Origin of the sequence: Roseovarius sp. ZX-A-9 (genome assembly GCF_028369135.1) — a bacterium.
Taxonomy (GTDB): Bacteria; Pseudomonadota; Alphaproteobacteria; order Rhodobacterales; family Rhodobacteraceae; genus Roseovarius.
Window position 1 is genome coordinate 1 of the sequence record NZ_JAPWHW010000023.1, and the last position, 51,565, is coordinate 51,565.

The following is a 51,565-nucleotide window of genomic DNA, read 5'->3' on the forward strand; positions in this document are numbered from 1 at the left end:
GCAGAAATGCTGCCAATACGGGTTCTCGGCCCATCGCGCCACGACCGCCTCATCCGAGAGCGCGAAAGCATGCTGAAAATACAGAAGCCCCGCCACAAGACGCGGAGAGGTAGCGGGACGACCGGTATGGGAAGGAAAGAGCTCGGTCCATTCCCGTTCGAAGACCTCCCAGTCAATCAGGGTTTCCAGCTTCACCAGTTCGTGGCGCATGTCGATCATCTCAACCAATCGGGCGCGCAGGAGATCGTCTTGTTCCGGAGGGGGCTTTCGCGGCTTCATATCATAGCTCGAAATTGCAGGGTTCCTGCCCGGATAATACGAAATCCTGCGATTCCTGCCTAACAAATTCGCGTCATATCCAAGCAAAATCAAACGGATAAGAGTTGTTCAGAGTGGACTGGATAGACTGACGCCAGCCGGCCCGGATCGCGTAGCTACTGGGTATTCAGAACAGAAAAAGGCGGTGGAAACCCACCGCCTTTTTCATTGTAGAAACGTTGTCTGACTTAGTCAGCGGCAACCACAGCAGCCACAATCGCCAGCAGAACCAGCGGAATCCAGATGCCTGCAGCCGAAGAGCTTGCTTGTGCTTCTTCAACGATAACCGGTGCTTCCATTACGGGCTCTTCGTAGTTGCCGGCAAAGCCGGTCGAAGCAGCAGCAGACAGAGCAGCGGCGAGAACGAGTTTCTTCATAGTATCCTCCAGATATTGGCCCGGCATCACACATCGCAACGCCAAGCACCCAAGACTTTTACCTCGTAGTAATTTTCTAATCAGCAATCTGCTCTGAATGCAAACCCAACTTTATGATCCGGCAACACAAATCGCCCTGATTTCGTCAAATTAGCAACACCTGAGTGCCAACACGGGCCATTCCGAAGAGTTCTGCGATATGTTGGTTATACAGCCCGATGCACCCGTTCGATGACCGCCGGCCAATCTTGCGAGTGTCGTGGGTGCCGTGGATGCGGTAATAGGTCCAGCTGAGGTAAAGTGCGTGGGTTCCCAACGGATTATCCGGGCCGGCGGGTACGAATTTCGGCCAATCCGGGTTGCGCTTGAGCATGTTGGGCGTCGGACGCCATTCCGGGCCTTCGACCTTGCGCACCACCTGGGTACGTCCACGTCGTGTCAGATCTTCTGACAGCGGCACCGATGATGGGTAGAGTTTATAGGTGACACCATCCTCGTCCCAGTAATGCAGCGCGCGGCTGTCGACATCGACCAGAATCGCGCCGTTTCTCAGGTTCGAGAAATATGGCTGCCAGTCCAGAGCCCGAAAACTGGAAATATTGCGCCGTACTGCTTCTGTTACGTCGCGCTCGATCTCGACCGTACCGGCACCGTCAACGTCCTGAGCCAGAGCCGGTGCCCCGATCATGGCGGCACTGCCTGCCAAAAAATGACGCCTATTCAGTTTGTTGGAGAATTTCATTGCCATGCTCGTCTCCTAAGGGTCGTAAATTTATCAGATTGGGTAGATATATGGCGCGAATGTCGCAGTCGCAATTCAAACCATTGTGTCACGGCAAAGTTCCGGCCATGTGGGTTTGAAACGCAACGTCGGGCATTGTAGAGCTTTTCGAAACAAACCAACGGGGTGGACCCACCATATGGCGCGTATTCTGGTAATTCTATTGTCGGCTGTTCTGGCACTCGGGGCCTGCGCGGCACCCCCGCCACAGAAACCGACGCTCGGCGCTGACGGCAAACCGTTGCCCAAACTCTACCGGATACGCGCAGGTGATTCGTCGCGCATTCAGTTCCGCATTCTCGATTCGGTCAATGCGCTTCGCGAGGCAGCCGGGCAACCGCCGGTCGTACTCGATGCCAAGCTCAATGCCGCCGCCGCGACCCATTCGCGCGACATGTCGGTGCAGAATCGTCCCTGGCATTTCGGCTCTGACGGGTCTTCGCCGATCGATCGGGTCCGCCGCGTTGGCTATGAGGGCGAACTGGTCGGCGAGAACATCTCCGAAACCTACGAGACCGAGCTGGAAACGCTCGCCGCCTGGATGGATCAAGCGAACACGCGTGGCGTGATCCTGTCGCCTGAGGCCCGCAGAATGGGCTTTTCCTGGCTTCAGGAGGACAATGGCAAGATCTGGTGGACGATGGTGATGGGCAACTAAGCCTGTCCGGGAAAGCAGCCTACCAGCGTATCCAGCTAAAGCACACAATCCGGCAGCCAGACCTATCTTCTAGCTGCCGCGCGCATTCGGGCCTCACGGGTTAATGGTGATGGGCGTCCCGTTCCGCACCATGGCGTAGATCCATTCAATCTCGCGATCTTTCACCGAAATGCATCCAGCGGTCCAGTCAGGGCCGGTGCCCTTCTTCTTGTTCGGTCGTCCGTGGATGAAAATGTCGCCACCAGGGTTCTTGCCCCGTGCGCGCGCCTGCGCGCGATCCGCAGCATTGGGATAGGAAATCCCGAGGGACAGGTGAAAATCACTATTCGGATTGCGCCGGTCGATCACGTATGTCCCTTCCGGCGTCTTGCCATCTCCGCGCTCGGTCTTATGCCCAACGGGCGCGAACCCCAAATCGAACTTGTAGCTCTCCAGCACCTTGTCGTGGTGTAGCAGATACATCTTGCGCGCGCCCTTGTTCACCACGACATGGGTGACCTCTGGGCCGTCATATGTCTTGAATTTCGACGAACAGCCCGAAAGGCCGACGACCACCAGCGCAAGCGCGATGAATTTCAATATTCGCATGGTTTTCCACCCGTTTTATGCCTCGGGTGCAGCATAGCTTGGTTATGGGGGTGTCAGATAGGGGGATTTTGCCTGCTTACTTGGAATTCAACGTGAAATCCGCGACCAGCTCGATATGAGCCGACCAGCGGAACTGATCAACCACCCGCACCCGGCCCAGAGCATATCCCGCCGCCACCAGCGTGGCCGCGTCACGCGCAAAGGTAAGCGGATTGCACGACACATAGGCGATGCGCGCCACCTGTGCGCGGGCCAGTTCAGCTACCTGTGCCTCGGCACCCGCGCGCGGCGGATCAAGTACGGCCGCGTCGAACTGCGCCAACTCGTCTGGTAGCAACGGCCGGCGAAAGAGATCGCGCGCCTCGGCTGTGACCTGTTTCAGACCCTGCGCCTTGCGCCAGCCTGCCTCGAGCGCGTGGATCATCGCCGCGTCGCCCTCGACCGCATGCACCCGCGCACCGCCCGCCAGCGGCAACGTGAACGTGCCGCACCCGGCGAAAAGATCGACGATGCGTGTCGCGCCCGCCGTGTTCGCCATCACATCGGCCAGCAATGCGGCCTCACCCTCTGCGGTCGCCTGAAGGAATGCGCCGGGGGGTGGTATTACATGCGCGGCACCAAAGACCTGATCGGGCGTGCGCCGCTGCGCCACCGTCTCGTCTTCCCAACTGAGTCGCGCCAGATCATGCGCCTCGGCCAGTTGCGCCAGCTCGATGCGCAGCGGTCCATCCAGTGGCTTGCCACCCGTCACATGCAGATCAAGCCCGCCAACCGACAAGCATGCGGCAACGCTCAGTGTACCCTTGCGGCTGGCACAGTGCAGCGCCAGCGCCTCTGCCGCCGGGATCGCGCGCATCAGGTCGGGATGCAACAGCTGGCAATCCGGGATTTCCACGATCACATCCGAGCCCTTGGCGTGAAACCCCGCCATCGCGGCCTTTTTCGTGCGCCGGGCGGTCAGCGTTGCACGCCGGCGCGCCTGTGGTGGCGATATGGCGATGGGCGCAAAATCGGCGCTCAGGTCATGGGCTGCCAGCGCACTGCGCACGATGTCGGTTTTCCATTCCGCCAAAAAGGCGTCCGAAGCGTGCTGAAGCTGGCACCCACCGCAGGATTTGAAATGTCGGCAGGGCGGTTTGACCCGGATATCGGCCGGTTCCTCTATCCGAATGTCGGACAGGCGGGTGCCGTTCAGCGCCCCTGTGACCACTTCACCCGGCAATGTCAGCGGTGCAAAAACCGGCCCCTCGGCGATGCCATCGCCCTGATGGCCAAGGCGCAAGATTGTATGTCGGTTCATTTTTGCACGTCCTTCAACAATTCATCGCGGCTCAGGGAAAATCCCGACGCGACCCAGCGCGCCTGCAATGCCTTTAATGCAGCCCCGAGCGCCGGGCCGGTGAGCGCGGGCATCAGATCAGCGGCCCTGATCGGAAAGGTTGCCTCAGCCCCGGTAGCTGCCAACTCTAGCGCATCCGCTGAAAGAGGGCTTTCCAACAATGCCGCTCGCAGCAGCAGAATATCACGCGCGGTATCAAAACCATGCCGATAGCCCAGTGCGCCGGGGGCTTCAGCGCTGCCCACCGCCTGCCGTAATACATCCAGCCGCGCTGCCTCGGCGTTGCTTAGGCGCAGCCGGTCGGGCGCGTCAGCACCGCCCAGCGCAGCGAGTCGCCGGATCGGATCCGGAGCGATCTGATGCGCTGCCTCGTGATGCACCAAAGGCCCCAGCGCGCTGTCGTCACTGCCCGGCAGAATGCGCGATAAGATCCCGCTCTGCCGCATCGCCGCGATAGCCTGCGCAGGATCAGGAGCGGCCAACAGCTTGCGCATCTCCTGGCCGATCCGTTCCCGGGCGATCCCGTCCAGCCCGTCCTGATACCGCGCCGCCGCCGCCAACCCGTCGGGGTCGATCCCGGCCTCGCCGCCAAACCAGGCAAAGAACCGGAAAAATCGCAGGATGCGCAGATAATCTTCACGAATGCGCCGCTCTGGGTCCTCGACGAACCGCACGCGCCCGGCGCGCGCATCGGTCAAGCCACCCAACGGGTCGATCACCGTCCCGTCTGCAGCAGCATAAAGCGCATTCATCGTGAAATCACGGCGGCGCGCGTCCTCTGCCATGTCATCGGTAAAGGCAACCCGCGCGTGCCGCCCGTCGGTTTCGACATCGCGGCGAAAGCTGGTGACTTCATGTGGCTTGCCGTCCACCACAAGCGTCACGGTGCCGTGGTCCAGCCCTGTCGGCACGCAGCGCACGCCAGCGGCCTTGGCCAGCGCGATCACCTGCTGCGGTGTGGCATCCGTCGCCAGATCGAGGTCACCCACCGGGCGGCCAAGTACCGCGTCTCGTACCGCGCCGCCCACCAGATAGGCCGCATGCCCACCTTCTGCGATCAATGAAAATACAGACTGCAGATGCGGCGCATTCAACCAATCGCCGGTAATCTTCATGATCGTTCTGCCATGTCAGCAATGCTGCGCAGGATGCGCGCAGTCGCGCCCCAGATGTAATAGGGACCAAAGGGAACCGTGTAGTAGCGCCGCAGCGAGCCACGCCAATACCGCGCCTCTATCCGGTAATTGGCGGGTGTCATCAGGTGCGACAGCGGCACATCGAAAACCTCGTCCACCTCGCCCGCCTCGGGAACCGGCTGAAACGGTCGCGTCAGGCGACCGATCACCGGCGTGATCCGAAACCCGGTCACCGTCTCGTGCACCGGCATCATGCCCATCACCTCTACCAACGCCGGGTCGAGGCCGATTTCCTCATTTGCTTCGCGCAGTGCCGCGGCGATCACATCCGCGTCGCCCGGGTCTTGCTTGCCCCCCGGAAAGGCAATCTGCCCCGGATGATGTTTCAGCGCCGAGGATCGCTTGGTCAGGATCACCCGCGGCTCATCGCGGCCCATCACGATAGGCACCAGAACCCCGGCAGGGCGCAGGCGGCGCCCCTCGGGCAGCACTGTTTCCGGGTTCAGGTCGAAATCCGACGATGCCCCCGCTGGATTTTCCAGTGCGGCACGCACCAAGCCCAGCGGATCATGCGTCATCGCCTACACCGCTCTTCGCATCAAAGCCCAGCGTTTGAGGGTCCATATCGTAATGCGCGCCGCAGAACTGGCAATCGGCGGTCACGCGCCCCTCATCAGTTGTCATCTTTTCAATATCGCGGGCAGAATAGATCGACAGGCTCTGGCGTACACGATCTTCCGAGCAGCTACAGCCAAACCGCACCGACTGTGCATCGAACACGCGCGGCCCCTCTTCGTGAAAGAGCCGCACCAGAAGATCGGTGGGCGGCACAGATGGGCCGATCAGCTCCAGTTCCTCGACGGTATCGAGCAGGATGTTGACCCGGCTCCAGTTTTCACCCTCTTCCTCGCTAAGGATATCAGCCGCTTCCAGCAGGCCGTCGATCCCCGACCCGCCATCCTTGGCAAATGGCGACGCCGGCGGCATATGTTGCAGCATCACGCCGCCCGCGCGCCAGCGCTCCTCTCCACCCGGTTCTGTCGAACGCCCGAAACTGAGCGAGAAACGGGTCGGCAACTGCTCTGACTGGGCAAAATATGCCTCGGCGCAGGCGCGCAGGCTGCCACCGGCCAGAGGCGTTATCCCCTTATAGGGTTCGGTCCCCTTGCCCTGATCCAGCAGAACGGCAAAATACCCGTCGCCCACCTGATCAAATGGCGTGCCATCTGTCAGGCGCTCAGCGTCATAGCTGGCATAGGCGCGGATGCGCGCCGGCTCGCCCTCTGCACCGGGACCGTAGTAATCAGTTGCGATCATCCGCACTGCGCCCTTGGATTGCACCTGTAGCGACAGCTTCCAGCGCAGCTTGATCGTCTGACCAATCAGCGCCGTCAGCAGGGCCATTTCAGCCACCAGCGCCTCAACCACTGGCGGATAATCATGCTGTTTCAAGATGCCGTCCAGCACCCCATCAAGCCGCGCAACACGGCCGCGAATATCCGATTGGTCGAGTTGGAACGGCAACACCGTGTCGTCCCAGGCGAGTTTTTCCGCAAAAGTCATGGGGTTTCCTTATTTGCCAAGGCTTGGCATATCGTGAAGATATAGGCAGGTTCAAGGCAGGGTCCAAGGGGGCAGCAAACCATGATCAGACGTGTCGGCGCCGCACCCGACCCCAGCATCCGTTATCGTCTGCGACCGGGGGTTTACGCGATCCTGCCGCTGCGGCGCGGCCTGCTGGTCACGCTCCAGACCGATCCCGGGCCCGAACTTCAACTGCCCGGCGGCGGGATCGACCCGGGCGAATCACCCCTTCAGGCGCTTCACCGCGAGGTGTTCGAGGAAACCGGCTGGCATATCGCGGCCCCGCGGCGGTTGGGCGCGTTCCGCCGGTTCGTATTCATGCCTGAATACGATCTCTGGGCCGAAAAGATCTGCACGATCTATACCGCCCGGCCCGTGCAGCAGGTCTCCGACCCGACCGAACCGGATCATACCCCTATGGTGATCAGCGTGGACCAGGCGGCAACCGAGCTGGGCAACGAAGGTGATCGGCTGTTTGTCGAAACCTACTGCCTGTAATGCGGGGCCGGTCCTGACGCCTCAGCTGACGTTCGGAACCTGCTTGACCTCCAACAACACCGCAGACACGTCATCCTCGAAATTGTCGCTGCCGGCAAAACCAGTCAGCTTCCATACCAGCGACTCCAGCATGGCCATGCCGCGTGTCTGGCGCAGATCACACAGCATGCCCGCAAGCCCGTCATCATCCAGCATCCTTCCTTGCGGATCGTGACATTCCGATACCCCGTCGGAATAGATAATCAGCCGATCACCACTATAAAGCTGTACGTCAAACGAAGCATAACTGGCCTCCGGGATCAGGCCGACAGGCAACCCTCCGGTGCCGACCATCTCGACCGTGCCGTCGGCGCGCTGGATCGCCGGGCAAAGATGGCCCGCCTGACACATCCGCACCCGGCCCGTGACCAGATCCACATCCGCCAGAAGCAGGGTAAAATAGTGTTCTGTCTCCAATTCGCTCAGGATCAGCCGATTGAGCGCCGCGACTGTTTCGTCAGGGGGGCGTGGCGTGTAGGCACCCTGCGCGTTAACCTCCAGCGCGATGTTCTGTGATGGGTTCGTGGCTGACAGATACCCCGCCAGCCTCGCTGTCATCAGTGCAGAACTGATCCCGTGGCCCGATACGTCGATACCGTAGAGGCCGATACGCGTCGCGCTGACCGGGTACATGCCCACCAGATCGCCTCCCACATGGCCGCTGGCACGCAGCAGCAACGAAACTTCGGCAGGGCCAAAGTCGCGGCACCTCTCGGAGACCAGCGATTGTTGCAGTTTCTTGGCTTCGTTCAGATCCTTGTCCAGCAGATCATATACGCTCTGCAATTCGGACAGGGTCGATTCGACCAACCTGTTCTTCTCGACGAGTTCGCGCTCGATCCGCAGAATACGCTCTCCCGCGGCGATCCGCGCCCGTAATTCGCCGGCATTCACGGGTTTGGTCAGGAAATCGTCAGGCCCCGCATCCAGACCAAAAGCCACCTCGTCCTTTTCCGATTTGGATGTCAGCAGGATGAAGTAGCCGTAGCAATCGCGTGTCATCGCTCTGAACTGGCGGCAGAATTCCAGACCGTTCATGCCCGGCATCATCCAATCGCTCAGCACCAGATCGGGAGGACTCTCGCGGCAGATATCCAGCGCCTCCTCTCCGGAGGCTGCCTGAGTTATATCAAAGCCCCATTTCCGGAGTAAGCTGGTCAATATCCGCCGTTGCAGCCGGCTGTCATCGACCACGAGAACCCGCCGGATCGCAGTGCGGTCTGGCTCTGCCAGCTCGGTCGATGGTTGTGCGTGTGGCACATTTCACCCCTCATTCTGGCCCCCGCTCAGCATCGATAGCCCGTTGCACCTTAACAAGATGTGAATGTTAAAATGCCGCGCGCCTTATCAGCATCAGACCCTGCCTGCGTAACCGCATGTTAACCCCAAGAGCGTCAGGCTCGGGCGGTGATAAAGTGTTCAGGTATGCCATGATTGACTGGAGCAGGGTCGCGGAGTTGCGCAGTGAAATCGGTGCCGAGGATTTCGACGAAGTGGTCGAACTGTTTCTCGAAGAGGTGGAGGCCGAAATTTCTGTGTTGCGCGCGGGCTGCCCCCCGAAGAATGGGAGGACAAGCTGCATTTCCTCAAGGGCAGCGCGCTGAACCTCGGGTTCCGCCAATTTTCGGGCCTGTGCCAAGCGGGTGAATCCGCTGCATCCGAAGGTCAGTTTGACCATATCGACATGCACGCGATCCTTGGTTCATTTGGCGCATCCTGCGCTGCATTTCTGGACGGGCTCGACAGGTTCAACAGCGTCTGAGTGGCGGCAATGGCTTTAGATCAGAAACTCGGCCAGTACATTATCATTGGTGATGTCGCGAAACTCGAACTCTCTTTCGCGCAGATCGGCCAGCAAGCGCTCGAAATTCTCTTCGCGTTTGGTTTCGATCCCGATCAGAACCGAGCCAAAATTTCGCGCTGACTTCTTGAGGTATTCAAACCGGGCAATATCATCCTCCGGTCCCAGGAGATTTAGGAAATCCTTCAGCGCGCCGGGTCGCTGCGGCATGCGCAGGATGAAATATTTCTTTACCCCTGAATAACGTTGAGCACGCTCCTTGACCTCGGGCAACCGCTCGAAATCGAAATTCCCGCCGGACGTCACGCAAACCACCGTCTTGCCCCGGATGCGGTTGCGCATGTCCTTCAGCGCGTCGACCGCCAGAGCACCGGCGGGTTCCAGCACGATGCCTTCGATGTTCAGCATCTCGATCATCGTGGTGCACAGCCGGTCCTCGGGGATGGTGATCGCCTGCCCGGGATCCAGATGGCGCAGCCGCGCGAAAGTGCGCGCACCCACCTGCGCCACGGCAGCCCCATCGGCAAAGCTGTTCACGTAATCCAAGCGCACTGGGGTGCCTGCACGCAATGCCGCGCCAAGACACGCGCCGCCCTCGGGCTCGACCAATGTGAATTCGGACCCGCTTCCGATATAGCTGCACACCCCTGCTGACAGGCCACCACCGCCCACCGGCATGACGATATGATCGGGCATCCCACCCAACTCACGCTCGATCTCGACCGCAACAGACGCCTGTCCTTCGATCACGTCCTCATCATCGAAGGGCGACAGGAAATGCCCGCCAATCTCGGCGCAATAGGCCTGCGCGGCAGCCAGCGTGATGTCAAAATAATCGCCGGTCAGCTCGATCCGCACCGCGCCTGCGCCGAATGTCTCGGTCTTACCGATTTTCTGCTGCGGTGTGGTCACCGGCATGTAAATCACGCCCTCGACGCCGAAATGGCGGCACATAAAGGCAACGCCCTGTGCGTGGTTGCCGGCACTGGCGCAGACAAAAGTAGGCGCCGCACCACCCTCCGGCACCGCATCCAGAACCTTGCGCATGGCGTTGAACGCGCCGCGCAACTTGTAGGACCGCACCGGCGTCAGGTCCTCTCGCTTGAGCAGGATATTGGCATCATACCGCTCGCTGAGATGTTCGTTGCGTTGCAGCGGCGTGGCGTCGAATACGGCGCGCATCGCGACCTCGGCGGCGCGGGCGTTTTGTCTGAAATCATTCATGCCGCCATGCCTGCCCGATCCCCCGCAGCCGCGCAAGAGGCTCTGACGACGCATACCAATGAATACGGTCCGCTCAGTCCAGCGGGCGCCCTTCGACCCAGTGACCATAGATCGTGGTCAGAATGCTGACATTGATCAGGCTCAGCACGAAAGTAAGTACCATAAAGACGCCCAACCCCAACCCGCCGTTGATATCCGCCGCTCCGGCGACAGCGGTATCCAGCAGGCGACTGGACGCATACCGGAATACCATCACCAGCAGGATTGTCAGACTTGCCCCTTGCGTGGCCAGCAGTGCCGCACCGAAACCCATCTTCTGCCCCAGTGCCGCAGCGGGCAGGACAGGACTGACTCGGTAGAGCAAGAAAGCCAGCGCAAAGACCCCGAATATGAATAGGTTGAACAGCGCCTCACCCAACACGCCCGTGACAAAGATCAGCACAAACAGAACAACCGCGCCAAGGCCAAAGAGTCGCGCCGAAGCGATGAGATACGCAATCGCCTCGTTGCGGTGCAGCCGCGGCAGCCAGCCTTTGGGATATTCGCCCAGCAGGATGAACCGGTGCCAGTTCACAAAAAACCATATCGTGGCAAAGACCCAGACCAGCATCAGCATGAATGCTTCTTCGCTGGCGAAAGCACCCAGAACGACCTGTTCGAACGACTGCGCATGCGCCATCGACCACAGCGGCCCCTCATGCATACGCAAGACCGCCGAGGCAGCGATCATCAGTGCCACGGGAATCAGCCCGATCTGTATCGCTTCGTATCGGTTTCGCCAGACCATGCGCAGCGCATGGGCGATGACTTTCAACCCGGTCATTTCCTCTTGGCTCCGCATGTTTTCCCGCGACATCTCGACCATAGTTACCTGCTCAGGGCAAGCGGGGCTTCCCTTGCCCCTGTGCGAAAAAACGGCTAACTCCCGGCGCGACCCTGACAAAGGAAACATGTGATGTCCGCGCCCAAGAAAGTTGTGCTGGCCTATTCCGGCGGCCTTGATACCTCGATCATCCTGAAATGGCTTCAGACCGAATATGGCTGCGAGGTGGTGACATTCACCGCCGACCTCGGCCAAGGGGAAGAGCTGGAACCAGCCCGCGAAAAAGCGCTGATGCTGGGGATCAAACCCGAGAACATCCACATCGAAGATGTCCGCGAAGAATTCGTGCGCGATTTCGTGTTTCCGATGTTCCGCGCGAATGCGCTCTACGAAGGACTTTACCTGCTGGGCACCTCCATCGCCCGCCCGCTGATCTCGAAACGTCTGGTCGAGATTGCAGCGATGACCGGCGCAGATGCCGTTGCCCACGGGGCCACCGGCAAAGGCAACGATCAGGTTCGTTTCGAGCTGGCCGCCTATGCGCTGAACCCTGATATCAAAGTGATCGCGCCCTGGCGTGAATGGGATCTGACCAGCCGCTCCCGGCTGCTGGATTTCGCCGAAAAGAACCAGATCCCTATCGCCAAGGACAAACGCGGCGAGGCACCTTTCAGCGTTGACGCCAACCTGTTGCACACCTCGTCTGAGGGCAAAGTGCTGGAGGATCCGGCTGAAGCCGCGCCCGATTACGTCTATCAGCGCACCGTCGCGCCAGAGGATGCGCCGGATACGCCCGAATTCATCGAGGTCGGCTTTGAGCGCGGCGATGCGGTCAGCATCAATGGCGAGGCACTTAGCCCTGCGACGATCCTGACGCGCCTGAACGAGCTGGGCGGCAAACACGGCATCGGCAGGCTCGATTTCGTCGAAAACCGCTTTGTCGGGATGAAATCGCGCGGCATTTACGAAACACCCGGCGGCACCGTTCTGCTAGAGGCGCACCGCGGGATAGAGCAGATCACGCTTGATTCAGGTGCGGGCCATCTCAAGGATTCCCTGATGCCGCGGTATGCAGAGCTGATCTATAATGGGTTCTGGTTCTCGCCAGAGCGCGAGATGCTGCAAGCCGCCATCGACAAGAGCCAGGAACATGTCACCGGGACCGTGCGGCTGAAACTGTACAAGGGTTCTGCCACATGCGTTGGCCGCTGGTCTGACCACTCGCTTTATTCAGAAGCACACGTCACCTTCGAAGAAGACGCAGGTGCCTATGATCAGAAGGACGCGGCGGGATTCATTCAGTTGAACGCGCTGCGGTTGAAACTTTTGGCGGCTCGGAATCGCCGGGTGAAAAGCTAAGATTTACAGAAGCTTGCGCCTCATTCAGTTCTTGCGAGTTGCCCTTGGAAAGGGGCAACTCTCTCCCATCGGACCTTTCTGACCAATCGGGCGCGGCGCCGGTATGGGATCACCCCTTTGCGCCGGTCGCCAAGACAGCACCCACGTCTGGGGGCGGTCCGGCGAAATGTTACAGATGACGGCCCAAGGCTAGGCATTGCGCAGGCCATTGGTAAATTGCCTTCACCTGCGCGTGACATCGTGTTTCGGCGTATTGGCGGAACCCATCACTTGGGTCATGCTCCAGACAATCCACGGAGGACCGGCAGCATGACAAACGCAATGACCAAGTTAAAAACCATTTTGCTGGGCGGGCTGATCGTGATCGGCTTTCTGGTACAGGGCAAGCACGCCCACGCCGCAAGCACTGAGGTACTGACCGTGGCAGGCGGCTGTTTCTGGTGCGTCGAATCAGATTTCGAATCCGTGCCGGGCGTCAGCGAAGTCATCTCGGGCTATACCGGCGGCACCGTGAAAAATCCGACCTACAAGGACGTGACTCGCGGTGGTACCGGCCATTATGAAGCAGTCCAGATCATGTTTGATCCGTCCCGCGTCAGCCGCGACACCCTGCTGGCGATGTTCCTGCGGTCGGTTGATCCGACAGATGCCGGCGGCCAGTTTTGCGACCGTGGAAACAGCTACCGTACCGCGATTTTTGCAAGCGGCCCGCGCGACACGGCCGCCGCGAAAACCGCCATCACCAAGGCGCAAGCGGCGCTGGGCCAAAAGATTGTAACGCCGGTATTGCCGCTTCAAACTTTCTACAAAGCCGAGGCCTACCATCAGGATTACTACAAGGGCAGGAAGCTGGTTGTGACCCGGTTCGGCCCCAAACGTCAGTCAGAAGCCTACAAACGTTACCGCGAGGCTTGCGGCCGTGACGTGCGGGTAAAGGCCCTCTGGGGCGACGCTGCGCCCTTTGCAAAAGCTCACTGATTCAGAAACGCCATCACCTCGTCCAGCAAGGGGATCGCTTCGGCGGTCCCTTTCTTTTGCACCATGAGGGCGGCTGCCGCGGCTGCCCGGCGCAGCACCTCAGTTACCTGCAGCCCACCGGCCAGTCCCGCCACGACATACCCGGCAAAGGTATCACCCGCCCCGGTCGTATCCATCACGCGAACGCTAAACGCGGGCACCTCGACCGGTGCCTTTCCCTGCTCCAGCCAGACCGCCCCGGCGGCTCCCTTGGTGATGATCGTGCGCGGCACTGGCAGATTTTGCACCCCCGTGCCCAGTGCCCCGGCCAACTGAGTAGCCTCGACTTCATTCAGGATCAGCAGCTTGATCAGCGGCAACATCGTCTGTACCGCCATGGCATCGAACGGAGCAGCGGAATATGCCACGTTCATACCCATCTTTCGCGCGACCAGCGCCGCTTCAGCCTGACAGTTCGTCTCGTTCTGCAGCATCAGCCAGTCGCCTGGCACTGCGTCGATCAGCCCCGCCACGACATGCTCCGCCACCAAAGCCCGGTTGGCGCCGGGAAATATGACAATCGCGTTTTCGCCTGCATCGTCCACGTTGATGATCGCGTGGCCCGATGGCTCGGCGCTGCACCAGATATGCGCGGTGTCGATCCCCTCACCCGCCAGCAGATCGACCATCCAGCCGCCGTCACCGCCAACCGCACCTATATGCACCACCCGCGCCCCTGCACGCGCCGCCGCAACCGATTGATTTGCGCCCTTGCCGCCCAACCCGCTGAAATACTCGACCGCCGCGAGGGTTTCACCCGGGGCCGGCAAATGCGGCACCCGATAAACCCTGTCCGCATTGATTGACCCCAGATTATAGACCGCCACCTTGCGCTTTCATCTTTCCAAAAATACCTGAACCCACCGCAGCCACGCGCGGATTCACCCGACTTTGCACGCCGCCAGAACGGCCATGTTCAGAATGTCGTTCGACGTCGATGTAGACGAACAGATCTGAACCGACTGATCGATGCCCGACAGGATCGGCCCGATCACGGTTGCGCCCGCCATCTCCTGCATCAACTTGACCGAGATCGAAGCAGAATGCCGCGCGGGCACCACCAGAATATTCGCCGGGCCGGTCAGCCGCTGGAACGGATAATTCTCCTGCGCCGTCGTGTTCAGTGCCACATCGACGGTCATCTCGCCCTCGAATTCGAAATCGACGCCGCGTGCCTCCAGGATCTTCGGCGCCAGGTGCATCTTTTCCGCGCGCTCGGACCGCGGATAACCAAAGGTCGAAAAGCTTACGAACGCCACCCGTGGTTCCAGCCCCAGATGCCGCGCCACGCGCACCGACCCTTCGGCAATGTTGGCCAGATCGTTTTCATCAGGCCATTCATGGACCAGCGTGTCGGCCACCAAAACGATCCGACTTTTGTGCATTAGCGCGGTGACACCCACCGCCCCATCTTCGGCGTCGGCGTCAAACACATGGTTGATCAGTTCCAACACATGCGCCGATTTGCGGGTCGCCCCGGTTACGAGGCCATCGCCATGCCCATGCGCCAGCATCAAGGCCGCGAAAACATGCCGATCCCGTGCCGCCAGCCTGTGCGCATCTTGCCGGTCATACCCTTTACGCTGCAACCGGGCATAAAGGAACGACCGGTAGTCATCCAGATGTTCAGTATTCGCGGCGTTGATAACATTGAGTTCGGAAACTGCGTCGCCCATGCCCGCCGCTTCCAGCTTGGCCCGCACATCGGCCTCGCGTCCGACAACCAGAGCTTTACCCATGCCGGCGCGCTGGTACTGAACAGCAGCGCGCAAAACGCGCGGGTCGTCACCTTCGGCAAAGATCATCCGCGCCTGCGCATTGCGCGCCCGCGCATTGATCGACCGCATGATTGCCGCCGTCGGATCCATCCGCGTCTTGAGCGTGACCTCGTAGGCGTCCATGTCGACGATTGGCCGGCGCGCCGCACCCGTGTCCATGCAGGCCCGTGCCACGGCGGGCGGGATGGTGTAGATCAGGCGCGGATCGAAGGGCGCGGGAATGATGTAGTCACGCCCGAAACTCAGCTTGCGGCCATAGGCCATCCCGACTTCGTCCGGCACATCCTCGCGCGCCAGTTTCGCCAGCGCCTCGGCACAGGCAATCTTCATCTCGTCATTGATCGCGCGGGCATGCACATCCAGCGCACCGCGAAAGAGGTAGGGAAAGCCCAGAACGTTGTTCACCTGATTGGGATAATCGCTGCGCCCAGTGGCAACGATGGCATCTTCGCGTACCGCATGGGCTTCTTCGGGCGTGATCTCCGGGTCGGGATTCGCCATCGCAAAGATGACGGGATCAGGCGCCATGGACGCGACCATATCCTGCGTCACCGCGCCTTTGGCCGACACTCCCAGGAATACGTCACAATCCTTCATGGCATCATCCAGGGTGCGCAACTCGGTGCGCACGGCGTGGGCAGATTTCCACTGGTTCATACCTTCGGTCCGGCCTTGGTAGATCACGCCTTTGGTATCGCACATGATGCAATTTTCATTGCGCGCGCCCATTGACTTCAGAAGTTCCAGACACGCGATCCCTGCCGCGCCCGCGCCATTGAGGACAATCCGCACATCCTCGATTTTCTTCCCCGACAGGTACAACGCATTGATCAACCCCGCCGCACAGATCACCGCCGTGCCGTGCTGATCGTCGTGGAAGACCGGGATATCCATCTCTTCCTTCAGGCGCTGTTCGATGATGAAACATTCCGGCGCCTTGATATCTTCGAGGTTGATGCCGCCAAAAGTCGGCCCCATCAGCCGCACGGCATTACAGAACGCATCGGGGTCTTCGGTATCCAGCTCGATATCGATGCTGTTGACGTCAGCGAAGCGCTTGAACAGGACCGCCTTGCCCTCCATCACTGGTTTCGATCCCAGCGCGCCGAGATTTCCCAGCCCCAGAACTGCCGTCCCGTTCGAGATGACCGCAACCAGATTGCCCTTGTTGGTGTAGTCATACGCCAATTCGGGATGTTCGGCGATCGCCAGGCAGGGCACCGCAACGCCCGGGCTGTAGGCCAGGCTCAGATCCCGTTGCGTGGTCATCGGCACCGTCGCGGTGATTTCGAACTTGCCAGGCGTCGGTTCCAGGTGAAAGGCCAGCGCCTCTTCATCAGTGAATTTAGGGTTGGCCATTGACGTGGTACATCCTTGCTAAACGGTTGCTCTTTCTTAACGGGCCTTTCAAACAGCCTCAACTGGAACACGCTTTGGGCTTTCGCCGCGTGGCATGGCTTTGTAGTGTCCCGCAAACGCGATTGGGGGGATTTCGTGACATCTGCTGCACCGACCGCAACGCCGATGATGGCGCAATATCTTGAAATCAAGGCCGAGTATCCGGACGCGCTGCTGTTCTACCGGATGGGCGATTTCTATGAACTGTTTTTTGACGATGCCGCCCTCGCCGCAGAGGCGCTGGACATCGCGCTGACGAAGCGTGGCAAACATCAGGGTCAGGACATCGCCATGTGCGGTGTGCCGGTTCACGCCGCCGAAGGTTATCTGCTGACGCTTATCCGGAAGGGATTTCGCGTGGCCGTCTGCGAACAGTTGGAAAACCCCGCCGAAGCCAAGAAGCGCGGCGCCAAATCGGTGGTGAAACGCGGTGTTGTCCGGCTTGTCACGCCCGGCACGCTGACCGAAGAAAGCCTGTTGGAAGCGCGTCGGCACAACTATCTTGCTGCGATTGCCGAGGTGCGCGGAGCGCATGCGCTGGCATGGGCCGATATTTCGACCGGCGCTTTTCACGTGATGCCGCTTGCGGCAGCGCACTTTGCCCCGGAACTGGCGCATCTGCGGCCTGCCGAAGTGATCACCGCAGATGGGTCAGAGGCCCAATGGGCTGAAACAGTCTCTGAAATTGGCGCGGCACTCACATCTCTGGGGCGCGCTGCCTTTGACAGTTCGGGTGCCCAGAAACGCCTTTGTGCCCTCTTCGGAGTCGGCACACTGGACGCCTTTGGCAGCTTCACCCGGCCCGAAGTGGCGGCCATGGGCGCGCTGGTCGAATACCTGGAACTGACGCAAAAGGGCAAACTCCCCCTGCTGCGCCCGCCCCAACGCGAGGACCGTGCCAGCGCGATGCAGATCGACGCCGCAACGCGCCGCAACCTCGAATTGACCCATGCGCTGTCCGGTGGCCGCGCGGGATCACTGCTTGCCACGATTGACCGGACGGTGACCGCAGGCGGTGGACGGCTGCTCGAACGGCGTCTGTCCAGCCCGTCGCGCAATCTGAATGTGATCCATGATCGTCTGGAATCAGTCTCTTTCGCGCTGGAACAGAGCCGATTGTCCGCCGCTCTGCGCAACGCATTGCGCAAGGTTCCGGATCTGGATCGTGCTGTGTCTCGCCTGGGTCTTGATCGCGGTGGCCCTCGCGATCTGGCCGCCGTGCGCAATGCGCTTGACCAGGCCGAAGCGATCGCCGCCATGCTGGCAGAAGCCGATCTGCCCAGCCTGATTGCCGAAGCGGCAGACAATCTGCGTGGCCATGATGCGTTGCTGGAATTGCTGGAACAGGCGCTTGTGGCAGAACCCCCTCTGCTGGCACGTGATGGCGGATTTATCGCGCCGGGCCATGATGAGGAACTCGACGAGGCCCGTCGCCTTCGCGACGAAGGGCGCGGCGTGATTGCCGGGATGCAGGCGGATTACGCGCGCGAAACCGGCATCGCCTCGCTCAAGGTCAAGCACAACAATGTGCTTGGCTATTTTGTCGAAGTTACCGCAACCCATGCGGAAAAAATGCTGTCGGCACCGCTGAACGAGATATTCAAGCACCGCCAGACAACAGCCAATCAGGTCCGATTTACCACCGTCCCGTTGTCAGAAATGGAAACCCGGATCCTGAACGCCGGAGGCCGTGCGCTTGAGATCGAGAAGCGGCTCTATGACGGTCTGAAATCTGAAATTCTCGCTCGATCCGCAGAGATTTCCCTGACCGCGCGCGCGTTGTCCGAGCTGGATCTGTGCACCGCGCTTGCCGATCTCGCGTCAGAACAGAGCTGGTGCCGCCCGCAGGTCGACGAAAGCCGCGCGCTTTCTATCGAGGGGGGCCGGCATCCAGTGGTGGAAGCGGCGCTGCGTGATCAGGGAGGCGGACCATTCATCGCCAATGACTGCGATCTGGGGGATGACAGTGACATCTGGTTGCTGACCGGACCCAACATGGCCGGTAAATCCACCTTTCTGCGGCAGAACGCGCTGATCGCCCTGCTGGCCCAGATGGGCAGCTACGTTCCGGCAAAATCCGCCCATATTGGCGTGGTCAGCCAGTTGTTCAGCCGGGTGGGCGCGTCGGATGATCTGGCACGCGGTCGCTCAACCTTCATGGTTGAGATGGTCGAAACCGCCGCGATTCTGAATCAGGCAGACCCCGCCGCGCTGGTCATCCTCGACGAAATCGGCCGCGGGACGGCAACATATGACGGCCTCAGCATCGCCTGGGCCACCTTGGAGCATCTGCACGAAGTAAATCGATGCCGCGCCCTCTTTGCCACTCATTACCACGAATTGACCAACCTCACCGAGAAGTTGGATCGGGTGGAGAACGCCACGGTCAGCGTCAAGGAACACGAAGGCGATGTGATCTTTCTGCACGAGGTGCGGCGTGGTGCGGCCGATCGCTCTTACGGGGTGCAGGTGGCCAAGCTTGCCGGCCTGCCAGCAGCTGTGGTCGAACGGGCGCGTATTGTACTGGATGCGTTGGAGCGCGGCGAACGCGAAGGCGGGACAGCACGAGAAACCCTGATTGACGACCTGCCGCTCTTCTCGGCCCGCCCGGCCCCACCGCCGCCTACTTTGACCGCGCCGTCGAAAGTCGAAGAGCGCCTTGGGTCCGTGCTACCTGATACCCTGACACCACGCCAGGCGTTGGATCTGGTTTACGAACTCAAGCTGTTGCTGGAGGATCAGGACAACGACGAATCTCCAGAGGAGAGACGTTGATATCCAGATGGACTTGTTCATTATGTAGATGCACGGGCTCAATGACCGATTTGAGCTTGGCCACCTGCCCGGCGTCTACGAGAATGATAATTGGGTACTGGAACGTGAAATGGCCGGATTCGCGCCGCTCTAAGGCGGCGCGCGCCATTATCCCCTCATGGACGATACGCCGACCTGCGCAGGGCGCAGGATGCGGTCATGCAGCATGAAGCCCTCGGTGGACACCTGAATGATGTCGCCCGCATTGGTTCCCGGCAGTGGAGCTTCGAACATAGCTTCGTGTTGTTGCGGATCGAATCTGTCGCCAATCTCGGGCGAAACGATCTGGATACCGTGGCGACCGAAAACATTGAGCAGCTCGCGCATGGTCAGTTCGATCCCTTCGATCAGACCGGGCGCAGCAGCTTTCTGATCTTCATTGACGGTATCGAGGGCGCGTTTCATGTTGTCGTACACGGGCAACAGATCGCGAGCCAGCTTAGACCCGCCATAGTTCTCGGCTTCCCGACGGTCCCGCTCGGCGCGCTTGCGCACGTTTTCGGCATCCGCCAGCGCGCGCATGAATTTGTCCTGCAAGGAATCCCGCTCGCTGCGGAGCATATCCAGCTCCACGTCGATATCAGAGATTTCCTCGTTGGCAGCTTCGTATTCCTCGGCTTCCACCTGTTCCAGATCGTCGAGAAACTCGTCGTTTTTTGGCCCGGCCATCTTTAGTACCCTTCAACTTCTGTCAGCGATCAACTTGCCCACAAGCTGCGCCGTGTAGTCAACAATCGGAACGATCCGTCCATAGTTCAGGCGTGTGGGCCCGATGACGCCGACCGCTCCGACAATCTTTCGATCAGCGTTCATATAAGGAGAGACCACCAAAGAGGAACCCGAAAGTGAGAAAAGTTTGTTCTCTGAGCCGATAAAGATGCGCACACCCTCGCCCTCGTCCGCGAGTTCCAGAAAACTGGCGATATCCCGCTTTCTTTCAAGGTCGTCAAACAGGGTTTTTATGCGTTCCAGATCATCTTCGGATCCGTCCGCCCCCAGCAGGTTCGACCGTCCGCGCACAATCAGGCGATCAGGGCCGTCGCCATCCCCTTCGCCCGACCAAACAGCAAGCCCACTTTCCACCATCGCGTGCGCGAGCTGGTCTATTTCCTGACGTCTTTCGTTGATCTGCCGCGAAATGACGGTCTGCAGATCGGACAGCGTGCGGCCTTCAATCAGCGCGTTCAGAAAGTTCGTGGCTTCGCGCATCGAACTGGGCGTTTGTCCGGGCGGCGGGGTGAAAATCCTGTTTTCTACATGCCCATCGGCAAAAACCAGAACAACAAGCGCCCGGTCATGGCCAAGGCTGACAAACTCGATATGTTTAATCGGAGCCTCATGTTTGGGCGCCAGAACCAGTGACGCCCCCTGAGTCACCCCCGACAGCGCCGCACCGACCCGATCCAGAACGCCGCTCACATCCTGGCTATTGCTGGACATGGTCGCATCCATCAACTGCCGGTCAGAGGTTTGCAGATCACCGACCTCAAGCAGGCCATCAACGAACATTCGCAGCCCGCCTTCAGTTGGAATCCGCCCGGCGCTTACATGCGGGCTACCCAAGAGCCCCATGTATTCGAGATCCTGCATGACATTGCGGATCGTCGCCGCACTGACTTTTTCACTCATGTCGCGGGTCAGTGTGCGCGAACCAACGGGCGTGCCGGTGGCGAGGTATCCCTCTACCACCCGGCGGAACACCTCGCGCGAGCGCTCATTCATTTCTTCCAGCAGTTTTCTGCCGTCGGCCATTTGAGCACCAATCCTTTGCTGGTCTGCCATTAAATCGCTAAGCCTCAAAAGGTCAATCGGGGTTGGCTCTTGGCCGCGCGCGCGCTATCTCCTGCCCAAAGCGGAAAAGGACAACACAATGCGGCCTTCGGGAAGAAATTTAGATGAAATGCGCGGCATTTCAATCGACACAGGCGTGACGAAACATGCGGAGGGATCCTGTTTGATCCGCATGGGTGACACGCATGTGCTGTGCACCGCCACGATCGAGGACCGCGTGCCGCCCTTTATCAAGGGGTCAGGGCTTGGCTGGGTGACCGCAGAGTATGGCATGCTGCCCCGCTCAACCACATCGCGCATGCGGCGCGAAGCGACCGCTGGCAAGCAAGGGGGCCGAACCGTAGAGATTCAACGCCTGATCGGCCGCTCACTGCGTGCAGGGGTTGACCGTGTAGCGCTGGGCGAGCGTCAGATCACCATAGATTGCGATGTCATCCAGGCCGATGGCGGCACACGCTGCGCTGCGATCACCGGTGGCTGGGTTGCCCTGAAACTGGCCGTGCAAAAATTGATGAAAGCCGGCGAAGTGGTCAGCGATCCATTGACCGACCCCGTCGCTGCCATTTCCTGCGGGATTTACGCCGGTCAACCGGTGCTGGACCTTGATTATCCCGAAGACAGCGAAGCAGGCGTTGACGGTAATTTCATCATGACCGGCTCCAAACGTCTGATCGAAGTACAAATGTCAGCCGAAGGGTCGACCTATTCCCGCGATCAAATGAACCAACTGCTCGATCTCGCCGAAGCAGGCGTCGATCAGCTGGTCGCGACGCAACTGAAAGCCGTCAATGCGTAAGTTCACCGGCGATACCTTGCTTGTTGCGACCCACAACGCTGGCAAGCTCGAAGAAATCGCGCATCTGTTACGTCCTTACGGTATTTCCGTTGTCGGCGCGGCCGAGCGCGACCTGCCTGCGCCCGAAGAAACCGAAACCAGCTTTGTCGGAAACGCCCGGATCAAGGCGCAAGCTGCGGCCAAAGCCACCGGCCTGCCCGCCCTCTCCGACGATTCAGGCATCGAGATTGACGGGCTGGACGGTGCCCCCGGGGTCTATACCGCCGATTGGGCCGAAACGCCCAGTGGGCGCGATTTCGTCATGGCCATGACCAGAGCTCATGACATGCTCCTTGCGCGCAATGCCCCAAGACCCTGGACCGCGCGTTTTTGCTGCACCCTCGTGCTTGCCTGGCCCGATGGGCACGAAGAGGTATTCCCCGGAACCATAGAAGGCCAGATCGTTTGGCCAATGCGCGGGAATAAGGGTCATGGCTATGACCCGATCTTTCAGCCTGCCGGCAACGACGTCACCTTCGCAGAAATGGACCGTTGGGAGAAAAACCGCATGAGCCACCGGGCCGATGCTTTCTCAAAACTGGTGCAAGGCTGTTTTGACTGAAGATTGGCAACTCGGAGGCTTCGGCCTCTACATCCATTGGCCATTCTGCGAGGCCAAGTGCCCCTACTGCGATTTCAACAGCCACGTGGCCCGAGAAATCGACCAATCAAGGTGGTGCAGAGCCTATTTAGCCGAACTGGACCGCATTGCCGCGCTAACCCCCGGCCGCGTCCTTCGCTCTGTTTTCTTTGGTGGCGGCACACCCAGTCTGATAGCGCCCGAAACTGTCGCTGCCATTCTGGAACGCGTCCAAAAGCACTGGACGCCCGCCAATAACATCGAGATCACACTCGAAGCCAATCCCGGCTCTGTCGAAGCTGACCGTTTTCGCGCCTACGCCCAGGCTGGTGTGAACCGGGTTTCGATGGGAATCCAGGCGTTGAATGACACCGATCTGCGCCGTCTGGGCCGGATCCACACGGTTGCCGAGGCCCGCGCAGCTTTTGACATCGCCAGAAACTGTTTTGAACGGGTCAGTTTCGATCTGATCTACGCCCGGCAGGACCAGACACTGGATGATTGGCGCACCGAGTTGACATCAGCGCTGACGATGGCAATCGATCACCTGTCGCTCTACCAACTGACGATCGAGCCGGGAACTGCCTTTGGCGATCGTTTTGCCCGTGGCACCCTACGCGGCTTGCCCGTTGAAGACACCGCAGCGGATATGTTCGAGGCCACGCAGGATATATGCGGCGCTGCCGGTATGCCGGCCTATGAAGTCTCTAATCACGCCAAACTTGGCTCTGAATCGCGGCATAACCTTATTTATTGGCAGGCCGGCGACTATGCCGGAATTGGCCCCGGCGCGCATGGCCGGCTGACACTGGCGGGGCGTCGTCACGCGACAGAAGCCTGGTCGCAACCTGATAAATGGCTGCGAGAGGTCGAACGCGGCGCACCCGACAAACTGCAAACACCGCTGGCCCCAGAAGAGCAAGCGGACGAATATCTGATGATGGGGCTGCGTTTAACGGACGGAATTGATCTGACCCGCTACGCCGCAATGCGTGGAGCGCCGCTCTGCGAGGTCGCTATCTCGGAACTCGCCGAATTGGGTCTGGTGGAGGTCATAGACACCAGCCTGCGCACAACGCTGCGCGGCAGGATGGTGTTGAATGCGATCATCGAACGATTGCTTACGAGCTAACTGGCCTCAGCCGCTGCTGAGAACCCGGCAAAGCGTGTCGAGGTCATCTAGGCTTTCATAGGTAATCGAAACCTGACCGCCCTCGCCTCCCTTTGTGTGATTGACCGAAACTTTCATGCCCAACGCCGCCGACAGATCGCCTTCCAGCGCCCGAGTATCTGCATCTTTCTCGCTTGTCCTGGCACTGCGCTTGGATTGGCCCGACGGCGCAAAGACATTATCAATCCCCGTTTTCGCCAGTTTCTCGGTTTCCCGCACCGATAGTGCTTTCTTGACGACCCGTTGCGCCAACGCAACCGGATCATCTGAGGTAATCAGCGCTCGTGCGTGGCCAGCTGTTAGTTGACCATTGCGGACATAGGACTGAACCTCTTCGGGCAGCTGCATCAGGCGCATTGTGTTGGCGATATGGCTGCGGCTCTTGCCCAGTGCCTCGGCCAGTTTTTCCTGCGTATGCCCGAATTTCTGCATAAGTTGCTGATACCCCGCCGCCTCTTCGACTGGGTTAAGATCCGCGCGCTGGATGTTTTCGATGATCGCGATTTCCAGAACTTCGGTATCGTCAAAGTCACGAACAATCACCGGGATACGGTGCAGTTGCGCCTGCTGCGCGGCTCGCCACCGACGTTCGCCCGCAACGATTTGGAAATCGCCTGTCTTCCCTGGCATCGGCCGCACGATCAGCGGTTGGATAATACCTTTTTCCCGAATGGATGCGGTCAGATCATCCAGCATATCCTTGTCGAACTGTCGGCGCGGCTGATCCGGGTTTGCGCTGATCCGCTCGATCGGAACCATCATATCTGGGGCTTTTGGTGCCCGGTCGGAACTCGTCTGTTGATCGGTAACGTCGGACATCAATGCCGACAGGCCCCGCCCCAGTCCGCGCTGCTTTGTTCTTTTGTCTGACATCACCCGGACCCCTTATGCTGTCATTGCGGTTTGTTTTTGCATCAATTCTTTGGCTAAGGCCTGATAGGCCTGCGCACCTCGTGAATTTGGATCGTAATCCAGTACAGAGACGGCATATGACGGCGCTTCGCTGACACGCACATTACGTGGGATCAGCGTTTGAAACACCAGATCGCCCAGATTCTCGCGGGCATCCCGCTCCACCTGGCCAGACAGGTTGTTGCGCGCATCGAACATGGTCATTACGACCCCTTCAATCCGAAGGTTGGGATTGGCGGTCTGGCGCACCTCGCGAATTGTCAGCAACAGCTGTGACAGCCCTTCGAGGGCAAAAAATTCGCTCTGCAGCGGAATCAGGACTGAATGTGCCGCGACCATTGCGTTGACCGTCAGCAAGTTCAGCGACGGCGGACAATCGATCAGGATATAGTCCAGCGCATAACCATCCATCGCCGTCTGACGCAGCGCATCATGCAGAAGGAAACTGCGTTTTTCGTTTGAGATCAACTCGATATCCGCCGAGCTGAGATCGACCGTCGCCGGAATGATCATCAGGTTCTTGTCGCTGGTCGGCTGAATGACATCGCCTAGCGCGATCTCTTCCAGCAACAATTCGTAAGTCGTAAATTCCCGATCTTCGGATTCGATCCCCAGGCCGGTCGACGCATTGCCTTGCGGATCAAGATCAACGATCAGGACGCGCTTCCCGGCCTGTGCCAGGGCAGCGCCCAGATTTATGGTTGTTGTGGTCTTTCCAACGCCGCCTTTTTGGTTGGCTATGGCAATGATCCGCGGGCCACGCGGGCGAGTCGGGTCAGACACGAGTCACTCCTGAAATCTTTAATATCGCGGCAGCGGGGTCAGTCGCACTTTTAGCAACTTCCAGAGCGAATTGCCACTTCGATTGCGACTCGTTTACCTCTTGCTGCCATTTTGCACCCTTTGGAAATAGGGCAATTCCGGTGGCATGCATATGGCGTTCAGCGTAGCCAAGCAATGTGGAAAGATCTGCCAAGGCCCGCGCTGACAGGACTGAAGCCTGCAAGGGGGGCGTCGTCTCGATCCTGCTTGCGATCACCTCGCCGTGGCATCCCGTTTCCCGCAATGCTGTACGCAGAAAGGCGCACTTTCGCTGATCGCTCTCGACAAGTGTCACGCGCGCCAAAGGCTGGGCTTCCGCCAACAGAATTGCCGCAACGACACCGGGAAAGCCGCCTCCGGATCCCAGGTCAACCCAATGATCAATTTCCTTCGGCACCTGTCGATAGACCTGTACCGAATCGACGATATGCCGCTCCCACAGGTTTTCCAGACTTTCTTTTGACACCAGATTTATCTTGGCCGTCCACTTTCGAAGAAGATCGGCGTAGATCTGAAATTTCTCATTTGTTTCACGTGAAACATCAGGCAGAGCCGGCACGCTCATGCCGACCTCTCCCGCCCGGTTTGGCGCAGCCTGGTCAACAGTACGGTCAAAGCTGCAGGCGTCATCCCATCGATTCGCGCCGCGTGTGCCAACGTTTCCGGGCGAACTAGGCTCAACTTCGATTTCAGCTCATTCGAAAGCCCACCAATTTCCGAGTAGTCAAAATCCCGTGGAATCACATGGGCTTCATCGCGTTTGACCAGTTCCGCGTCACGCTTTTGCCGGTCGAGGTAGTTTGCATAGAGCGCGTCTTTCTCAAGCTGCGCCCTAGATTCCGAATCTATTTCGGACCAAGAAGGTTCAAGCCTGATCAAGTCATCAAAGAAAATCTTGGGGAATGACAGCAACTGAAACCCGCTGCGCCGCGCTCCGTCTTGATTCACGTCAACGCCTTGGGCGATCAGTTGCTTTGGCGTGAATGTCTGTGTTTTGATCGTCTCACGGGCCCGTCCTAGCCTGTCCATCTTGTCGTCGAACACCGCCTGCCTGTTCAGAGAAACACAGCCCAAGGAGATTCCAAGTGGGGTTAGTCGTTGATCAGCATTATCTGCGCGCAGTGACAGCCTGAACTCCGCGCGCGATGTGAACATCCTGTAGGGCTCGCTGACGCCACGTGTGATCAGATCATCAATCATCACACCGATATAGCTCTCGGAACGGCTGAAGGTGATCGGTTCCCGTCCCAGGGCGACATGTGCGGCATTCAGCCCCGCTACCAAACCCTGTGCCGCGGCTTCTTCATAGCCGGTCGTGCCGTTGATTTGTCCTGCCAGAAAGAGTCCGGGCACCGATTTCACTTCGAGCGATGCAGACAAAGCGCGAGGATCAACATAATCGTATTCAATCGCATAGCCGGGCTGCAGGATTTCTGCGCTTTCCAGACCCTGAATGGACCGTACATAGGCGAGCTGCACATCTTCAGGTAACGAAGTCGAAATACCGTTAGGATAAATCACATCATCAGACAGGCTTTCTGGCTCAAGGAAAATCTGATGAGATGTCTTATCGGCGAAGCGCACGATCTTGTCTTCGATCGACGGACAGTATCGAGGGCCGACGCCATCGATATGGCCCCCATACATCGCAGAACGTGACAGGTTCTCGCGAATGATCTCGTGGGTTCTTTCATTCGTGTGGGTGATGCCACAGGAAATTTGCCTTGATGGCGCCTTTCCAGACAGAAAGGAGAACAGCACCGGGTCATCATCGCCAGGCTGACTTTCGAGAGTCGACCAATCTATGCTTTTTCCGTTAAGACGCGGGGGCGTCCCCGTCTTGAGCCGCCCAAGTGCCAGATCAAAACTATCCATCCGTTCAGCTAGCCGGACCGACGGCGCATCCCCCATCCGCCCTCCTGGGCGCGAAATGTCTCCGATATGAATCACTCCACGCAGAAATGTCCCAGTTGTCAAAACAACTGCGGCAGACCGCACTTCTGATCCATCGGCCAGAACCACGCCACAAACGCGGTCGGCATCCATAAGGAAATCACAAGCCTCGCCTTCGATCACATCAAGGTTCGGCTGCTTTTCCATTTCGGATTGCATCGCCTCGCGATAGATTTTTCGGTCGGCCTGGGCGCGCGGACCTTGTACTGCGGGCCCCTTGCGCCGATTAAGCAGGCGAAATTGTATCCCGGCCTGATCGGCAACGCGACCCATCATCCCATCAAGCGCATCGATCTCTCGAACCAAATGCCCCTTACCCAGACCACCGATTGCCGGATTGCACGACATGACACCGATACCCGCACGCGTCAGCGTGATGAGCGCCGTCCTTGCGCCTAACCTCGCAGCAGCGTGAGCTGCATCAGCCCCTGCGTGACCGCCACCGATCACAACAACGTCGAAATCCAGATGTTTCACGTGAAACACTCCTCATTTTCCCAGACAGAAACTTGCAAAGATTTCGTCCAGTATGTTTTCGATATCGACGCGCCCGACCAGAGAATCAAGAGCACGAATCGCCGCGCGAATTTCTTCGGCCGCCAAGTCGGCGGTTTCCTCACCGCCTTGCAGATGTAACTGCGCTGCGGCCAGATCGGCGTCACCCCGCTGCATCGCATCGCGGTGACGCACCCGCGTAGCGATGCCGGCATACGCCGACTTCTGGGTCAGTATAGCAGTCATCCGCGCAATTAGCTCTGGTATCCCCTGCCCCGTCAGACCTGAAATCGATGCAACGTCATCCTCCAGCAAATCCCCTTTGGAGCGCAATATGATGTCGTTATCCTTAGGCGTGATCAAAGCGGGCTCAGTACCCTCTAGTAGAAACACCCGCAAATCTGCTTGCTCCGCCCGCATTTTTGCTCGTTCGACTCCGATGGCTTCGACCTGATCATCTGTATCGCGCAGCCCAGCCGTATCAAGCAACGTCACCGGCAGCCCGCCCAGGTCCATCCGAACTTCGATTACATCGCGGGTTGTTCCGGCAACTTCGGATGTAATCGCGGCGTCCCGCCCGGCCAACGCATTCAGCAGAGTTGATTTCCCAACATTCGGCGCACCGACAATCGCCACTTCGAATCCAGATCGAATTCGTTCTGCCACTCCAACGCCCGCGATTTCCTTGCTAAGTTCGCTTCGAACGCGCTGCACCAGCTCGGTCACTTCGGGCGATACATCAACGGGCACGTCTTCATCCGCAAAATCAATTGTTGCTTCCAACAATGCGGCGGCGCGGATCAGGTCAACACGCCAGGATTCGGCGCGCTTGCCCAGATCTCCTGACAACACGCGAAGCGCCTGACGTCGTTGGGCTTCGGTTTCTGCATCGATCAGATCTGCCAAGCCCTCAACCTGAGCCGCATCCAACTGCCCGTTCTCCAACGCGCGACGGGTAAACTCGCCAGGTTCCGCTGGGCGTAACCCGTCGACCATAGAGAGAGCGGCCAGCACCGCGGATATGACTGCAATGCTGCCATGTATCTGAAATTCAACGCTGTCTTCCCCAGTGAAACTGCGCCCTGCTTCGAAACAAAGCACAATTGCCTGGTCCAGTCGACCACCGGCCGAATCCCGCAATACCCGCAGGCTGGCGAATCTAGGAGGTGGCACATCCCCACATAGCGCGCCACAAGCATCGAAAGCCCGTGGACCAGACACCCGAACTACGGCTACCCCGGCCTTACCCGGCGCGCTTGAAACAGCATAGATCGTGTCCATCACGAAGCCCCCATGGCGGGCGTCAGGTGTTCATCGAATCGAAGAACTCCGCATTCGTCTTGGTCTGTTTCAGTTTGGAGATGAGGAATTCGATCGCATCGGTCGTACCCATCGGGTTCAGGATCCGCCGCAGGACAAACGTCTTCTGAAGATCAATCTTGTCAACCAAGAGTTCCTCTTTCCGGGTGCCGGATTTGAGGATATCGATGGCCGGGAACACCCGCTTGTCCGCGATCTTGCGATCCAGGATCAGTTCCGAGTTACCCGTGCCTTTGAATTCTTCAAAGATCACTTCATCCATCCGGCTGCCGGTGTCGATCAGTGCTGTCGAGATGATTGTAAGTGATCCGCCCTCTTCGATGTTCCGCGCCGCACCGAAGAACCGCTTGGGCCGTTGCAAGGCGTTCGCATCGACACCACCTGTCAAAACCTTACCCGACGACGGCACCACGGTATTGTAAGCCCTACCAAGTCTTGTGATCGAGTCCAGCAAGATCACAACATCTCGTTTATGTTCGACCAAGCGTTTTGCTTTTTCAATGACCATCTCGGCCACGGCAACGTGACGCGTTGCAGGTTCATCAAAGGTCGAGCTGACGACCTCTCCCTTGACCGAACGCTGCATGTCGGTCACTTCTTCGGGCCGCTCATCGATCAACAGCACGATCAGATAGCATTCGGGGTGGTTCTTCTCGATGCTGTTGGCAATATTCTGCAGGATGACCGTCTTACCAGTCCGCGGCGGCGCAACGATCAGCGAGCGCTGGCCTTTGCCGATGGGTGCCACAAGATCGATGATCCGGGCCGAACGATCCTTGATTGTCGGATCTTCGATTTCCAGTTTGAATCGCTCATCCGGATAAAGCGGTGTCAGGTTATCAAAGGCAACCTTGTGATTGGCCTTCTCAGGATCTTCAAAGTTGATCTGACTCACACTGGTGACTGTGAAATACCGCTCTTGTTCCTCGGGCTGCTGAATTTCACCTTCGACAGTGTCACCCGTCCGCAGCGAGAAGCGGCGGATCACCTCGGGGGAGACATAGATATCATCCGGGCCCGGCAGATAGTTCGCTTCGGGCGAGCGCAAGAACCCAAAACCGTCCTGCAACACTTCGAGAACACCATCGCCGAACACGGTCCAGCCTTCCTCGGCACGCTCTTTCAGGATCGAGAACATCATCTCGCCCTTGCGCATGGTCGATGCGTTTTCGATCTCCAGCTCTTCTGCCATCGCCAAGAGGTCCTTGGCGGTGTGGGCCTTGAGATCGGATAGGTTCAGACGTTCTTTGGACATGGGGTTCACCTGTGTCCCGCTCATGGTACGGCGGGCGATTTAAAAATCAGTGGAAGGTACTCTTCCCGGACGGGAGGTTGGAGCGGGGCATACCCCGCACACCGGCAAAAGTCAATGTAACTCAGAACCGCACGACGACCGACAGGACAATGACCACCATCAGGACGGTCGGAACCTCGTTCATCAACCGAAACTGTCGGCCGTTCACAGGCCGCTCAGAGGTCGCAAGCTCTCTGCGGCGCTGCCCTAGCCAGCCATGGAACCAGGACATGCCTAGCACGCCCGCTGCCTTGGTCCAGGGCCAAACGGAGCCCCAGTCGACGATACCGGGTGTCAGGACCAGGCAAAGGCCAAAAATCCAGGTCGCTATCATTGCCGGCGTCATAATCACGCTCAGCAGCTTCTGCTCCATCACCTGAAAGACTTCATCGCGGCTGTCACCTGGTTTTGACTGCTCGACATGATAGACAAAGAGCCGTGGCAAATAGAACAGGCCAGCCATCCAGGATATCACGGCCATGATATGCAATGACTTGATCCACGGATATGCGGTTGTCAGGAAATCCGTCATTCTTTGCCCCTTATCACCGGCCTGCTCTATATAAATAAAATAGAAAGATAAGAAAGGATGATGATTAGGTAGGGGCACCCCAAGTCTGTGGATTAACGGGGTATCCCATGAGATACACACAATCAGGCCGAATGTGGGTAAATTTTACGGTTGTTAGGATGAAAAATCAGACAGGTCGAAATCATGTTCAATCTCAACGAGATAGAAAATGAACCGGCGCGCTGACCTTGTGGATAAATCGGGGAAAAAGTGTATCTGGGTCAGTTTTGCACAGCCCCGAACTTATCCCTTCCACATGCGTATGGAATTTGGACAACCGCCTGGAAATGACCGATACATGCGCATGGCACGCCAGTTGCGCGGTTGTCCCGCTCAACTATCCAGTGTCACCCGCAATTCATTCACCCGGTTGTCCACATGAATACCCGCATCATCCTCGCCTCCCAGTCTGAAATTCGCCAGCAGTTGCTGACGAACGCACAGGTGCCCCACGTTGCACGCCCCGCCAATCTGGATGAGGCGGCCATCCGAGATGCCCTGCTGGCAGAACAGGCACCAGCCCGCGATATTGCCGATGCGCTTGCTGAGGCGAAGGCCACGAAACTGAGTGCGAAGGAACCCGCTGCGCTGGTGATCGGCTGCGATCAGGTCCTCGCGCATCAATCGCGCCTGTTGTCCAAGCCCGCGACACCGGAAGAGGCGTTGGCGCAGTTGATCACGATGCGCGGCAGCACGCATGAGCTCTTTTCAGCCGTAGTCATCTACGAAGACGGCACACCGCAATGGCGGCATGTGGCTCGGGTCAGGATGACGATGCGTGATCTGTCGGACAGCTATCTTAAAGGCTATGTTACGCGCAACTGGGACAGCATCCGCCACACGGTCGGCTGTTACAAACTCGAAGAAGAGGGCGCGCGCCTGTTTTCCCGCGTTGACGGGGATTACTTCAGCGTGCTTGGTCTGCCATTACTGGACCTGATATCGTACTTATCTACGCGCGGAGAACTGGAGACATGAGCGAGCAGAAAATTCCCCTCGCGGGCGTCATCGGATCGCCTATCGGCCATTCGAAATCACCACAAATTCATCGCCATTGGCTAAGCACCATGGGTTTGAAGGGGCATTACATCCCGATGAACGTCGCGCCCGATGATCTGAAGACTGTCCTGCACACTCTGCCCAAGGCCGGATTCGTCGGCGTCAACATCACCATCCCACACAAGGTATCGGTGCTGGAAATCGCCGATCTTGTGACGGACCGCGCGACCCTGATCGGCGCTGCGAACACGCTTATCTTCCGCAAGGATGGCAAGATTCACGCCGACAACACCGATGGCTATGGTTTTGTCAAAAATCTTGAAAGCGTGTCAGGCGGATGGGATCCCGCAGCCGGGCCCGCTGCGCTCTTTGGTGCGGGCGGCGCGGCGCGGGCCGTGATTGCGGCCATGCTCGATGCCGGTGTCCCTGAAATCTTGATTTCCAACCGGACGCGTGTCCGTGCCGAGGCACTGCGCTCCGATTTCGGCAAACGTTTGCGCGTGTTTGACTGGGTGCAGGCCGGTAATATGCTCGATTATGCGGCGACGGTGGTTAACTCCACGTCGCTGGGAATGATTGGCCAACCACCGTTGCGGGTGCCGCTCGACGGGCTGCAAAAGGGTGCGGTTGTCACCGACCTTGTCTATGCGCCGCTCAAGACAAAACTTCTTGAAGTGGCAGAAGAAGCAGGTTGCCGAACTGTCGACGGCTTGGGCATGTTGTTGCATCAGGCGGTGCCGGGGTTCGAGCGGTGGTTCGGCACCCGCCCGAAGGTTGACAGCGCAACCCGTGCGGCTGCTCTCAGATGAGTTTTCGGCTTGGGTTGACCGGATCAATCGGTATGGGAAAATCCACGACCGCGCGCATGTTCGCCGATGAGGGATGTGCGCTGTGGGATGCAGATGCGGCCGTACACCGGCTTTATGCGCCCGGCGGTGCGGCTGTGGCGCCAATGGCGGCGGCGTTTCCGGATGCTGTCATTGACGGTGCAGTGTCTCGTGCCGCATTGAAGGAAATTATTGCCGCTGACCCATCAGCCCTGGGCCGGATCGAACAGATCGTACACCCTCTCGTTGCGGCGGACAGGCAGGCGTTTCTGGCCAAAACAGTGTCTGATATCGTCGTTTTCGACATTCCCCTGCTGTTTGAGAAATCAAACGAAAACCAGATGGATGCGGTGGTCTGCGTGACAGCCCCGCCCGAGGTTCAGCGCGAACGGGTAATGGAGCGCGGCACCATGACCGAAGCGCAGTTTCAAGCGATCCTTGCCAAACAAATGCCGGATGCCGAAAAGCGCGCCCTCGCCGATTACGTGATCGAAACAGCAACGCTTGAGCATGCCCGCGCGCAGGTGCAGGCTGTGATCCGCGATATCAGGGAAAACCGACTTCATGCGTGAAATTGTACTCGATACCGAAACCACCGGATTCGAACCCGAACAGGGTGACCGTATCGTCGAAATCGGTGCGGTCGAACTGATCAGACATATGCCCACCGGCCGGACTTATCACCAGTATATCAACCCAGAGCGCGCAATGCCGGATGATGCGTTCCAGGTGCATGGGCTGGGCGATGATTTTCTCAGGGACAAGCCGGTTTTTGCCGACATCGCGCAGGCCTTCGTGGATTTCATCGGTGACGACAAGCTGGTGATCCACAACGCCAGCTTTGACATGAAATTCATCAATGCCGAACTGCGCTGGCTCAACCGCCCTGCCCTGCCGATGGATCAGGCGATCGATACGCTCGCGATCGCGCGCAAGAAATTTCCCGGTTCTCCGGCCTCGCTTGATGCGCTCTGTCGCCGATTTGGCATCGACAACACGGCCCGCACGCTGCACGGGGCACTGCTCGATTCCGAGATTTTGGCAGAGGTTTATCTGGAGCTGATCGGCGGCCGCCAACCCGATTTTGGCCTGGCGGAACAAAGTGGTGAAACCGGTGCCGGCACAGCCACGTCAGATTGGCGCCCCGCCCCGCGCCCCACCCCTCTGTCGCAGCGATTGACTGCAGACGAGCGCGCTGCACATGAGGCGTTCGTCAAAAAAATGGGCGATGCAGCCCTGTGGAATAAGTTCGGATAGATTTTTCGGCACAAACCTGCGCGAGGGATGTGCCGAAATGCGTTGTCCAAGGTCAGGCGCGTGTCGCGCTTGATCAGGACACGTGCTTGGGCGCGCTCTCGGCTTGGCGACGCATGATTTCCTGGCGGTAAAGCTGCATGAAATCGATGTTTTCCAGGTTGAGTGCCGGGAAACCGCCATCGCGGGTCACATCATGGACGATGCGCCGCAGGAACGGGAACAGCATACGCGGGCACTCGATCAACAGGAAAGGATGCATCTGATCCTCGGGCACGCCTTCGACATGGAAAACGCCCGTATATTCCAGCTCAAGCAGGAATAGTGCCGCTTCGTCTGCCTTGTTCTTGGATTCGACCTTCAGTTTGATCGTCACTTCGAACTGGTGGTCGGGTTTGCGCTTTTTCGCGTCGAGAGTCACGTTGACCGTGATATCGGGCGATACTTCGCCACCGACGCCTCGCTGGGCGAGGACGTTCTCGAACGACAGGTCACGCACGAATTGCGTGAGAACCTGCATCTTTACCTGTTGGGCGGCTTCCGCGGCTGCGTCTGCGGCGCCGTTTTCCTGATCTTGCATCGTTGTCTCCGAATGACGTTGGTACTTGCGCGCAGACCTAGCAGGTCAGCCGCGCCGCCTCAATGCTTTGTCCAGCCTGACGGCCCATCACGTCCCGGTGTCGAAGATGGATGAACCTCTTGATAGTCGCCTTCGATCGTGCCGGGATCATGTCGGTGGCGCCTGGGTTCACCCGGCCCGTTGCCCATGTCAAAATGCGCTACGTGGACGCGTTTGCGTAAATATGCGAAGGCTGCCCGCCGAAATGGCGGCATCAGCAGCGCAAATCCCAACGCATCGGTGAAGAAACCCGGCGTCAGCAACAGCACGCCAGCAATCAGGATCATCGCCCCATGGGCCAGCGATTCCGTCGGATCGCCCTGCCGTGAAAAGGAGCTGCGCAGGTCATTCAGCGCCATGGCGCCTTGGGCGCGAACCAGCCACGTGCCCAGCACCGCCGTCCCGATGACGATAGCTAGGGTCGGCCACAATCCGATCAATCCGCCGACCTGAATAAACAGCCCGATTTCGATCAGAGGTACAGTCAGAAATGCCAGCAGTAGCCACATGGGCCATTCTCCTTTGTTTTGCGGGGCGCAAGGTGGACTTGGGCCCGCCCGTCACCTACATAAGGGTGAACAAACGCGCTTTCCACGTATTGTCTGAAAGAGATGCCCATGAATTCGCCCATCATACAGCTTCTGGTTCTGGCCGGTATCGCTGTTTTTCTGATCCTGCGGCTCAAAAATGTGCTGGGCACCCGCGATGGATTCGAACCCACCGAACGGCCGAAACCTCTTCCGGCTGATGGCGCGCGTCGGCGCGGCTTCGAGGTGATCGAAGGCGGACCCGACCATGATATCACCGATCATGTCCCCGAGGATAGCGAGGCTGCCGCGGCCTTGGCAGAGATGAAGCGGGCCGAGCCGTCCTTTGAGGTCGGTCCGTTCCTGAAGGGTGCGCGCGGTGCCTACGAGATGATCCTGATGGGCTTCGAACGCGGTCAGCTGGATGGTCTGGTGCCATTTCTCGACGAGGACGTTTACAATACCTTCTCCGAAGTCGTGGATCAGCGGCAGGAAAAGGGCCTGACAATCGAGTCGGAATTCATCGGCATACGCGATCTGACGCTGGTCGATGCCGGTTTTGACCCAGCGACAAACCGGGGCTCGATCACCGTGCGCTTTGTCGGAGAGTTGATATCGGTCGTGCGGGACAAGGACGGCGAGATCGTCGAAGGCAAGCCGGGCAAACCCGAGCGTCAAAAGGACATCTGGACTTTTGAGCGCGTCATGGGCGCCGACGATCCCAACTGGCGGCTCGTCGCCACAGGCGAATGATCCGGGCGGTTTTCGCCGCCCTGAGCTTCGCGCTGCTGCTGCCTGCCGGTGTGGTTGCGGATGAAACAACCTATTCCGTGCTAAGTTTTGAAGAGCTGAACGGATGGGAACAGGACGATCACCAAAAGGCGCTTGATGCGTTTCTGGTCACCTGCCCCGACATGAAAGACCCCGATTGGCAATCGCTTTGCGCGCTGGCGCAGCAAAAGCCGAACGCCAAAGGGTTCTTTGAATTGCTCTTTCGGCCCATCCTGATCAGCGAGGGCGATCCCGCTCTCTTTACCGGATATTTCGAGCCGGAATTGCGCGGCGCGCTGCAACCTGGCGGCCGGTACAAGTATCCTATCTACCGCGAACCGCCCGAAGCCAAGGCGATCAATCCCTGGCTCACCCGGCGTGAGATCGAGACCGGAACGGTCATGCAGGGCCGTGGGCTGGAGATCGCCTGGGTCGATGACCCGGTCGAATTGTTCTTTTTACAGATCCAGGGATCGGGGCGCATACGCCTGCCGGATGGTTCCATGATCCGTGTCGGCTATGGCGGTTCGAATGGGCATAACTACCGCTCAATCGGGGCCGAACTGGTGCGGCGCGGTATTTATTCGGTCCATCAGGTGTCTGCCCAGGTGATCAAGAACTGGGTGCGCCGCAATCCCGAGGATGGGCTGGAATTGCTGCGCTTCAATCCGTCCTATGTATTCTTTCGCAAGCTCGATAACCATGCCAGCGATCTGGGACCGCTGGGCGCGATGAACCGGCCAGTGACTGACGGGCGCTCGATTGCGGTTGATCCGGCATATGTCACGCTGGGCGCCCCGGTCTGGATCGAAAAGGGTGGCAAACGCCCGATCCGGCGGTTGATGATCGCGCAGGATACCGGCTCGGCGATCAAAGGCTCGCAGCGAGCCGATATCTTTTTCGGGACCGGCGACAAGGCCGGGCGCGCTGCTGGCCGGCTCCGCGATCCGGGTCGGATGGTGGTCCTGATGCCGATTCAGCGTGCCTTTGCCATGGCGACAGAGACGTTGCAATGAGCCGCCGCCGCAGGGTCCGACCTGATGAACTGGAGCTCTGGCGCAGCGTGGCCGGTACCGCCGATCCGCTGCACCCCGATCGGCCTGCGCCCGCCGCCAAATCGCTGCTTGAGCCCAAACCGCAAGAGGCCAGAGCCGCGCGAAAGCCGGTGGAGCCTTTTGAGATTGGGCAGAAGGCGAACGGACGCACCCCAGCGCATGATGTGTTGCCCGGTCTCACCGACCGGATGAAAGCGCTTCCAGTCACGATGGATAAACGCACCCACGGCAAGCTCAAGCGCGGCAAGATGCGTCCCGAGGCACGGATCGACCTGCACGGAATGACTGTGGACCGCGCCCACGGCGTCTTGACGGGATTTATCCTGCGCGCGCACGCTCAGGAAAAGCGGCTGGTGTTGGTGATTACCGGCAAGGGCAAGCGGACGGACGATCACGGCCCGATTCCGGTGCGGCAGGGCGTTTTGCGCCACAACGTACCGCACTGGCTTCAGATCCCGCCTTTGGCGCAGGTGGTGATGCAAGTGAGCGAAGCACATGGTCGCCATGGTGGCGGCGGGGCCTATTACGTCTATCTACGTCGCCCACGCGGGTAGCAGCGGTCGTGCGCGGGCTATACCGATGCTCATGAGAACAGTGGTAAAGGCGAAATAGAGCGCAACGCCGATATACTGCGTCTCGATCCCCAGCCCCAGATCGATCCCAAGGCCGGTGATGCCGGGCCCGATCGCTGACCCCAACACCATGACCGCCGCCGCCATCGCCTTGATCGAGCCGATGAACCGTGTGCCGTAGAATTCCGCCCAGAAGGCCGCCGGTAAGGTCGTGTTGACGCCGGTGTTCAGCCCAAGAAAGAGAAATCCGAGCCACAGCCCTAGTGAACTTTCCGCAAAAGCAAAGAACAGGAACGCCACGACCATCGGCAGTTGCATGAATGGGATCAGCCGCGCGGTTCCCACCTTGTCCAGCGCCCAACCGCTGGCGACCATCGCAAGGATGCTGATACCGGTGTAGAAGGGAAAGAACGCCACCAGTTCGAAGTGACTGACCGATTTCACCTCGGCGAAATGCACTTGGTGGAAAAAGAACGCGGTGTTGAAGGCCGACGGCCCCAGAAGGGCCGGAACCATGAACCAAAACAGCCAGTGCCCGAATGTCTGGTTGCGGGTCCAATGCCGCGCTTCCATTCCCAAGCTCTGATCCGACCCTGCCATGGATTGCGGCGTGCGTTCCTTTCGAAGCAGCATCACCAGGATGGGAATACCTGCCATGGCGATGAAACCCGCGACGATCCATAGAATGCGCCAGTCGATGCTCAACATCAGAGAGACGAAGATTAGCGGCAGAAGCGCTTCACCGGCAGCGAAGCCCAACGTCGCGATCGACAGCGCCTTGCCGCGCGTGGCGATGAACCAGCGAGACATGGCAACTACGGCGATGTGGCTGGTCATGCCCTGCCCGGTAAATCGCAGCGCAAAGATGACCAGCGGCAGTAGCCACCAGACCGGATTGAGGGCCATTGAAACACAGGCCAAGGCCAGCATCGCCAAAATGATCGCGCCCAGGGCGCGGACGCGAAACCGGTCGGTCAACCCGCCGGCCCAGACCATCACCGCAGCCGATGCCGTGGTGCCCAGCGTATAGATACCGCCCCACTCCCCGTGGCTCAGCTGGAATGCTTCACGGATTTCACCTGCAAAGATCGAGATGAAGAACGTCTGCCCGAAACTGCTGAGAAAGGTCAGCAACATCCCGGCGGTCAGCCAGGGCGCGTTCTCGCGGAGGAAGGCAAGCGTGTTCATTCCCTTTGCTTGCCCGAAAAAACACCGAAGGAAAGAGAAAAATGCGGGCTTGGTCCGGTGGGCCGTCAGCGGCGCGCATTTTCCTCTCTGGTGCTGGGGCCGCGCGGCCCATGGGGATCATCGCCGGGGGAAAATTGGCGGTGCCGCAATGAGTATTTATGGCAAAATGAAGAAGTGCTCTGGATTCATCAAAGCACGTAGCGGCTCAAATCGGTCGATCGCATCAATTCTCCCAGGTTTGCATCGACAAACGCCTCGTCCACGGTGACGGAGTCGCCGTCCCGGTCCGGAGCGTTGAAGCTGAGTTCTTCGAATACCCGCTCCATCACCGTATAGAGGCGGCGGGCGCCGATATTCTCGACGCTCTGGTTCACTTCGGCGGCGATACGCGCGAGTGCGGCGATGCCGTCATCGGTGAAATCTACGGTCACGTTCTCGGTGCCCATCAGGGCGGTATATTGCCGGGTCAACGCATTGTCGGTCTCGGTGAGGATGCGAACGAAATCTTCTTCGGTCAACGCGCGCAGTTCGACCCGGATCGGCAAGCGGCCCTGCAATTCGGGCAGCAGGTCGGAGGGTTTGGCGATGTGAAACGCACCCGACGCGATGAACAGGATATGGTCGGTCCTGACTGCGCCGTATTTGGTGCTGACAGATGTGCCTTCGATCAGCGGCAGCAGGTCGCGCTGTACGCCTTCGCGGCTGACCTCGCCGCCGCGGGCGTCGCTACGCGTTGCGACCTTGTCGATCTCGTCAAGAAAGACGATCCCGTTTTGCTCGACGGCCTCGAGTGCGGCACGGTTCACCACTTCATCATCCAGCAGTTTGTCGGCCTCCTCGCCGATCAGGAGGTCATAGCTCTCGGCGACGGTCATCCTGACACGCCGGGTACGGCCGCTGAACGCCTTGCCGAAAAGGTCACCGAGGTTCAGCATGCCCATCTGGCTGCCGGGCTGACCGGGGATATCCATCATGCCCATCGGGTTGGAATTATCCGCGATGTCCAGATCGATCTCGGTATCGTCGAGCGCACCTGATTTTAGCTTCTTGCGGAACATTTCGCGCGTGCCCTCGCGGGCATCCTCACCGGCGATGGCTGAAATCACGCGTTCTTCGGCGGCGGTCTGGGCGTTTGCCTTGACGTCTTCGCGCATCTGTTCGCGCACCATGGCGATGGCGCTGTCCATCAGATCGCGGATGATCTGCTCTACATCGCGGCCCACATAGCCCACTTCGGTGAACTTGGTTGCTTCCACCTTGATGAAAGGCGCGCGGGCCAGCTTGGCCAGGCGCCGGCTGATCTCGGTCTTGCCGACGCCGGTCGGCCCGATCATCAGGATGTTCTTCGGGTAGACTTCGTCACGCAGGTCGTCGCTGAGATGTTTGCGCCGCCAGCGACTGCGCAGGGCAACCGCGACGGCCCGCTTGGCATCATTCTGGCCGATGATGTATCGGTCCAGTTCGCTCACGATCTCGCGCGGGGTCAGGTCGGTCATTCAGTCACTCCACTTCGGGTTTGTGCGAAACCTAAGCATGGGCGCGAAAAACACAAGCAAAGACAGTGGAGAACACCGGAAGAGCGTGGGCGCAAGGCCGAAGCGCGCGAGACACGAGGGTCAGCCGTCTGCGTGGTAGGGCGGCAGACGGTCCTTGCCCGGAAAATCGGGAAGCGCGCGCATCAGCCTGACCCGGAGTTGCGTCCAGAATGTGCCGAGCACGGTCACGATAGCGCCCAGTACCAGCAGCAGTAGCGGCCAGGACAGTTCTGCCTCGCCCAGTTGCATTGCCCAGGCGATCACGAACCCCAGATATCCCAGACCCGCCGTCAGAAACGACCGGCGGTCGATGATCAGCGCCAACATGGTGATCAGAATAAGCGCGATCAGCGTAAGGATCATGCCCTGTGTTCCGCCCGTGTTATAGGCCGTCATTGCGACGGTGTTGACCAGCGCGGGTGCTGCCAGAAGATGTAGCCAGAAAGCAGAGCGCGCCATGCGGCCAATTCGGTGCGGATCGCGCATGTCGAACCACAGCCCGGCGGCCAGTGCGAGCAGGCCAAAGACCAGGGTACCGACCGCCAGACCACCGCCGCGGCGCAGGTCAAAGAGCGAGTTCCAATCGTTGAACGGCGCGTCGATCCCGGTCACGACACCCGTCACGCCAAAGACGACCATCAGCCCGAACAACCCGGCAATGAACATCGCAAAGGGCACCTTGAACACGCGGTAATGCAGCGCCATCGCGGCGATCCCCAGCAGCCCGAAAACCACGACCGCCTGGGTATCGCCACCCAGAGTGCCGGTTTCATCCAGAACCCAGGCGACGACCGACCCGGCAGAACTGGCATAGCCAATGGTCAGCACGATCGAAGGCAGCGCCATTCGCCGGCGGTTAGTGAAATAGAGCGATGCCATCCAACAAAGGGCGCCGAGAACAAGCGCGATGATCAGGGGGTTACCGACCACCACCACCAGCGCCATCGACCCGCTGAGCAGCAGGATCAGCCCGACCGAGACGAAAATCTCGGCAAAGCCACGGAACAGTTCGAACGGCTCGTCATCCGGAAGGTTCTGGGCAATGCGCCCAGCGCGGGCATGTGCCAGTTGTGTCAACCGGGCGGCCTGAGCCTCGTCGATTATGCCGGCGGCGGCGGCGGCGCGCAGATCGTCTTCAGTCAGGCTCATCAATGTGCCTTGATTTCTTCAACTGTCAGGTTGCCATTGGTGTAGACGCAGATTTCTGCGGCGATGGCCATGGCGGCGCGGGCGACTTCTTCGGCGTTGCGGTCGGTGTCCATCATGCCGCGCGCGGCGGCGAGAGCGAAATTGCCGCCCGATCCGATGGCGGCGATGTCATGTTCGGGTTCCAGAACGTCGCCCGCGCCGGTGATTACCAGCAGATCACTGCCGTCGGTCACGATCAGCATCGCCTCCAGTTTCTGCAGGTACTTGTCGGTGCGCCAGTCCTTGGCAAGCTCGACACTCGCACGTTGCAACTGCCCGGGATGCGCCTCCAACTTGGCTTCGAGCCGTTCCAACAGGGTGAACGCGTCGGCGGTCGATCCGGCAAAGCCCGCCACTACGTCAAAGCCTCCGGGGCTGAGGCGTCGCACCTTGCGCGCGGTGCCCTTGATGACGGTCTGGCCCAGACTGACCTGCCCATCACCAGCGACCACGACCGTGCCGCCCTTTTTCACTCCGATGATCGTAGTGCCGTGCCAACCGGGAAACTGATCTTTGGCCATCTTTCGCCCTCCGTTTTGTCCCTGCCTATATGCAGGCCGTGCGGGCATGTCACAAGGGTGCGGGGGCGGCGCTACGAAAAAGGGCACCCCGAGGGGCGCCCTGATCCGGTCTTTCCGTCTGGAGGGTTGGAAATCAGAGTGCGTCGTTGATCCAGCTTTGCAGCGCGGCCTTGGGCGCGGCGCCAGAGCGGTTCGAGACGACTTCGCCGTTCTTGAAGATGAACAGCGCGGGGATGCCGCGCACGCCCATGGCGACGGCGGAATTCGGGTTGCTGTCCACGTCGACCTTGACGACTTTGACCTTGCCGTTCATTTCTGCTGCGATCTCTTCCAGAGCGGGGCCGATCTGCTTGCAGGGGCCGCACCATTCTGCCCAGAAATCCACGACGACGGGGATGTCTGAGTTCTTCACTTCGGCGTCGAAGGTATCGTCGGTGACGGCAACGGTGGCCATGAGGTGTCTCCTTTGGGGGGTCTTGGGTTCGCGATGAACCTAGGTACCGCCACGACCGAGGTCAAGGTATCGCAGTCGTCTGCAATGACGCTGTCACAAGATCGTGTGGGAGCATCATCATCTGGGCAGTGTACGTCCAGAGCAGTGCGGTATCGACGGTTTTGTCCGGATAGATCTGCTTCACTGCGGCGGCATAGGCCCCCATCTGCCGTAACAAGCCGTCGGGGCAGGTTTCCGCATTTTCCGGCACGACACGATTAGTTTTGAAATCGACGATCAGAATGCGGTCCGGGCTCACGATCATCCGGTCGATAACCCCGTGCAGCCGTCGGCCACCCAGTTCTGGCAGGTTTGCTGTCACCGGCACCTCGACCAACGCCTCGGCAGCAAAGAGCGGCTGAAGCGGTTCCGCGGTCAGGACGCCCGTAACCTCGGAGAGAAGCGCGGATTGCGTGGGTGCGTCGGCCTTGTCCGGTCCGACACCCAGCAATTGCGCGACGGTCTCGGGCCAGGCGGCTTGCGGCACACCCGGCAGAACCTCCAGCAGCAGATGAACCTGACGGCCCCGACGTTTCGCCGCCTCCTCGTCCAGTCCGGCCTCTCCGGGCAGGGCCTTGGCGCCGCCCAGATCAGACGGGCTGAGCACTGAGGGCCTCTCCGGGATCTGGGGGGCAGGCGTATGGAAGAACGCAGGCAAATCGGCGGTCACTGGTGGTTCAGAGTCGGTCGAAATCGTCTCTGTTCCGGCCCAATCACCGTCCTGCAGGCGCAAGCCTTCTCCCGGCCCGAACATGTGTGGGGTGGCGCCGCCCGTTGCCATCCCGGCGGCGATCTTTTCATACCAGCTCTTGCCGTTCTTGCCCGGTGGTTTGGCGCAGGCAACGATCAGCCAGGTCTCGGCGCGGGTCATCGCGACATATAGCAAACGGTCGCGTTCGGCCTCTTCGGCTGCCTTTGTCGCATCAATCTCGGCACGCATCCGGTCCGGGACATCTTCGCCCGGCATCCGCCAGAGCGGAACATCGTCACATACCGTAATCTGTCCGCGCATTCTGGGCGTGCGCTCGGCAGTATCGGGCAGGATGACAACCGGTGATTCCAGCCCCTTGGCGCCGTGCACCGTCATCACCCGGATGCGATTTCCGGCGCTGTCCATCTGGCGTTTGATTTCCAGATCATCGGTCTCCAACCAGACCAGAAACCCGGTGAGGCTATCCACTGCCTTCTGCTCGTAGGCGAGCGCCTGGCTGAGCAATGCATCAATGCCGTCCTCGGCCTCTGGCCCCAACCGCGACAACAGCCTGCGTCGTCCGTCATGGCGGGTCAGGATTCGCTCGATCAGGTCATAGGGGCGCAGGTAGTCCACCTTGTCGCGCAGATCATCAAGGATCGCCATCGTATCGGGAAACTCTTCTGCACGCGCGCGCAACGCTTGCCACAGGTAGGGCTGTTGGCGCGGCTGCGCCAGCGCGTGCAACTGCGCCTCGTCCCAGCCCAAAAGCGGAGAACGAAGTGCCGTGGCCAGTGCCAGACTGTCCTCCGGGGTGGCCAGAAATGACAGCAGAGCCGCCAGATCGCGTACCGCCAGTTCACCTGCTACGCGCAGTCGGTCGGAACCAGCGATGGGCAGGTCGCGGGCCTTGCAGGCGCGGATAATTTCATGAAAGAGCGGTGAGCGACCTTGCACGAGGATCAGCACGTCGCCCGCGCATACAGGCCGCATCGTGGCGCCGTTGCCCGTAGGGATCATCTGGCCGGTGGCAATCATGTCCGAAATGGCCTGCGCTATCTGCTCGGCCAGCACCACGGCCGGATCATCGCCCGCGACCACGTCTACCGGATCATGCCAGTCGGGTTCTTCGGCAGCTTCTTCAGGCTCCGGCACTGGCCACAGATCGACACGACCGGGCAGGGTAGTCTTGAATGCCAGGTGATGCGCATCCAGCGATAGGCCGTCGGGCTGCACCACATCCGCAAACACCCGGTCCACCAGATCGAGGATCACTTGCGACGAGCGAAACGAATGCTCCAGCCGGTGCGATTGCAGCGGTTCGGGCGTGGCAGCCAGCCTTTCGCCAAACTCGGCCTGCATACGGTCGAACTCGCGCGGGTCGGCCCCCTGGAAGGAATAGATCGATTGCTTCTTGTCGCCGACGACAAAGATCGTCCGCCGCACGTCGGGGCGCGCGCCGATCCCACTGGTAAATTCCTGCGCCAGCCGCGCGATGACCTGCCACTGCACAGGGCTGGTATCCTGCGCCTCGTCCAGCAGGATATGGTCGATTCCACCATCGAGCCGAAACAGCACCCAGGCCGCCACGTCCCGGCGGGTCAGAAGGTTGACCGCCTTCAGAATCAGATCATCAAAGTCGAGCCAGCCGCGCCGCTGCTTGGCCTCTGCATAGGCGGGCAGCACGACTTGGGCGAAATCGTGCAGGGCCCGCGCGGCACTCAGCGCACCCAGCGCCAACCGCGTTTCGCGCGCGGCTTCGACCCGGAGCATCCAGGCTTCGAGCGCGGGCATTGTATCGACCAGCGCGCCTTGGGTGGCCTTGGTGGGGAAACTGCCGATCTTGGCCGAAAATGGCGCCTTGGCCTTGGCCCCGGTCAAAAACACGGCCTCCAGAAGCGGCAGCGCCGCAAGATCCAGCATGCTGATCGCGCCGAGCTTGTCGGCGTTCTTCTGGTCCGTGCTCGATCCGGCCCGAAGCGCGGGCAATAGCGCGTCAAGAATGGCCTGCTCATTGCCCAGAAAGACTTCGGCGTGCAACTGGTCCCAAGTCTGCTCCGGGCGCAGGCCCAGCACGCGGCGCAGCCCCGCGTCAGTCCACTCTGTCTCGAACAGGGTCTGATGCCCGGCGATTTCTGCCGCTAGGTCGCTGATCGTCTCGCCGGTGTAGTAGCGCGCAATTGCTGCCAGCTTTGCCGCGTCAGGCCCGGCTGCGATTTCCTCGACAATCTCGGCACGTAATAGCGCTGCGGCGCGGTCTTCCATCTCGGTGAAATGCGGGCTGACCCCGGCCTCGAGAGGAAACCGGCGCAACAGACCGGCACAAAACGAATGGATGGTCTGGATCTTCAGGCCGCCAGGCGTTTCAACGGCCAGTGCAAAAAGGCGGCGTGCCTCGCGCAAGGCCTGATCGCCCAGCGGTCCATCCAGCCCGAGATCCTTCAATTCGGCCGTCAGTTTAGCATCACCCAGCATCGCCCAGGAGCCGAGCCTGCGAAACAGCCGGTTCTGCATCTCGCTCGCGGCGGCCTTGGTATAGGTCAGGCACAGGATGTGCTGCGGATCAACGCCGTCCAACAGCAGCCGCGCCACCCGGTCGGTCAGCACCTTGGTCTTGCCCGAACCGGCATTGGCCGAGAGCCACGTGGACCGGTCTGGTCGGGCGGCTGCGATCTGGCGCAGGGTGGCGGCATCGCGTGTCATTGGCCCACCTTGCAGCGGTGTGCCGCATCCGTGATGTCCCATTCGCCAAAGCGCGCCAACTGGTCGTAATCGCCGGGATCACGGGTGCGCTGCATTGCCCGGCGCGAGGTATAGCCCATATCTTCGTCCTGATAACTGGCGATCAGCGCGGTCAGCTCGGCCCAGATTTCGCGCGGTGGTGTTTCGTCCAGTGGGGCCTGTACGATCTTGCCGCCGCTGCCGAGGCCGATATAGGCGGCATCGGTAACGCGTCCGGGGGCAAGGTCTCCAAAACCAGAGATTTCGGCCATCGCCGCTTCCAGCAACAACTGCTTGTCAAAATGCTGCTGCTCTGCCTGACCGGGCGGTGCGCCGGTCTTGTAATCATAAATATGCATGTTGCCTGACGCGTCCAGGTCGATCCGGTCCGCTTCGGCGACGAGGGTAAAGTCCAGCGCCTCGATCCGCGCCTCGCTGCGCACCTCAAAGGCGGTGGGGCGAGCAGCCTTGCGGCGTTCCAACTCGGTTTCCACGAACCACTCGGCAACCCGGCTCAGCCGCGCCATCCACATCGCGCGTGCCTCGGCCCACGGCACTTTGTCGGACAGATGAACTTCGGCGATCTGCATCAGGCGCTCGGGGGTGCAAAGGCTGTCATCATCGCGGGTCTCACTGATGAAATCCTCCAGCACCTTATGCAGGACGATACCGCGCAACAGCGCATCAGGCAGTTTCATCAGCGGATCGAGTGGCCGCAGTCGCAGTACATGGCGCGCGTAGATCGCGTAAGGATCCCGAATGAGGCGTTTGATCTCGGTCACCGACAGGCGGCGCGGGCGCTGGATGGCGGGCGGGCAGGGGGCCGGGCGCGGTGCGGCGGCGGTTTTGGGGGCTTCTTCCAGCATGGCCGCGCGCCGCAGCCACATCGCACCGCGCTTGCGCATGTCGGCCAGTGCCGCCTTGCCGCCCTGTTCGGGCAGGCCGTCCAGCAGGTTCTGCAGCCGGTTCACCCAGCGCGACATCACCGTTTCGGCTTCGTCACTGCGCACCGAGCGCGTCAGCCAGACTTCGCGCGCGGCAATCGCCTGTTGAAAATCATGTGCCGCCAGACCGATGCGTCGTTCCGGCAGCAACAGGCCCGCCTGATGCCGCAAGGCACGGTTCAGCCATGGGTCCGGTTTGGGCGCTTCGGGCCAGCTGCCCTCGTTCAGGCCCGCAAGGATCAACAGCTCGGCGCCCTGAACGCGGGCCTCAAGCGTGCCCCAGATCAGGATATCCGGATGAGCGGTATCGGGGTTGCGCACCTCTTGCCGGGACAGCAGCGCCTGCACCAGCGTCGCATAATCGGTGGCGCGCATGTTGCCGCCATGCGCTGCCTCGTCTTGCAGTTCCTGCATCGTGTCGCGCGCCTTGCGCCCGTCTTCTTGCGACCAGAGCGCACCGGATGTCGCGGCGCGGCAACCGCCCGCGATCGCCTCTGCTGTTGCCAGATGACGTTCGACACGAGTGGTCAGGGGCAATTCCATCCTACCCTCGGCCTGCCCGCAGAGATGCGTGGCCAGCCAGTTGCCCCAGTCCTGTGCCATTTTATGATCCCGCGCGGCGGCCCATGCGGTGATATCTTCAGCCTCGGGGTAGGGCGGGCCGTTGCGGCGCAGGTGCAGTTCCAACTCGCGTGTCAGCAACAGATGTGCGCCGCGCTCGCCGCCCGAATGCGTCATCGGGTGCTTGAGGATGGTCAGCAGCGCCTCGGCGGTCAGCCGCGATTCAAAGAGCGCGGCCACATGCCGCAACAACCGCCCCGGCGGTGTGCGGTGCAGCGGCAGGCCGGCGCTGTCGTCAGGCAGGATGCCCCAACGGTCCATCGCCGCCGTGACCTGCCGTGTCAGCGTCCGGTCCGGTGTGATCAGCGCCGCCGTCTGGCCATCTTCGGCGGCCTGACGCAGGCGCATCGCGATGGCCAGCGCCTCTTGGCGTTGCGACGGGGCTTCCAACAAGGTCACATCCTGCATGGCACCGGCCAGATCGGACAGTTTCGGCCCGTCCTCGCGCCAGGCGTCCGTCATCGGGGCAGGGCGCAGGGCCAGCGAAACCGTTCGGTTGCGTGCGGCGTTGGCCGGCGCGGCGTCGGTCCATCGGCTGACCTGATCGGGCCGCAGATCTAGCGCGCGGCGCAACGCGTGATAGCGGTATTGCGGGTGATCCTCGGACAGCATCGGATCGCCCAGCCCGCCCCAGACCGCATCCGGCATGTCGAAATCATAGCCCGGCAGGATCAGCGCGCCCTGCGGCAACCGTGCCACCGCCTGCATCAAGAGTTGCGTCGTGCCGCGCGACCCGGTCGAGCCTGCGATCAGCACGGGATGTTCGGGCGGCGCGGCCTGCCATCGTTCGATCACCGTCTCGACAGCACGCCGCTGTCGCGAGGCGACATCGGGCAACCCCTGCGCACCGGTGAACTGGCGTACAATGTTCAGAAAGCTGCGCATGCGCTCCCAATGGCCGGACTGGTCGGTGACATCCAGCGCATCGATCACCTCGGGTGCGACCCCCTCGCCCTGCATCTCGTCCATCAGCGCGGCAAGGCTGTCGGCCAGATCATAGAGCGCACTGCGCGGGGCCAAGTCGGGCTGCTGATCCAGCAGCCGGCTGATCAATTGTATCAGCTCCAGCCGTCTGCGCAGCGCCGGGACCGGCGGCGGCAGATCGCTTAGCACACCGTCCTGTCCGATGTCGGTGACCAGCGAAATGCGCGGCAAGAGGCGCGGTGGCCCCGCATCCCAAAGCGTGCGAAGGCGCCGTGCCATGCGGCGCGTGTTCACGATTAACTGAACTTGCGCCAGCGCTTCGGGGGGCTGCCCCGTCAGTCGCTGGTCGATCCCGGCGATCAGCTCTGCCGGGAAATCGACTCCGGGGGGCAGGGCAAACAGACGTGGGTGGGGCGCTGAGTCAAACATCGGCATTTCGCAACATCTCTTCTGCCAGCGTGATTCCGGCGGGGTGCCCGACATCGCACCAGGCACCATTATACGGCATCCCGTATAGCCGACCCGCCGCGATCATGCGATCCCAGACCAGATTGAGCGAGAATGCGGCCTCGGGGATCTTGGCCAACAAGTCGGTCTTGATGATCTGAACTCCGGTATAAACCAGCCCCGGCCCGCGCGTTGCGCGCCCCTGACTGCCCAGTTTGAAATCGCCCATACCGGCGTGGCCGATTGCCTGCGCCGGAGTGACGCACAGCAGCAGCGCATCCATTTCCTCGGGCTGCCATCCTGCCGCCAATGCTGCCAGTGGATTGGGTCCGGCCCAGACGGCATCGGTATTCATGGTAAAGAGCGGACCCGGACCGGTCAGCGGAAGTGCTGCCCGCAGGCCCCCGCCGGTGTCGAGCAGATCGGGCGATTCGTGCGACACGCGAATATCGGTACCCGCGACATGCGCCACGATCTGCTCGGCCCGGTAATGGGCGTTCACCACGACCCGTGACAGACCCGCCGCGCGCACTTCGGCCAGTGCGTGATCGATCAGCGCCTTGCCCGCAACCTCGATCAGCGGCTTGGGCCGGTCATGGGTCAACGCGCCCATCCGCGTGCCCAGCCCTGCGGCAAAGAGCATTACAGTGTCGGGACGCTGGCGCATTGTGCTCTCAATCGGTTGAGGATTTCGGGGGTCGGCGCAGGCAGTCTGTCCCGCACCAGCGGCGCGATGTCGGCCAGTGCCGGGTGGTCCAGATCGTGCATAAGATGGCCCCACACACGTGGCATGAGGTCGAGATAACGCGGCTTGCCATCGCGCAGGCAAAGCCGCGCGAAAACGCCGAGAATCCGCAAATTTCGTTGCAGTCCGAGGATGTGATAGGCGCGATCGAACGCTTCGGCATCCACTTCGGCGCGATCAGTGTAGTACCGGATCATCTGCGCTGCGATCCGGGGCGGGACGTCGCGGCGTGCGTCCTGCAGAAGCGAGACGAGATCATAGGCCGGATGACCGCGCATGGCGTCCTGAAAATCCAGCAAACCAACCCGCGCGATCCCTTCCCGATCCGGCAACCACAGCAGGTTTTCCGCATGGTAGTCGCGTTGGATCAACACCGGCGCCTCGCTCGCATCGGCCCACAGCGCGCAGGTCATGGCATCGTGAAATGCGCGTCGCGTGTCCCCATCAGCCTTGTCTGCATGGGAAAGATACCAATCATAGGCGAGTGCCGCCAGATCGGCCATCAGCGGTACATCATATGTCGCCAGTCCGGCGGGCGGAGCATGTTCGTGAAGCGCGATCAATACGTCGGTCGCTGCCTCATACAAAACTGGCTCCAGCTCTGGCGCCTGCGGGATGACCCGCGCGTATAGGGCATCGCCCAGGTCTTCGATCAGAAGAAACCCCGCGCCTGTATCCTCTGCCAGAATACGTGGCGCGCTGAAGCCGCGCGCGCATAAATACCGGGCGATCGCAACAAAGGGTGCCGTATCCTCGCCGCGTTCGGGGGGTGCGTCCATGAGTACCGCGGATGCGTTTGTTTCGGCGTCCGTCAGCCGCAAATACCGCCGGTTTGACGCATCCCCCGCCAGCGGTGCGATCTTTGCCCCCCGCCAGGCGGTGCTATCGACAAATGCGCGTGCAGCTGCGTCGCGATCATTCATCGCACAGGCCCTCCAACCGGCCCGCCCAGCGTGGATCGGACCAGGTAAACTGCAATTGCCGTTCTTGCGGGGCATCAAGAGCAGATAGCGTCAGGTGCAGGGCTGTTGCCGGTGTCAGATCACCCAGACGGTCGGGCCACTCGATGAGACAGATCGCCTGATCCATCGCTTCGGTCAGGCCCAGTTCTATGATCTCGCTTGGCGACGTGAGACGGTAAAGATCGGCGTGCCAGATTTCGGTGCTCTTGCCCGGGTATGTCTGCACCAGCGTGTAGGTCGGTGATGGCACGTCTTCCGGGACATCAAGCAGCGATAGGATCAGGCTGCGGGCAAAATGGGTCTTGCCGGCGCCCACACTGCCGGACAGCAGGATCACATCGCCGGCGCCCAGCCGCGCACCCAGACGCTGCGCAATGGCGCAGGTCATTTCGGGGTCGCTCGCGTGGCAGGTCAGGCTGGTGGCATTCATGCGCCGACACTACACGCGCCGCCGCGCCCTGCAACCGGGATCAGCCCGCCGCGAGCCGCGCAGGTACAGTCCGGGCCGCCACGGCCAGATCAAGGGTCAGCATGCGGGCCCCGGCAGGCAGGGGTTCGATCGGCATTGCCAACTTATTTTCACCCGCCCGAATGAGGCCTGACCCAAACCCGTCAGGCCGTCATTTCAAGCGCGTAGATTTGCCAAAGATCGAAGGCATCAGTTCTGGCGTGGCGGTATGAGGTG

Annotated in this window: 50 protein-coding genes; 16 read left to right on the top strand and 34 right to left on the bottom strand. The window is 60.2% G+C overall.

Features of this window, described 5'->3' with window-relative positions; genetic code table 11:
• From O3306_RS18635 to O3306_RS18645, 3 genes are all read right to left on the bottom strand, one after another.
• On the bottom strand, window positions 1-279 hold a 279-nt coding region (locus O3306_RS18635), incomplete at its 3' end, for a transposase (protein ID WP_272010117.1).
• Window positions 280-506: 227 nt separating this feature from the next.
• Entirely contained in the window at window positions 507-695 is a 189-nt protein-coding gene (locus O3306_RS18640; RefSeq protein WP_272010119.1) for a hypothetical protein, read from the bottom strand.
• Window positions 696-840: 145 nt separating this feature from the next.
• Window positions 841-1,443: a L,D-transpeptidase family protein gene (locus O3306_RS18645; RefSeq protein WP_272010121.1), complete on the bottom strand. Its 603-nt coding sequence runs from the start codon at window positions 1,441-1,443 to the stop codon at window positions 841-843.
• A 172-nt stretch (window positions 1,444-1,615) separates the two neighbouring features.
• On the opposite strand from O3306_RS18645, the gene O3306_RS18650 reads away from it, so the two are divergent.
• Window positions 1,616-2,134 carry a CAP domain-containing protein gene (locus tag O3306_RS18650; RefSeq protein WP_272010123.1) on the top strand — a complete coding sequence of 173 codons (519 nt, stop codon included), beginning with the start codon at window positions 1,616-1,618 and terminating at the stop codon, window positions 2,132-2,134.
• Between the two features lie 93 nt (window positions 2,135-2,227).
• Here the strand turns inward: O3306_RS18650 and O3306_RS18655 are convergent, their stop codons facing one another.
• The 5 genes from O3306_RS18655 to hslO all read right to left on the bottom strand — a co-directional run bounded on the left by O3306_RS18655 (window position 2,228) and on the right by hslO (window position 6,760).
• Window positions 2,228-2,722, bottom strand: a complete 495-nt coding sequence (locus O3306_RS18655) for a L,D-transpeptidase family protein (RefSeq protein ID WP_272010125.1) — start codon at window positions 2,720-2,722, stop codon at window positions 2,228-2,230.
• 76 nt (window positions 2,723-2,798) lie between these two features.
• Window positions 2,799-4,022, bottom strand: a complete 1,224-nt coding sequence (locus O3306_RS18660; RefSeq protein ID WP_272010127.1) for a class I SAM-dependent RNA methyltransferase — start codon at window positions 4,020-4,022, stop codon at window positions 2,799-2,801.
• Entirely contained in the window at window positions 4,019-5,176 is a 1,158-nt protein-coding gene (locus O3306_RS18665) for a CCA tRNA nucleotidyltransferase (protein ID WP_272010129.1), read from the bottom strand. The genes O3306_RS18660 and O3306_RS18665 overlap by 4 nt, the downstream gene beginning before the upstream one ends.
• On the bottom strand, window positions 5,173-5,775 hold the full coding sequence (locus tag O3306_RS18670) for a CoA pyrophosphatase (RefSeq protein ID WP_272010130.1): 603 nt from the start codon (window positions 5,773-5,775) through the stop codon (window positions 5,173-5,175). Before O3306_RS18670 ends, O3306_RS18665 begins: the two co-directional genes overlap by 4 nt.
• The gene (gene hslO / locus O3306_RS18675) at window positions 5,765-6,760 is read right to left on the bottom strand and encodes an Hsp33 family molecular chaperone HslO (RefSeq protein ID WP_272010132.1); all 996 of its coding nucleotides are present in this window, start codon (window positions 6,758-6,760) and stop codon (window positions 5,765-5,767) included. Before hslO ends, O3306_RS18670 begins: the two co-directional genes overlap by 11 nt.
• Window positions 6,761-6,841: 81 nt before the next feature.
• On the opposite strand from hslO, the gene O3306_RS18680 reads away from it, so the two are divergent.
• A complete protein-coding gene (locus O3306_RS18680; protein WP_272010134.1) occupies window positions 6,842-7,279 on the top strand; it encodes an NUDIX hydrolase in 438 nt (145 codons plus the stop codon).
• 21 nt (window positions 7,280-7,300) lie between these two features.
• On the opposite strand, the gene O3306_RS18685 is transcribed toward O3306_RS18680, so the two are convergent.
• On the bottom strand, window positions 7,301-8,578 hold the full coding sequence (locus O3306_RS18685) for a PP2C family protein-serine/threonine phosphatase (RefSeq protein ID WP_272010135.1): 1,278 nt from the start codon (window positions 8,576-8,578) through the stop codon (window positions 7,301-7,303).
• A 170-nt stretch (window positions 8,579-8,748) separates the two neighbouring features.
• Here O3306_RS18685 and O3306_RS22485 point away from each other — a divergent pair, with 170 nt between their 5' ends.
• The gene (locus O3306_RS22485; protein ID WP_442970022.1) at window positions 8,749-8,922 is read left to right on the top strand and encodes a hypothetical protein; all 174 of its coding nucleotides are present in this window, start codon (window positions 8,749-8,751) and stop codon (window positions 8,920-8,922) included.
• Between the two features lie 173 nt (window positions 8,923-9,095).
• Here O3306_RS22485 and ilvA read toward each other — a convergent pair whose 3' ends face one another.
• Together ilvA and O3306_RS18700 are read right to left on the bottom strand one after the other, a co-directional pair.
• Entirely contained in the window at window positions 9,096-10,343 is a 1,248-nt protein-coding gene (gene ilvA / locus O3306_RS18695) for a threonine ammonia-lyase IlvA (protein ID WP_272010137.1), read from the bottom strand.
• A gap of 73 nt (window positions 10,344-10,416) precedes the next feature.
• Window positions 10,417-11,166 carry a hypothetical protein gene (locus tag O3306_RS18700; RefSeq protein ID WP_272010139.1) on the bottom strand — a complete coding sequence of 250 codons (750 nt, stop codon included), beginning with the start codon at window positions 11,164-11,166 and terminating at the stop codon, window positions 10,417-10,419.
• A 132-nt stretch (window positions 11,167-11,298) separates the two neighbouring features.
• On the opposite strand from O3306_RS18700, the gene O3306_RS18705 reads away from it, so the two are divergent.
• Together O3306_RS18705 and msrA are read left to right on the top strand one after the other, a co-directional pair.
• A complete protein-coding gene (locus O3306_RS18705; protein ID WP_272010141.1) occupies window positions 11,299-12,525 on the top strand; it encodes an argininosuccinate synthase in 1,227 nt (408 codons plus the stop codon).
• A 321-nt stretch (window positions 12,526-12,846) separates the two neighbouring features.
• Window positions 12,847-13,503 carry a peptide-methionine (S)-S-oxide reductase MsrA gene (gene msrA / locus O3306_RS18710; RefSeq protein ID WP_272010143.1) on the top strand — a complete coding sequence of 219 codons (657 nt, stop codon included), beginning with the start codon at window positions 12,847-12,849 and terminating at the stop codon, window positions 13,501-13,503.
• Here msrA and O3306_RS18715 read toward each other — a convergent pair.
• Window positions 13,497-14,369: a ribokinase gene (locus O3306_RS18715; protein WP_272010145.1), complete on the bottom strand. Its 873-nt coding sequence runs from the start codon at window positions 14,367-14,369 to the stop codon at window positions 13,497-13,499. The two genes, msrA and O3306_RS18715, sit on opposite strands and share 7 nt — an antisense overlap.
• A gap of 54 nt (window positions 14,370-14,423) precedes the next feature.
• On the bottom strand, window positions 14,424-16,679 hold the full coding sequence (locus tag O3306_RS18720) for an NADP-dependent malic enzyme (RefSeq protein WP_272010147.1): 2,256 nt from the start codon (window positions 16,677-16,679) through the stop codon (window positions 14,424-14,426).
• 165 nt (window positions 16,680-16,844) lie between these two features.
• Here O3306_RS18720 and mutS point away from each other — a divergent pair, with 165 nt between their 5' ends.
• Complete coding sequence (mutS, locus tag O3306_RS18725) at window positions 16,845-19,493, top strand: DNA mismatch repair protein MutS (protein ID WP_272010211.1); 2,649 nt, start codon at window positions 16,845-16,847, stop codon at window positions 19,491-19,493.
• A gap of 147 nt (window positions 19,494-19,640) precedes the next feature.
• Here mutS and O3306_RS18730 read toward each other — a convergent pair whose 3' ends face one another.
• Window positions 19,641-20,201 (bottom strand): nucleotide exchange factor GrpE, encoded by a 561-nt coding sequence (locus O3306_RS18730; protein WP_272010149.1) that lies wholly within the window; start codon window positions 20,199-20,201, stop codon window positions 19,641-19,643.
• 12 nt (window positions 20,202-20,213) lie between these two features.
• Window positions 20,214-21,284 (bottom strand): heat-inducible transcriptional repressor HrcA, encoded by a 1,071-nt coding sequence (hrcA, locus tag O3306_RS18735; protein ID WP_272010151.1) that lies wholly within the window; start codon window positions 21,282-21,284, stop codon window positions 20,214-20,216.
• A 118-nt stretch (window positions 21,285-21,402) separates the two neighbouring features.
• Here hrcA and rph point away from each other — a divergent pair, with 118 nt between their 5' ends.
• Genes rph through hemW form a run of 3 tightly spaced genes read left to right on the top strand, consistent with a single transcriptional unit; the run spans window position 21,403 to window position 23,870 of the window.
• The gene (gene rph, locus O3306_RS18740) at window positions 21,403-22,119 is read left to right on the top strand and encodes a ribonuclease PH (protein ID WP_272010153.1); all 717 of its coding nucleotides are present in this window, start codon (window positions 21,403-21,405) and stop codon (window positions 22,117-22,119) included.
• A complete protein-coding gene (gene rdgB / locus O3306_RS18745) occupies window positions 22,112-22,720 on the top strand; it encodes an RdgB/HAM1 family non-canonical purine NTP pyrophosphatase (RefSeq protein WP_272010155.1) in 609 nt (202 codons plus the stop codon). The genes rph and rdgB overlap by 8 nt, the downstream gene beginning before the upstream one ends.
• Entirely contained in the window at window positions 22,713-23,870 is a 1,158-nt protein-coding gene (hemW, locus tag O3306_RS18750; RefSeq protein ID WP_272010158.1) for a radical SAM family heme chaperone HemW, read from the top strand. The genes rdgB and hemW overlap by 8 nt, the downstream gene beginning before the upstream one ends.
• Before the next feature lie 6 nt (window positions 23,871-23,876).
• Here the strand turns inward: hemW and O3306_RS18755 are convergent, their stop codons facing one another.
• The 7 genes from O3306_RS18755 to hemJ all read right to left on the bottom strand — a co-directional run bounded on the left by O3306_RS18755 (window position 23,877) and on the right by hemJ (window position 31,237).
• Window positions 23,877-24,782 carry a ParB/RepB/Spo0J family partition protein gene (locus tag O3306_RS18755; RefSeq protein WP_272010160.1) on the bottom strand — a complete coding sequence of 302 codons (906 nt, stop codon included), beginning with the start codon at window positions 24,780-24,782 and terminating at the stop codon, window positions 23,877-23,879.
• Between the two features lie 12 nt (window positions 24,783-24,794).
• Window positions 24,795-25,604: a ParA family protein gene (locus tag O3306_RS18760; protein WP_272010162.1), complete on the bottom strand. Its 810-nt coding sequence runs from the start codon at window positions 25,602-25,604 to the stop codon at window positions 24,795-24,797.
• Window positions 25,597-26,208: a 16S rRNA (guanine(527)-N(7))-methyltransferase RsmG gene (rsmG, locus tag O3306_RS18765; protein ID WP_272010164.1), complete on the bottom strand. Its 612-nt coding sequence runs from the start codon at window positions 26,206-26,208 to the stop codon at window positions 25,597-25,599. The genes O3306_RS18760 and rsmG overlap by 8 nt, the downstream gene beginning before the upstream one ends.
• A complete protein-coding gene (gene mnmG / locus O3306_RS18770; RefSeq protein WP_272010166.1) occupies window positions 26,205-28,073 on the bottom strand; it encodes a tRNA uridine-5-carboxymethylaminomethyl(34) synthesis enzyme MnmG in 1,869 nt (622 codons plus the stop codon). The genes rsmG and mnmG overlap by 4 nt, the downstream gene beginning before the upstream one ends.
• A 12-nt stretch (window positions 28,074-28,085) precedes the next feature.
• Window positions 28,086-29,372, bottom strand: coding sequence for a tRNA uridine-5-carboxymethylaminomethyl(34) synthesis GTPase MnmE (mnmE, locus tag O3306_RS18775; RefSeq protein ID WP_272010168.1), 1,287 nt, complete (start codon window positions 29,370-29,372; stop codon window positions 28,086-28,088).
• Window positions 29,373-29,394: 22 nt separating this feature from the next.
• On the bottom strand, window positions 29,395-30,666 hold the full coding sequence (gene rho / locus O3306_RS18780) for a transcription termination factor Rho (protein ID WP_272010170.1): 1,272 nt from the start codon (window positions 30,664-30,666) through the stop codon (window positions 29,395-29,397).
• Window positions 30,667-30,787: 121 nt separating this feature from the next.
• Window positions 30,788-31,237: a protoporphyrinogen oxidase HemJ gene (gene hemJ, locus O3306_RS18785; RefSeq protein ID WP_272010172.1), complete on the bottom strand. Its 450-nt coding sequence runs from the start codon at window positions 31,235-31,237 to the stop codon at window positions 30,788-30,790.
• A 417-nt stretch (window positions 31,238-31,654) separates the two neighbouring features.
• On the opposite strand from hemJ, the gene O3306_RS18790 reads away from it, so the two are divergent.
• From O3306_RS18790 to dnaQ, 4 genes are read left to right on the top strand one after another with little or no spacing between them, the layout of a single operon-like run.
• Window positions 31,655-32,254 carry a Maf family protein gene (locus O3306_RS18790; protein ID WP_272010174.1) on the top strand — a complete coding sequence of 200 codons (600 nt, stop codon included), beginning with the start codon at window positions 31,655-31,657 and terminating at the stop codon, window positions 32,252-32,254.
• Window positions 32,251-33,084, top strand: a complete 834-nt coding sequence (locus O3306_RS18795) for a shikimate dehydrogenase (protein WP_272010175.1) — start codon at window positions 32,251-32,253, stop codon at window positions 33,082-33,084. The genes O3306_RS18790 and O3306_RS18795 overlap by 4 nt, the downstream gene beginning before the upstream one ends.
• The gene (gene coaE / locus O3306_RS18800; RefSeq protein WP_272010177.1) at window positions 33,081-33,674 is read left to right on the top strand and encodes a dephospho-CoA kinase; all 594 of its coding nucleotides are present in this window, start codon (window positions 33,081-33,083) and stop codon (window positions 33,672-33,674) included. The genes O3306_RS18795 and coaE overlap by 4 nt, the downstream gene beginning before the upstream one ends.
• Window positions 33,667-34,359 carry a DNA polymerase III subunit epsilon gene (dnaQ, locus tag O3306_RS18805; protein ID WP_272010179.1) on the top strand — a complete coding sequence of 231 codons (693 nt, stop codon included), beginning with the start codon at window positions 33,667-33,669 and terminating at the stop codon, window positions 34,357-34,359. The genes coaE and dnaQ overlap by 8 nt, the downstream gene beginning before the upstream one ends.
• Before the next feature lie 73 nt (window positions 34,360-34,432).
• Here dnaQ and secB read toward each other — a convergent pair whose 3' ends face one another.
• Window positions 34,433-34,936 carry a protein-export chaperone SecB gene (gene secB / locus O3306_RS18810; RefSeq protein ID WP_272010181.1) on the bottom strand — a complete coding sequence of 168 codons (504 nt, stop codon included), beginning with the start codon at window positions 34,934-34,936 and terminating at the stop codon, window positions 34,433-34,435.
• A 59-nt stretch (window positions 34,937-34,995) separates the two neighbouring features.
• Window positions 34,996-35,484 (bottom strand): FxsA family protein, encoded by a 489-nt coding sequence (locus O3306_RS18815; RefSeq protein WP_272010183.1) that lies wholly within the window; start codon window positions 35,482-35,484, stop codon window positions 34,996-34,998.
• Between the two features lie 108 nt (window positions 35,485-35,592).
• On the opposite strand from O3306_RS18815, the gene O3306_RS18820 reads away from it, so the two are divergent.
• From O3306_RS18820 to O3306_RS18830, 3 genes are read left to right on the top strand one after another with little or no spacing between them, the layout of a single operon-like run.
• A complete protein-coding gene (locus tag O3306_RS18820) occupies window positions 35,593-36,255 on the top strand; it encodes a Tim44/TimA family putative adaptor protein (protein WP_272010185.1) in 663 nt (220 codons plus the stop codon).
• The gene (mltA, locus tag O3306_RS18825; RefSeq protein WP_272010187.1) at window positions 36,252-37,289 is read left to right on the top strand and encodes a murein transglycosylase A; all 1,038 of its coding nucleotides are present in this window, start codon (window positions 36,252-36,254) and stop codon (window positions 37,287-37,289) included. The genes O3306_RS18820 and mltA overlap by 4 nt, the downstream gene beginning before the upstream one ends.
• The gene (locus tag O3306_RS18830; protein ID WP_272010189.1) at window positions 37,286-37,882 is read left to right on the top strand and encodes a Smr/MutS family protein; all 597 of its coding nucleotides are present in this window, start codon (window positions 37,286-37,288) and stop codon (window positions 37,880-37,882) included. The genes mltA and O3306_RS18830 overlap by 4 nt, the downstream gene beginning before the upstream one ends.
• On the opposite strand, the gene O3306_RS18835 is transcribed toward O3306_RS18830, so the two are convergent.
• From O3306_RS18835 to tsaE, 10 genes are all read right to left on the bottom strand, one after another.
• A complete protein-coding gene (locus tag O3306_RS18835) occupies window positions 37,862-39,088 on the bottom strand; it encodes an MFS transporter (protein WP_272010191.1) in 1,227 nt (408 codons plus the stop codon). The genes O3306_RS18830 and O3306_RS18835 overlap by 21 nt on opposite strands.
• Before the next feature lie 188 nt (window positions 39,089-39,276).
• Window positions 39,277-40,584 (bottom strand): ATP-dependent protease ATPase subunit HslU, encoded by a 1,308-nt coding sequence (gene hslU / locus O3306_RS18840; RefSeq protein WP_272010193.1) that lies wholly within the window; start codon window positions 40,582-40,584, stop codon window positions 39,277-39,279.
• A 120-nt stretch (window positions 40,585-40,704) separates the two neighbouring features.
• Window positions 40,705-41,772, bottom strand: coding sequence for a hypothetical protein (locus O3306_RS18845; protein WP_272010195.1), 1,068 nt, complete (start codon window positions 41,770-41,772; stop codon window positions 40,705-40,707).
• On the bottom strand, window positions 41,772-42,332 hold the full coding sequence (gene hslV, locus O3306_RS18850; protein ID WP_272010197.1) for an ATP-dependent protease subunit HslV: 561 nt from the start codon (window positions 42,330-42,332) through the stop codon (window positions 41,772-41,774). The genes O3306_RS18845 and hslV overlap by 1 nt, the downstream gene beginning before the upstream one ends.
• 133 nt (window positions 42,333-42,465) lie before the next feature.
• Window positions 42,466-42,786 (bottom strand): thioredoxin, encoded by a 321-nt coding sequence (trxA, locus tag O3306_RS18855; RefSeq protein WP_272010200.1) that lies wholly within the window; start codon window positions 42,784-42,786, stop codon window positions 42,466-42,468.
• Window positions 42,787-42,847: 61 nt separating this feature from the next.
• Entirely contained in the window at window positions 42,848-46,219 is a 3,372-nt protein-coding gene (gene addA, locus O3306_RS18860) for a double-strand break repair helicase AddA (protein ID WP_272010201.1), read from the bottom strand.
• Window positions 46,216-49,155, bottom strand: a complete 2,940-nt coding sequence (gene addB / locus O3306_RS18865) for a double-strand break repair protein AddB (RefSeq protein WP_272010203.1) — start codon at window positions 49,153-49,155, stop codon at window positions 46,216-46,218. The genes addA and addB overlap by 4 nt, the downstream gene beginning before the upstream one ends.
• Window positions 49,148-49,840 carry a nucleotidyltransferase family protein gene (locus O3306_RS18870; RefSeq protein WP_272010205.1) on the bottom strand — a complete coding sequence of 231 codons (693 nt, stop codon included), beginning with the start codon at window positions 49,838-49,840 and terminating at the stop codon, window positions 49,148-49,150. Before O3306_RS18870 ends, addB begins: the two co-directional genes overlap by 8 nt.
• Entirely contained in the window at window positions 49,816-50,841 is a 1,026-nt protein-coding gene (locus O3306_RS18875; RefSeq protein WP_272010207.1) for an aminoglycoside phosphotransferase family protein, read from the bottom strand. Before O3306_RS18875 ends, O3306_RS18870 begins: the two co-directional genes overlap by 25 nt.
• Window positions 50,834-51,310: a tRNA (adenosine(37)-N6)-threonylcarbamoyltransferase complex ATPase subunit type 1 TsaE gene (gene tsaE / locus O3306_RS18880; protein ID WP_272010209.1), complete on the bottom strand. Its 477-nt coding sequence runs from the start codon at window positions 51,308-51,310 to the stop codon at window positions 50,834-50,836. The genes O3306_RS18875 and tsaE overlap by 8 nt, the downstream gene beginning before the upstream one ends.
• Between the last annotated feature and the right edge of the window lie 255 nt (window positions 51,311-51,565).

Coding starts and splice junctions, on each gene's coding strand:
- O3306_RS18795 (WP_272010175.1), top strand. CDS start 32,251: ATGAGCGAGCAGAAAATTCCCCTCGCGGGCGTCATCGGATCGCCTATC.
- O3306_RS18755 (WP_272010160.1), bottom strand. CDS start 24,782: ATGTCAGACAAAAGAACAAAGCAGCGCGGACTGGGGCGGGGCCTGTCG.
- O3306_RS18845 (WP_272010195.1), bottom strand. CDS start 41,772: ATGAGCCTGACTGAAGACGATCTGCGCGCCGCCGCCGCCGCCGGCATA.
- rho (WP_272010170.1), bottom strand. CDS start 30,666: ATGTCCAAAGAACGTCTGAACCTATCCGATCTCAAGGCCCACACCGCC.
- hrcA (WP_272010151.1), bottom strand. CDS start 21,284: ATGGCCGACGGCAGAAAACTGCTGGAAGAAATGAATGAGCGCTCGCGC.
- rsmG (WP_272010164.1), bottom strand. CDS start 26,208: ATGAGCGTGCCGGCTCTGCCTGATGTTTCACGTGAAACAAATGAGAAA.
- O3306_RS18705 (WP_272010141.1), top strand. CDS start 11,299: ATGTCCGCGCCCAAGAAAGTTGTGCTGGCCTATTCCGGCGGCCTTGAT.
- addB (WP_272010203.1), bottom strand. CDS start 49,155: ATGTTTGACTCAGCGCCCCACCCACGTCTGTTTGCCCTGCCCCCCGGA.
- O3306_RS18660 (WP_272010127.1), bottom strand. CDS start 4,022: ATGAACCGACATACAATCTTGCGCCTTGGCCATCAGGGCGATGGCATC.
- O3306_RS18680 (WP_272010134.1), top strand. CDS start 6,842: ATGATCAGACGTGTCGGCGCCGCACCCGACCCCAGCATCCGTTATCGT.
- O3306_RS18640 (WP_272010119.1), bottom strand. CDS start 695: ATGAAGAAACTCGTTCTCGCCGCTGCTCTGTCTGCTGCTGCTTCGACC.
- O3306_RS18820 (WP_272010185.1), top strand. CDS start 35,593: ATGAATTCGCCCATCATACAGCTTCTGGTTCTGGCCGGTATCGCTGTT.
- hslU (WP_272010193.1), bottom strand. CDS start 40,584: ATGACCGACCTGACCCCGCGCGAGATCGTGAGCGAACTGGACCGATAC.
- O3306_RS18670 (WP_272010130.1), bottom strand. CDS start 5,775: ATGACGCATGATCCGCTGGGCTTGGTGCGTGCCGCACTGGAAAATCCA.
- O3306_RS18720 (WP_272010147.1), bottom strand. CDS start 16,679: ATGGCCAACCCTAAATTCACTGATGAAGAGGCGCTGGCCTTTCACCTG.
- O3306_RS18645 (WP_272010121.1), bottom strand. CDS start 1,443: ATGGCAATGAAATTCTCCAACAAACTGAATAGGCGTCATTTTTTGGCA.
- O3306_RS18650 (WP_272010123.1), top strand. CDS start 1,616: ATGGCGCGTATTCTGGTAATTCTATTGTCGGCTGTTCTGGCACTCGGG.
- coaE (WP_272010177.1), top strand. CDS start 33,081: ATGAGTTTTCGGCTTGGGTTGACCGGATCAATCGGTATGGGAAAATCC.
- O3306_RS18835 (WP_272010191.1), bottom strand. CDS start 39,088: ATGAACACGCTTGCCTTCCTCCGCGAGAACGCGCCCTGGCTGACCGCC.
- O3306_RS18815 (WP_272010183.1), bottom strand. CDS start 35,484: ATGTGGCTACTGCTGGCATTTCTGACTGTACCTCTGATCGAAATCGGG.
- mutS (WP_272010211.1), top strand. CDS start 16,845: ATGATGGCGCAATATCTTGAAATCAAGGCCGAGTATCCGGACGCGCTG.
- hemJ (WP_272010172.1), bottom strand. CDS start 31,237: ATGACGGATTTCCTGACAACCGCATATCCGTGGATCAAGTCATTGCAT.
- O3306_RS18870 (WP_272010205.1), bottom strand. CDS start 49,840: ATGCGCCAGCGTCCCGACACTGTAATGCTCTTTGCCGCAGGGCTGGGC.
- O3306_RS22485 (WP_442970022.1), top strand. CDS start 8,749: ATGATTGACTGGAGCAGGGTCGCGGAGTTGCGCAGTGAAATCGGTGCC.
- mltA (WP_272010187.1), top strand. CDS start 36,252: ATGATCCGGGCGGTTTTCGCCGCCCTGAGCTTCGCGCTGCTGCTGCCT.
- O3306_RS18830 (WP_272010189.1), top strand. CDS start 37,286: ATGAGCCGCCGCCGCAGGGTCCGACCTGATGAACTGGAGCTCTGGCGC.
- O3306_RS18665 (WP_272010129.1), bottom strand. CDS start 5,176: ATGAAGATTACCGGCGATTGGTTGAATGCGCCGCATCTGCAGTCTGTA.
- O3306_RS18655 (WP_272010125.1), bottom strand. CDS start 2,722: ATGCGAATATTGAAATTCATCGCGCTTGCGCTGGTGGTCGTCGGCCTT.
- ilvA (WP_272010137.1), bottom strand. CDS start 10,343: ATGAATGATTTCAGACAAAACGCCCGCGCCGCCGAGGTCGCGATGCGC.
- dnaQ (WP_272010179.1), top strand. CDS start 33,667: ATGCGTGAAATTGTACTCGATACCGAAACCACCGGATTCGAACCCGAA.
- mnmE (WP_272010168.1), bottom strand. CDS start 29,372: ATGGACACGATCTATGCTGTTTCAAGCGCGCCGGGTAAGGCCGGGGTA.
- hslV (WP_272010197.1), bottom strand. CDS start 42,332: ATGGCCAAAGATCAGTTTCCCGGTTGGCACGGCACTACGATCATCGGA.
- O3306_RS18730 (WP_272010149.1), bottom strand. CDS start 20,201: ATGGCCGGGCCAAAAAACGACGAGTTTCTCGACGATCTGGAACAGGTG.
- secB (WP_272010181.1), bottom strand. CDS start 34,936: ATGCAAGATCAGGAAAACGGCGCCGCAGACGCAGCCGCGGAAGCCGCC.
- trxA (WP_272010200.1), bottom strand. CDS start 42,786: ATGGCCACCGTTGCCGTCACCGACGATACCTTCGACGCCGAAGTGAAG.
- addA (WP_272010201.1), bottom strand. CDS start 46,219: ATGACACGCGATGCCGCCACCCTGCGCCAGATCGCAGCCGCCCGACCA.
- rph (WP_272010153.1), top strand. CDS start 21,403: ATGCGGCCTTCGGGAAGAAATTTAGATGAAATGCGCGGCATTTCAATC.
- hslO (WP_272010132.1), bottom strand. CDS start 6,760: ATGACTTTTGCGGAAAAACTCGCCTGGGACGACACGGTGTTGCCGTTC.
- O3306_RS18700 (WP_272010139.1), bottom strand. CDS start 11,166: ATGACCGGGTTGAAAGTCATCGCCCATGCGCTGCGCATGGTCTGGCGA.
- O3306_RS18790 (WP_272010174.1), top strand. CDS start 31,655: ATGAATACCCGCATCATCCTCGCCTCCCAGTCTGAAATTCGCCAGCAG.
- msrA (WP_272010143.1), top strand. CDS start 12,847: ATGACCAAGTTAAAAACCATTTTGCTGGGCGGGCTGATCGTGATCGGC.
- rdgB (WP_272010155.1), top strand. CDS start 22,112: ATGCGTAAGTTCACCGGCGATACCTTGCTTGTTGCGACCCACAACGCT.
- O3306_RS18875 (WP_272010207.1), bottom strand. CDS start 50,841: ATGAATGATCGCGACGCAGCTGCACGCGCATTTGTCGATAGCACCGCC.
- tsaE (WP_272010209.1), bottom strand. CDS start 51,310: ATGAATGCCACCAGCCTGACCTGCCACGCGAGCGACCCCGAAATGACC.